Genomic DNA, 57671 nt, shown 5'->3' with positions numbered 1-57671 from the left:
CAAGCTGCTGGTTCTTGCCGGAGTGAAGGCTTATCCAGCCCGAGTAAAATGTGCTACTTTGGCCTGGCATACCTTGGAAGCGGCGTTGAATAAAGACAGTAACGTGGTGAAAACAGAATAGAAAGAATTGTAGCCTGGCTGCAAGCAACCAGGCTATGTACTACGTTACTACATACCAAAAAAGTAGGTACTTTATGTTTGGTTTTAAGAAAAAACAGGATTCAGAATTATTGAAAGAGGCCATTGTTAATGCGCTTAGGGAAGTTTATGACCCTGAAATTCCCGTTAATATTTATGATTTGGGTTTAATTTATGATGTGTCCATTGATGATGAAGCCCACGTTGCCATTCAAATGACGTTAACTACTCCTGGTTGTCCTGTTGCCCAAACTTTTCCAGGAACCGTAGAACAAGCCGTTAATAAAGTTGAAGGGGTGCGTGATTGTACTGTGGAATTAGTTTGGGAGCCGCCTTGGTCTCAGGAGCGAATGACTGAAGCCGCGCGTCTTGAATTGGGAATTTTTTATTAAAATGTGGCAACCTTCAGCGCCTATTGAGCTGTTGCGCCAACGTGCAGCATTAGTAACCAAAATACGCCATTTCTTTTCTGAACGCGGTTATCTGGAAGTTGAAACGCCAATTATGGCCCGCTATGGCACAACCGATGTTTATTTGAGTAATATCAAAGCAACTTTTCGTGACGAAACCTATTGTTTACAAACTTCCCCTGAATATCATATGAAGCGTTTGCTTGCGGCGGGAAGTGGCTCTATTTTTCAAATAGCACGAGTATTTCGTGACGATGAGTTAGGACGTTGGCATAATCCAGAATTTACATTGTTAGAGTGGTATCAACTGGGCATTGATCATCATGCGTTGATGGATGAAATGGACCTTTTTCTGCAAATGGTAATGCAATCTGAATCGATGATTAGAAAAACCTATCAACAGGCTTTTCTTGAGGCGTGTGATATTGATCCATTAGCGGCGACCATAGCGCAACTTCGTCAAGTCTTGGTACGTTTTGATTTGGATAATGTATTGCCTCCTGAGGAAGAAGATAGAGATCAATATCTATTTTTACTGATGAGCCATGTCGTTGAACCTTTTCTAGGAAAAGAACATGCGCCAGTTGCAGTGTATAATTTTCCTGCCTCACAAGCTGCTTTAGCAAAAATTAATGACGGGGTGGCCGAACGGTTTGAAGTGTATTATCAGGGCGTGGAATTAGCAAACGGTTTTCATGAGTTGACCGATGCGGACGCCCAAGCAAAACGTTTTGCTCAAGACCAAAAACTAAGAAGCGACAAAGGCTTTCCCTCGGTGGATGCAGATCACTATCTTTTGCAGGCGTTAGAGTATGGATTGCCTGCATGCAGCGGTGTCGCTTTGGGTGTTGATCGACTATTGGCTTTAGCCTTAAAACAAGCTGAAATTGCTAAAATTATTTCTTTTGATTTTGCTAGAGCGTAGCCCAGAATTTGTATTCGTCATGGAAAAACAATAACCTGGGTTTCGCTGCGCTTTACCCAGGCACATGTGTTTAAACTATGGAGGGTACTGAAGAGTTATGTTTTCCTTTCTGAAACTCGAGGTATTCTTTTTGTTCTTTTGCAGTGAACGTGCGAAATTCAGTTATTTTCGCGGTAATTCTTTCCGTAAGAATTTGTTGATACTCAGAATAATCCGCAGCAGACGCCACAAAATCTTTAGGGGTATTAAAACAATAACGTATGTAGCTTAGTTGTTCCTGCGTTGCTTTTGGAAGGGTAATTTTGGGACAAAAAATACTTTTAAGAACTAATAAAAAAGCAGAGCTAATAATATTTTCTAATTCTTGAGCAATTAAATTAAATTCCTCTCGTCGCTCTATGGGAATGGTATCCAATTCCCCATTAATCATTTCAACATAATCTGCTTTTAATTTACTTGAAAACGGCATACTACAAAAACTCATCCTGATATTAATTGCCCGCATTATATAAAAATTGATCATGAAATAGCAATAGAAATAAATTACCCCGTATAAATGTATGTGAATCCGGAGGGACGATGACTTGTAGTGCCTGGGGTTAGAACATTAAGGCTTTTTTTTAAACCTCTGCACCTTTTTGTAAAGCATCTTCTTCTGCAGGAGACATCTCAGGGATAAAAACTTCTTTTATACCCTGTTGGCCTAGAACACTGGGCAACGAAAATGTTACTTTGTATTGCTCGTGGTATGAGCTAATAGGAATAACAGCGCGTTCATCACGGACAATGATTTCTGCAATCCGCGCACAAACCATGCCTATTCCATACTGACTGGCATTGTTTCCTTCAATAATTGTAATGTTGGCGAATTTTACCTCGCGTTCCATGCGTTGCTTAAATTGTTCTATATTCTGTGTCAATAAAGAGGATAAAGGCTTACCGCCTATTTGCACTGAGGACCATAAAAATACAGATGAAGTACCATGTTCCCCAATGACGTGTGCATTGACATCAATTGGGCTGACATTAAAGTGTTTGGCAATATGAAAACGAAAACGAAGTGTATCAAGATAAGTTCCTGTGCTAATGACTCGATCATGTCCAGCCAATTTACGCGCAACATCTGCCAATGGGTCAGGAGGATCCGTGACAATCATAATGATTGCCTGTGGCGATGCTTTTACTGCTTTAGGAATAATGTCTGCAAATATTTGGGCGTTGGTACTCAATAGTTTAAGGCGGCCTTTAGCTACTTGAAGCTCATTTCATAATAAGCAGGATCTGCTTTTGTATAATGATTATTCTCTGTAGTTAATTTTATAATCAAATTTTGGCAATCTTTCTCTGAGATACATAGCGTTAAGTGCAGGGCACATAACCCCGGTTTTATTTCGCCAGCAGGCAATACTGCACATAACCCCCCTTGTGTTTTAATCACATCAGGGTTTTTGACTGAAAACAAGGGAGAATAATTGGCGCAATCTTTACTTGTTGCGACGGTAGATGAATAAAGTGATGTTTTATTGGTATTGATTTTGATTACTGAAATTAAATCACTTTTTTCAGCGTATAAATTGTCTCGTGCCAGTTGGCAATAGTCTGTTTCGGCGAAAGCAGTGCCCATGCTAAGAGAAAAAAGTACCGCTAAGATGAATTTTGTCATGGGAAAATGAAGTAAGTGAGGATACTTTAATTATATTGGAACATTTGATTTTTTGGTTAGAACGATTATTAATTTTCGCACCCTCACCCGTCGCTTTGCGATGACCTCTCCCATATACGAGTGAGGGGATTGAATTTACCCAATCTCATTCCGCACATATCGATTTGTTTTCGGCAATAATAGAATAGACTTCGTTATCGCCAATAATGAGATGATCAAGTAAACGAACATCAACTAATTCCAAGGCCTCACGGATACGTTCGGTAACGACAATATCCTGATGACTGGCATCGGATATTCCTGAGGGGTGATTATGGGCAAGAATGAGGGCTGCTGCATTAAGTTGTAAGACCCGCTCTATGATGGGTCTAGGGTGAATAGTTGCTGTATTGATTGTGCCGGAAAAGAGCTCTTCATAGGCAATGATGCGATGCTGATTATCGAGAAACAATGCAGCAAAGGTTTCATTTTTATAATCGCGCAAACGCTTTTTTAAATAAGCATAGGTTTGTTTGCTGTTTGTGATTTGGGTGTCTTTTTGTAATTGAATGAAATCACTGCGTCGACACATTTCTTTAACTGCTTGTAACTGTGCATAGCGAACTTCGCCTAAACCAGGTACTTGTTTAAAACGTTGTTTATCGGCATTAAGAACCGCTCGTAAATCCCCTAAATGTTTGAGGAGGTCAAATGCTATGTGGACACAGGACTTTTTACGAGTACCAGAGCTGATAAAAATTGCGAGTAATTCAGTATCTGAGAGGCTTTGTGCACCATAAGTGAGCAGTTTTTCACGCAAGTTCAACTGCCGTGTTGATTGGACAACCGTCATTTTTCTATTCCTTTATTGCGAAGTTTATGCTTTGATCGAAGCTATTCTTATCAAAAAAGACCAGTCATGCAAGATTTTATTGGGAAAAAAGTACTTCTTGGGGTGTGTGGAGGGGTTGCTGCGTATAAATCAGCATACTTGATTCGCGAGTTAACTCGTGCTGGTGCTGAGGTCAACGTAGTGATGACACAATCAGCTCAGGAGTTTGTGAGTCCTTTGCAAATGCAAGCGCTATCAGGCAACAGTACCCGAACTGATTTATTTGATGCTCAGGCAGAGCGTGCTATGGGACACATTGAGCTGGCGCGTTGGGCTGATTATTTAGTGATTGCTCCTGCTTCTGCAAACATGATTGCGAAAATGGCTCAAGGTATTGCAGATGATTTACTGTCTACATTATATCTCGTTGCAGAAGTGCCAGTACTTGTTTGCCCTGCTATGAATCATAGCATGTGGCATCATCCTGCAACCCAAGCCAATTGTACGATTTTGCGAGAAAGAGGGGTAATTTTTGTAGGTCCTGAAGAAGGATCGCAAGCCTGTGGTGAGTATGGTTTGGGGCGTGTGAGTGATGTGCAACAAATCATGAGTGCATTACGTTTATATGATGTACATCAGTTATTAGTGGGCAAAAAAGTGCTCGTCACTGCGGGACCTACTCGTGAACCCATGGACCCAGTGCGCTATATCAGTAATTACAGTTCTGGCAAGATGGGATACGCCATGGCTGAAGCTGCGGCGATGGCCGGGGCGCAAGTTACTTTAATTAGTGGGCCAACTTCGTTACAGGCTTCAATTGGAATTAAACGCACTCAGGTTGAGTCTGCACAAGAAATGCTTGATGCCGTAATGCAGGAAATGCCTACAGGTGGTATATTTATAGGAACAGCTGCTGTTGCAGATTATCGGGTTGAGTCGCCTGCGTCAGAGAAAATGAAGAAAAAAAATCATGAAGAAATGACGCTTAAACTGATAAAAAATCCCGATATTTTAAGTCGTGTTGCTGATTCAACTCGGGCTTCTTGCGTGGTTGGATTTGCTGCTGAAACCACGGATGTTGTGCATTATGCTACTGAAAAGTTACAACGTAAAAAATTAGATATGATTGTCGCGAATTCAGTAGGAAAAGGACTTGGGTTTGATAGTGAAGAGAATCAAGTCATTGTCATTACAAAAAACAAGCAAATCGAATTGCCCTTAACCCATAAAACACGCTTAGCAGGACAACTTATTGCAATCATTGCTGCAACTCTGCAAAATGATGCGCATTGAGATTAATAGGAAAAATTATGACCCAGGCAATTCAGTTAAAAATTCTTGATGCACGAATCGGCGATACAATTCCATTACCTACTTATGCGACCCATGGTGCGGCAGGATTAGACTTGCGAGTTTGTATCAATGAACCTATGCAAATTGCGCCACAAGAAACCGTATTACTCCCTACAGGCTTATCAATTTATATCGCTGATCCTAAATTGGCGGCAGTGATTTTACCCCGTTCTGGTTTAGGGCATAAAAATGGCATCGTTTTGGGTAATTTGGTGGGGTTAATTGACTCTGATTATCAAGGCGAACTGAAGATTTCTTGTTGGAATAGAGGTATTGAGCATTTCACCGTAAATCCAGGAGAGCGCATCGCTCAATTAGTTTTTATTCCCGTTGTGCAGGCTGCTTTTGAAGTGGTTGATTCATTTACCGAAACCTCCAGAGGTGAAGGTGGATTTGGCAGTTCAGGGAGGCATTAAATGAAATATCAGCAAAAACAAGTTTCCCGTTCTGTGTTTCGTGCTTACGATATTCGCGGCATAATCGGACAAGAATTAGATGAACATGCTTTTTATAGTATTGGACTTGCTCTAGCATGTCATTTGCGTGATTTAAAACGACAACAAATTTTTTTGGCACGTGATGGTCGTCTTACTAGTTTGGCGATGGCTTCGGCTTTAAAGCAAGGACTACTTGATAGTGGGATTGATGTATCTGATTTAGGTGAAGTGCCCACTCCAGTGATGTATTTTGCAATTCATACCCAAGGTCTTGACTGTGGTTTGATGGTAACGGGAAGTCACAACCCAGCAAATTACAATGGGATTAAAATGGTATTGTTGGGTAAAACGTTGATGCAAGCAGATATTGATATCTTGTATCAGTTGGTTTCTGAACGGAAGCGAGTTGTTGGTCAAGGCAAAGAAGTCGCTTTTGATGTGTTACCTACATACAAGCAACGCATTCTAAGCGATATAGAAATCAAACGCCCATTGAAAGTTGTGGTTGACTGCGGGAATGGTATTGCAGGTCCTATTATCCCTGAAGTGCTGACTGAATTAGGTTGTGAGGTGATAGCGCTTTATTGTGATGTCGATGGCCACTTTCCTAATCATCATCCTGATCCAACCATAGAGGCTAATTTAGCTGATTTAAAAGTTGCAGTGGCAGAACATCAAGCAGACTTAGGTCTAGCTTTTGATGGAGATGCAGATCGATTGGGTTTAATTACAAATAATGGTGAGATGATTTGGCCTGATCGTTTGATGATGCTCTATGTTCGTGAATTATTGGCTCGTCTTCCCGGTGCGACTATAGTCTTTGATGTGAAATGCTCCAGCCATTTAGAATCTGTGATTAAAGAGGCTGGTGGGTTACCTAAAATGTGTCCCACAGGTCACTCTATCGTGAAGCATGTGATGAAAGAAGAGGGAGCTGCTCTGGCCGGTGAAATGAGCGGACATTTGTTCTTCAAAGATCGCTGGTATGGATTTGATGATGCCCTATATAGTGCATGTCGTTTGCTCGAAATTATTAGCGAAGCGAATCTAACGGTTAGTGAACAATTTGCAGCGATTCCTAATAGCATTAACACTCCTGAATTGAAAATTGCTATTGCAGATGATGAGAAGTTTCAGTTTATGAAGCGCTTTAATGAAGTGGCAGAGTTTCCTCAGGCACGAGTTATTGCCATCGATGGTTTGCGCGTTGAGTTTGCTAAAGGTTGGGGCTTATTACGTGCCTCAAACACAACACCTTGTCTGGTTGCTCGTTTTGAAGCAGAAGATGAAGATTATTTGGAAAAAATCCAACAATTATTTAAGAAACAAATGCATTTATTAGATGATAAATTAGAGTTGCCATTTTAAGGTAGGCTGTAGCCTGGGTGAAGGCGTAGCTGTAACCCAGGTTAAAGGCCTTAAATCATTTCTCTGAAATAAAACATTTTATTGAAAACTCTTATAAAAAGGGACACATTTAAAAAGTTAGGCTATGATGATTTTTTTATTATGATAAATGGAGTTTACGGTTGGAACATCTAAAGTCTTTCAATACCTCCCAAACGTCTCATGCTGTAGATGTGAATAGAAAAGGTATACCTATTGTAACGATCGGCTATGGTTGTCAATTGACGATTGCCTCGTCTCAAACACTGGCGCATTACTTATCACCAGTGGCTTTACCACCACAGGCGATGGAGGCAATTGAAGCGTCCTATCAATTTTTGAAAATTCATGTTGATTCAAGAGTCCCTATTTATGGCGTGAATACAAACTTTGGTGATCAGGTGCGTTATATCGATACAGCACTCAAAGATACTGACACACAGGATTACTATGATTCGATTAATGAGCGACAAGAAAACATTATTCGTTCTCTTTCTTGCGGCTTAGGCAACATTGTTTCACCGCATATTGTACGTGTGACAATGATGTTGCGTGCTCATTGCTTGGCGCAAGGGTATTCAGGTGTGCATCCCGAATTAATCAATGCCCTATTAGACTTTCTCAATGCGGGAATTACCCCGGTTGTCCGTTGTTATGGTTCTATTGGTGCGAGCGGCGATCTGATTCCTCTGTCTATGATTGCAGCAGCACTTATTGGTGAGCGGGTCGCAGTCACCTATCAGGATCAAGTGATGCTGGCTCCTGAAGCAATTCAATTAGCGGGTCTTAAAGCGTATAAACCAGTGATGCGCGATGGGCTTGCTTTGATTAATGGCACGTCATTTATGACCGCGATTGCCAGCCTGGCCATTTATGATTTGCATCATTTATTTAAACGTATGTTGGCAGCGATTGCGATGACATTAGAATCCCTACTGGTGATTAATAGTGCTTATCATCCAATGGTTCATCAACTGAAAAAACAACAGGGTGAAATGGAAATCAATCAATTTTTCATTGATTTCTGGGAAGGAAGCCAATTGTTGACTGATTTAGATGAGTTACGGACAAAGGATTATGCCTATAAACCCGTGCAAGATTATTATTCTATTCGCTCTGTGCCACAAGGATTTGGTCCGTTCCAAGAAAATTTGGCACGCGCTATTCATTGGATAGAAAATGAAATGAATTCCGTTAACGATAATCCTGTTATTGATGCCGCTGCGAATAATATTCATCACAGTGCGAATTTTATGGGTTATTATGTGACTGATGCTTGTGATATGTTAAAAATGGATATCGCTCAAGCGTCGACTTGGATACATGCATTGCTCGCCAATTTAGTGCACCCGCGTAAGAATCAGAATTTACCGGTGAATTTAGTACCTAATCCAGAAAAGCACAATGGATTTCGTTCCATGCAGCTTCTGTCGGCAGCCCTTGCAGTACAAAATCGCAAATTAGCGCAGACACATCAGGCTTTTACGTTACCGACTGAGGGTGATAATCAAGACGTGAACAGTTTGGGCACGCACGCAGCTTTTGATTTACAAGAGTCAGTTGCTAATTTGCAGCGCCTTACCGCTATTTTACTGCTCGCAGCAACCCAAGCGCTTGAATTACGTGGTATTGAAAAGGCAAGTAAAAAGGCTCAATCTATTTATCACACTGTTCGTCAATATTCTCCAAAAATAGAACATTGCAGACCTATGTCGGAAGAAATTGAACTGATTATTGCTTTATTAAAGGATGACAAAATTTAAGGGAGTGAAACGTGCGCCAATTGTCTCATCTATACCTTGCGATTTCTGTACTCAGTCTTTCTTCACCCAATTGGGCAAGCTCCGATTTTAGTTTGCCTTTTGTAAACACCGCAAGCTTGGGGGTGGCATATGCCGATTGGGCAACTGCTGCTAGTGATGCAAGTACGAGTTATACGAATCCCGCGGGTTTGGTGAAGCTAGCCCATCAACAAATTGTGGGTAATGCACTAGGTATTTTCGGTACGGCACGTTTTACAGGCACTGCAGTAACACCGTCATTTCCATTTCCTTTTCCGGTCGTACAATCAGGGGTAGCACGTAGTCAAATTAAGGCGTTCATGCCATCGTTTTATTATTCTAAGCCAATTAACAAGCGCATTACTGTTGGTTTTAATTTTACAACCCCATTTGGGCTGGGTACGAATTATGGTTCTTCATCTTCATCGATTGCTCGCTATGCATCCACGCGTTCACAAGTTGTGGGGATTGATGTTGGTCCAAGCGTAGGCGTGAAAATAACAGACCGTTTTTCTGTAGGTGCAGGATTTGATGCACTACATTTGGCATTTACCCTGAATAATATGTATGGCCCACCCATTTCTTTTCCTTTGGATTCAAGACTCGAAAATCATTTGAGCGGTTGGGGATACGGTTGGCATGGTGGGTTATTATTTGATTTTTCACCAGAAACGCGGATAGGGCTGAGTTATAACTCTAAAATCTCGATTACGACCAATGGGCATAGTACGGTGCATGTACCATGGGAAGGCGTCTTCAGAACCAATCAACAACAAACTAAAGCTGCTTTACCTGCTCGCGCTCAATTGAGCTTACAACATGATTTCACACAGCGATGGACGGGAATGGCCACGGTGTTTTACACCAATTGGCGAACGTTTAATCAAATAACAATGGATCATACCGAAACGCCTATGGGAGTAACCATTCCAGTAACGATTCCTTTCAATTACCACAACTGTTTTGATTACGCAGTTGGTGCTACGTTTAAGGCAACCCCAAAAATGTTATTACGAGGTGGTATTCAATTTATGAGTACTCCTTCTAACGATCAGGATCGTGGCATCGCAGATCCTGTTGGAAGTGCAACGATTCTGGCTGTGGGAGCACATTTTCAACCCACAGAGAATTTAGGTTATGATGTGGGGATTGGTCATTCTTTCTTCAACCAAATGCCGGTGAATCTCGTTACTCCTGTGACATCCCTTTCAGGACATACCAACACACAAACGACAGCAATCGGTGGACAAATTACCTGGAGTTTTGCATAGTGTAACCCGGGTTATGGCTTTGCCTTCACCCAGGCTACATTAGGCATCACATTCTTCTTTACAAAAGCGCTGTAACTTTTCGGTAATTTTTTGAATTACTTTCGATCTTATTTCTTTTTCTCTTATAAACAGATGCCCGCTATCAAATTGTTGGAATTCACACGGTTCTAAGGAGTGTTCAGCCCATCCAAAATGATCTTCTGGAGAGACCCACGCATCCTGTTTTCCTAAAAATACCGTAGTGCTTAGGTTTAAAGGTAATTCATCGCGGTAAGTATAACTTTTTACTATATTCATATCGCCAATAAAAATAGGTAATAAAACTTTGATAATACTTTTGTTCATGCGTTCATCGCTGTAATCAACAATGCCGTTTTCTTGAAATACACTGGATAAAGCAGTTAATTGTGCCTCATCTAACTCACCAATGTGCTCTGAGTTTAAATCAAATAAATTGATGTTCATTTGTTGTAGTTTAGCCAGCAGATTATGCAAACTTTTGGAGGGTACACGAGGATCAGGATATGCTGATGCAAAAAGATGCGCAGGCGTTGGTAGGTGATGTGTACGTAAATAGCGAGTCAGTTCAAAGCCAATTAGTGAACCAAAACTATGACCAAAAAACGCAAAAGGTAAATCAAATTGAGGTTTTAGTTGATAGGCCAACAAAGACACTAAAGTATCCAAGTTATCAAGAGGCTGTTCTTCCATCCGATTTTCTCTACCTGGCAATTGTACTGGGCATACTTCAATAAAATCAGGAAATTCCTGCTGCCATTCGCGATAAATAGAGGCGCCTCCACCACCATACGGAAAGCAAAATAAGCGTATTTGAGCATGCTCTTGTATTTTTCGATTGGCGATCCATATATTATCGAAATGGGTTGCTGGTGTGGGTTCCTCTTTTGCTCCTATCCATTGGCTTGATAACACATACTCTGCAATCTCATTAATTGACGGGCCTTGCATCATCAAAGGTAAAGAATATGTCACGTTCAAATTGGTTTCTATGATGCGGATTACTGCTAATGCCATGAGAGAATCCATCCCCAGTTCATGCAAGGACTGGAAGGGGCTAATATCATTTTGGGGCATCGCAAAAATCATCGCAAATTGCTCAGTCAAATAATGGATCAATTGCTGTTTACATGTTGTATAAGGCAAAGATAAATCAAGTTGAAACTGAGATTGAATTTCCATTATTTTATCGATTTGCAGGGTATCGTTGAGTATGGTCATCTGTAGACCATGGCATTGAGCGAGCAAACGATAATTTTTATCCAATAAATACCAATCGGCAATTATATGCTTTCCTTCGGGATGCAGTTCTTTTAATACGGTGTATATATACTTTTGCTCTTCTGCTGCGCCATAAAATTCAATAGTACCCATATGCGATGCAATATAGGGTTTAGTAAATTGTTCTGGAAGCAGTAAGAAGAGTGTTTGAATACAGGCATCAAAGATCCCTGGATGCATTTGCGTTATAAATTGTGTCCCACGCTCTGAAGCCTTAGGTTCGCGTAATTCACAAAATAATTCATTGTCATTTGTCCAATATTGATGTGCCCAGCGAATGGTATCGCCTGCGGGCATACCCATACCGGTGATGCGTTTGTAGAATGATTCCTGAGTTCCGGATGCCGGAAGTCGTTTGAGCAACTCGTTCTTGCTTGCAAGTTGACTGAGAGGTGAGGTATTCAACGCTAAAGCGCCTGTGGCATGTTCTATCCAATTGTCTTTGCCATCATTGCTGAAAAAACGAAATATTAAGCCATTGTGCTCTTCTTTTTCGATGATTAAGTGGACCAAAACGGTTTTTCCATCCAGAACTAATATAGGCGATAAAAAATTAAGTTGTTGCACATTAAAGGAAACTGTAGATTGTAGTTGCTGTGTGGCATACGCCAACATTTCCAGATAATAACCTGCATGCAATACATAAAATGTATCCTGGATTTCAGGCATTGTTTGTGTATCAAAGACAAACTCAAATTGGCGCGCTGCTAAAGGTGAGGCTAGGGTCTTTCCGCGCATTGGGTAGCTTGGATTAACACGCGCATTGGATGTGTGCCCAAAGCTTGGCCAATAGACTTTGTGTTGCCATGGATAAAACGGCATATCCAAAGGCATGTAAATGCGTTCTTCTTCAAATTTTTTCCAATCGACCTGAGCTTGGTTTATATAGTTTTTTGCTAAGAGAGACAAATCCATGTTCACAAATTCGGATATGCTCAAGGGGTTGTTGGATTTTTTTAGGTCATGATTGATAAATACATGTTCCTGTTGCCTGTGAGGGTCTACACGCAAAGCCTCTAGTTTTTGATACAGATCTGCAACTGAATCAGTAATTATTGCTAAACGATGCACATAATGCGAACGTCTGACATGGAGGTTATAGCAGAGCTGTGCCAGGTTTGTTTCTGGTTTATTGTTTAAAAAAGCACACCAACGCTCAATCAAAGCCGATAATGCAGCAGGCTCTTTTGCCGAAATAGTGAATAACTCGTTATCCCGGGCAACAGGTGCCGAATCGGGTTGCTCATGTAAAGAGAGTTCCCGCAACACAAGATGTGCATTGGCACCACCAAAACCAAAGCCACTGACTCCCGCAATACAGCTATCACCATATCGAGGTAATTGCTCCGTTTGTTGTGGAATACGCAAGGCGTAACGCTCAAATGGAATATGTGGGTTGGCCTGCGAGAAGTTAAGGTGGGGTGGAATGAAACCATGTTTTAAAGCTAACGCCACTTTAATGATGCTCACAATACCTGCTGCGGGTTCCAGATGCCCTACATTGGTTTTGACTGAACTTATCCAGCAGGGTTTTTCAGGCGCGCGATTTTTGCCGACAATTTCGCCCAAGGCTTGAATTTCAATGGGATCTCCGAGAAAGGTACCTGTTCCATGACATTCGATATAGGCAACATCTGCCGGATCGGTTTGCGCTGCCTTATATGCCGAGCGTAATAAGTGTTCTTGTTGTAAGCCATTCGGTGCAGTTAAGCCATTTGTTTTGCCATCTTGGTTTATTGCCCCCCCCATAATCACGGCATAGATTTTGTCTTGATCCTTTAATGCTTGCGAAAGTGGCTTCAACACAATGGATCCAGCTCCTTCTCCTTGCACATAGCCATCGGCATTGGCATCAAAAGTGTGGCACTGTCCAGTAGGCGAAAGCATCGTTGCTTTGGCCAAAACAGAATGAATAGACGGTAATAAATTGATATTTACAGCGCTAACCAGTGCGGTATCACATAATTTTGCCTGCAAGTTAAGACAAGCTAATTGAATGGCAATCAGCGATGAGGAGCACGCAGTATCTAACACCAGACTGGGTCCACGTAAATCGAATAAATACGATAAGCGATTTGCTGCCATACTGATGGCACTTCCGGTAGGAATAAACAAAGCATCCATATCCGAATCCAGTTTTTGCAGATGGCTAAACTGACTTGCATAGAGGCTGGAAAAAACCCCCATATTGGATCCAGCTAAAGCCTCAATCGTTAAGCCGGCATCTTCAAGCGACTCATAAGCAACTTCCAATAAGATGCGTTGTTGTGGATCCATGCGCATTGCTTCGCGGGGACTAATGCCAAAAAAATACGCATCAAATGCCTCAATATGCTGCAAATAGCCTCCCCAATACGATAAATTGGCGTCACGTTGCTCTGGTTCGCGAGTACCTTTAAGGAGTTCCCAACGTGTATTAGGTATTGAGGAAATGACATTTTTACCTTGGCAGAGTAATTCCCAAAACTCTTGCGGAGTATTTGCTGTGGGTAAACGACAGCTCATCCCGATAATCGCCATCGGTTCAAATAAGTGCTTATTTTGTTCCTGCAAAAGCTTTTTTAGCTTTTGAATCATTAACAATGATTTTTTTAAAGTAGTTGTGTCATTCATAGGCAAGCTCTAGCTCTTTTAATTCCAATTCAAGTAGTTCATTAAGTTGTGCGGCGTTTAATTGATCCAGATCATGCGTTTCTTCTACGCTAAAAAAGGGGGTAGGACTTGATTCGCTGGGCATCTGTACACGTTGCATGATGTATTCAGTCAATTGTTTGAGAGTGGGGTAGCGGTATAAATCCATAGGTGCGACCACATCAGGGAAGTGTTTACCTAATTCTTCGGTATAATCGATTCCGGATATGGAGTCCAAACCGTATTGCTGGAAGGGGGTATCTCGTTCTATTTCTGCCTCGTCTAATCCTAATACGCTTGCAAAAAGATTCAGAACTAATGCCGTAATTTCCTCGGGGCTTAATGAGGAAACGACTGCTGTTTGTGTGTTTGCAGCATATTCAGCAACAAAATAGCTAAAGAAATCAAGCTGCTTGGCCGTGGGATTCACTTGTAAAAATTTCTTCCATTGAATCTTACATACTGTCATTTCAGCATGATCGAGGCGGAGTAAAGTATGAAACAAGGCAACTCCTTCTTTAATACTCAAGGAAGCCATACCTACGGCATCTAAAAATGCATCATGATTATGTCGGTGGCTCATCCCTTTTTCCGACCAGGCCACCCAGTTAATACTTGCTGCAGGTAATTGCATACTGCGGCGATATAAAGCAAGACCATTCATAAATTCATTTGCTACGGCATAAGCACTGAGTCCAGCCATGCCAAAATGAGGTACTGCGGCAATAGAAGAAAACAAAACGAAACAAGACAGGGGGGCGTGTAAAAAGAGTTCGTGCAATACCAGTGAGCCTTGTATTTTTACGCGCAACACTTTCTGCCATAATGCCTCATCCATCTCGGCAATCGTGACGTTATCCGTAGTGATTCCCGCCAAATGAAAAACGCCATCAATAGGTTGTTGCCATGCGTTTTCAGCATCCTTGATTGCCTGATGCATTTGGTTTTTGTCAGCGACATCGACTGCTGCATAACGGACTTGTGCTCCTTTCGCTTCTAATTGTTTGAGCCAAGTATTTTTCTCATGAGTTTGTGAGGACAGTTCTGTAGTTCCAGTAAGCAAAATAAAACGCGTGCCTTGGGCGACAATAAATTCTGCTATTTCATAACCTAAAGCACCTAAACCGCCAGTAATTAATGCCGCAACAGGAGTCCTCCTGGAGGGTATCTCCTGATTGTGCGGCATTTCATAAGGCATGAAGCGAATGGTATAACGTTCCGCAGCACGATAGGCAACGTGATTTTGTTGGGCTTGGTACTGAGCTAATTCTTGAGCTAGGATCTTCGCATTTTGCTCCATACCTGCATTTATCTCCAGATCAAGGAGTAGGGCTTGATATTTTGCTTGTTCGGCGGCAAAAATACGGGTCATAGACCAAAGATGGTGTTGCCAGATATTCACGGAATCACTGGGATTTACATACTGAGCAGATTGTGAGGCAAGACAAACGATTAATTGCTGTGACCACGAATGTTGGATCAGGGCTTGGAACAGATACAATAATTCCTGTGCAGGATCTGCTTGGTTTCCTGTATTTGAGTTCTGGGTAGAGCCGAAATAGATAACTCCTCTTAAAAGTTCTTTATGTCGTGTATGAATAGTAGCAAATAATTGCTCATAATCTGTTTTTTGAGAACCATTGATGGTGTATTCATCTGCACGAATTGATGCAAATTGCTTGCCTGTAACACAATAAATACTGTCACCAAATTCTTGTTTTAATGAGGGTACTGACTCTTGCTCACAAAAAATAAGCCATGTTCCTTCATTTTTTAACAATCCAGACTGCGTTAGCTGCGGATTTTTCTCCCATTGGGTGAGGTAAAGCCAATCTTGGGCGTCAACTACGTCAGGGGTGTACACTACAGATGGCGGCGTTGGCTGCACCGTGGGTTCGATGTCCTTAGTTGGTATCCAACAGCGTCGTTTTGTAAAAGAATAGGTAGGTAACGAAATAATATTAGGAAGGGTTTGTTTGTATAATTGTTCCCAGTCTATTTTTCCTCCATTAATCCAATGTTGGGCTAATTCTTCATAGCGTGCATTGTCGATTAATTCTGCTGCATGCGCGGGTTGCGGTGTGTTTTGTGTTTGATGATTTATCCAGAGTTGAGAATGATGACTCTGAGGATAATTCGCCAAGACTGCAAGCAATTCGTCCGGGTTGCTAACAATCACTGCCAGTCGCGCGCTCATATGCTCTCGGCCTGTTTGCAAAGTAAAGCATGCATCTCTGAGCCATTCTTTGTTTGCTGTATGAGGATGTTGCAGCACATAGCGATGCATTTGTTGTACTTGTGCCGCTAATCGCTCTTCATTTAATGCAGATAATAAGAAGATATATGGGCCATTGCTCATGTTCTGCTGTGTTATTGGTGGCAGGTATTCCTCGATAATCATATGTACGTTTGCGCCACCCGCACCAAAAGAGCTGACGCCAGCACGACGAGGTACATTATACCCAGGCTGCCAATCAGTGAGTTCTTGTTGTACATAAAAAGGTGAGTTTTTGAAATCAATAAAGGGGTTCAATTGGGCGCTATGTAATGTCGGGACTAATTTTTGGTGGCGCATCTGTAAGAGCACCTTGGCCAATTGCGATACTCCTGCTGCAGACTCCAGATGTCCAATATTGGATTTGACAGAACCAATTGCACAAAATTGTTTGTCTTCCGTATAGTGTTCAAAGGCATCTTGCAAACCACGAATTTCTATGGGGTCGCCTAGAGATGTTCCTGTGCCATGCGCTTCAATATACGATACTGTTCGCGCATCCATATTCGCATTCTTTAAGGCTTGGAGAATCACCGCGGCTTGCGCATTGGGATTGGGGACCGTATAGCCACTGGTTTTACCCCCATGATTCATACTGCTTCCTTTAATTACCCCATAAATCATATCATTATCGGCTATTGCCTCAGCCAAAGGCTTCAATAATACAGAACCAACGCCTTCAGCAGGCACATAACCAGTTCCCCCTTCAGCAAAACTGGCGCAACGCCCTTGTTCGGACATAAAATTAAAACTGCCCAGGAAGTGATATTTACTAGGATGTAAGGACAAATTAACCCCGCCAGCAATTGCCATTTTGCAATCACCTCGTAACAGGCTCTCACAGGCTAAATGGATTGCTGCCAAAGAGGATGAGCAGGCTGTATCGACAACAAAGCTTGGACCATGTACATCAAGAAAGTAAGAAATGCGGTTTGCTACTGAGAACGATTGGATATCCAGTGGCACACGATTGCCTTTTTGCCACTCTTCCGCAATAAATAATGGATAAAAGTTATACGTGACACCAGCAAATACGCCAACAGAGTTTTGTGCTTTGTGTTTTAATTTATCTCGTGTGTAACCCGCATCTTCCAGCGTAGACCATACGGATTGCATGAATAAACGCTCTTGTGGATCCATAAGTCCTGCATCGCGTGGGGAGATGTTAAAAAACAGCGGATCAAATTTATCGACATCAGGAATAAAGCCTCCATGGGGGAAATAGTGTTCCTCGCCGCCGAGCACTACAGGATAGTCTTTATAATTCCAGCGCTCGGCCGGTACTTCGCCCACACAGTCAAGCCCCGAGCTTAAGTTATGCCAAAATTCATCCATGGAATTGGCCATTGGGAAGGTGCCGTTTAAGCCAATTATGGCAATGTCGCGCGATGTATGGCTCATCTGTTCATAGGCGGTGGTTATGGGTTTAACCGCTTCTATCTCAAGTGGCGCAACTGACGGCTTAGCATCGATGGTAGGCATCAGCACAGACAATTTCTCTTGATGATGTTTGATAAAATATTTGGCTAAATCATTTAATCGATTGCGCTCATAGAGTAGGGTTTTAGGTAGGGTGCCGAAATCTTTCTCCAGGCGATTGGTAATTTCCAAACCAATCAATGAGTCAACGCCATAGACTTCATAGGTTTCATCCAGTTGAATACGTTCGGGGGTCGTCCGTAGTTTTTCCGCAAAGACTTGCTGTAAATAGCTTAATACTTGGCTGGAGCGGTCCATTGTTACTGGGATACTCGGATTAGTCGCTGGTATGATAACTTTGGGTGGTATGGCATTTGCTTCCAGATCATACCAATAACGTTGTTTGCTAAAGGGATATGCCGGTAACGACGCGATGCGTTGTAGGTTTTCTCCAGCATATACGTCATGCCAATCAATTAAGTAATGTTTTGTATAGAGATCAGCCAGGATAAATAACTTGTGGCGATATTGCTCTGGGTGTTCTGGCTGCTGTAATGCGTTAATCGCTGCCTGGTATACTTCATCAAATACGGGGCCTTGGATAGTCAAGGTTTGGCCTTCGTTTAACATGCAATACTCAGGGACTTCATGTTGACTTAACAAGGTTAATGCATGCAATAAGGCGTCAATAGAGTCTACTACTAGAGCGCAACGGTAAATAAAATGCGCACGACCGGCATTAAGCGTAAAGCTGAGTGCAGCTAAGGAGACTGTTTCTTTATTTGAGTTAAGCCATTGCTGCAAATCTGCTATTTTTTGTTGCAAACTTTCTTGGTGTTTAGCCGACAGTACAATTAAATAATAGGGTTTCGTGTGTTGGTTCGTCACGGTCGTCTGATGGGGGAGACCTTCCTCTAGAACAATATGCGCATTAGTGCCACCAAATCCAAAAGAGCTCACGCCCGCACGCAATGGAATATCCTCTCCGCGTTCGTTTTTATTGCGTTGCCAGGGTTGTGTTTCTTTGGCAATGTAAAAAGGTGTGTTGGTTAAATTGATGTACGGGTTTAATTCATTGAAATGCAAAATACCGGGTATGGTTTCATAGCTCATGGCCATAATCAACTTGATGACTCCCGCAATTCCTGATGCAGGTTCTAAATGACCGATATTGGTTTTGACCGAACCTAAAGCAATGGAGTTTTGTGTGATTTCTGATGTAAGTAGCGTTGAAAATGCACGTTTCAATCCTTCGATTTCAACGGGATCGCCTAAAGCGGTTCCTGTACCATGCGTTTCAATGTAGGTCACTGTTTCAGGATTAAAATCAGCTTGTGTGTAAGCTCGAATTAATAGCTCGCTTTGTGCGACTGCATTCGGTGCGGTTAGCGATTGTGCCTTGCCGCCATGATTTACTGCGGAGGCTTTAATGACTCCATAAATATGATCACCATCTGCTTGCGCTTGTTTTAATGATTTTAATAAAAGGCCAGCCACGCCTTCTCCTTTAACGTAGCCATTTGCAGTCTTGTCAAAAGTTTTGCAACGACCATCAGCGGATAAGGCACCCAATTGGCTCGTGACGATTAGCGTATCAGGGCTTAATAGAAGGCTTACGCCACCGGCGATTGCCAACTCACACTCCCCATGGCGAATAGCCTGTACTGCACGATGGATCGCCACCAAGGAGCTTGAGCAAGCGGTATCTATGGCTTCACTCGGGCCTTGGAAATTGAAAAAGTAGGAAACGCGATTGGCAATCATGCTATGCGAGTTCCCTGTCGCAATAAATCCGTGATGTTCTTTTTGTTGTTTGGCAATTAAGGTCTGATATTCGCTAAACTCAACTCCTGCAAAAACCCCAATGTTGCGTGAGGGTAGCGAAAAAGGATCGTAGCCGGCATCTTCAATGACTTTCCATGCAATTTCCAAAAAGAGCCGTTGTTGCGGATCCATAAGATTCGCTTCGCGGGCTGAAATATTAAAGAAGCCTGCGTCGAATTGATCGAAGGCATTAATAAAAGCACCCCATTTGGAATTACTTTGATGTGTTTCATTGCCAAAATGATCACGCCAATTCCAACGTTCTATAGGGATTTCAGTTACTAAATCATGCCCATCAAGCATATGTTGCCAGAATGTGGCAAGATCATCGGCTTGGGGGAAAAGCCCCTGCATCCCGATAATCGCAATTGTATCTACTGTATCGGTTGCAACAGGTCTGGATTGCACTGGACGAGTATGGTCGTGCAGTTGGGCTATTTCATGGTGTGCTTGCGCTACTGCCTCAGGAAACTGATTGATAAGATATTGACTGATTGATAAGACGCTACTGTGGGTAAAGAAAAGGGCCGGGGTAAATTCTATTGCATATTGCTCCGTAATCTTTTTGGCTAATTCAATAAAATGGACCGAATCCATCCCATATTCGCCAAGATTTTTTTCTAGCGCAATTCGGTGTTGTGTCATTTGTAAAATGTGAATGACTTGTCGAACCAGAAAAGAATGTACCTTGTCAGTAAGTCCGTTTGACGTTAATACCCCATTGCCTTGTTGCGCTTCCAGGCTTTTATGTTGTGCTATATCAGAGTACCAATAACGTTCTTTGGCAAAAGGATAAGTCGGTAAGGATATTTTTTTCCTGGATTCATCGGCATGTATTTGCTGCCAATCCAAAGTCTGACCTTCTACATAAAATTTTGCTAATGTCAGCAAAGCTTCTTTATAGTGAGTGGGTTGGGACAATTGTTGCATCATTATTGGTAAAAGCGTCGTATTGAGCAAGCTGTTTTCAGGTTTATTGTCTGCATTGTGCTGCATGAACAAGTGAGCAGGGTGTTGCTGCGCTTTAAATTGTTGTATTAAATCGCCCACTTCAGCAAGCGAGCTTGCAACCATGGCACAACGGCATTCAAAATGACTTCTGCACGCATTTAAGGTGTAACTAACCTGTTCGAGCTGCGCCGAGGGATTATTTTCCAGCCAAATCAGTAAATCGTCCAAGCGTTGATTTAAGGCGAGTTCGGTTTTGGCAGATACGGTGAACAAATAATGTGACTTGTTCTGTGTCGAAGAGGACAATACTTCCGGTGCCGCAGATAAAATCAAATGGGCATTAGAGCCTCCGGCGCCAAAAGAGCTGATTCCTGCAATTCGTGGCACATTAGCTAGGGGTTGTTTCCATTCACTGACGGTTTGCTGCACACGAAATGGCGTGCGCGACCAGTCTATGTTGGTATTTAAGGTTTCAGAGAAAAGCGAAGGCACTAAGGTTTGATGTTGTAATTGCAATACCACTTTGGTAACGGCAGCAATTCCTGCGGCAGACTCACAATGGCCAATATTGGATTTTACGGAGCCAAGAGCACAGTGCTGTTGCATGGATTGCGCAAATACTTTATTTAGGCTGGCCATTTCAATTGGATCACCCAGTGACGTTCCAGTGCCGTGTGCTTCAAGGTAACTGACTTGCGCAGGATCAACCTGAGCTTTTTGGTAGGTTTCTGCAAGTAATTCAGCTTGTGCATTCGGGTTTGGTACAGTGTAACCGTTTGTTTTGCCGCCATGATTGAGATGGCTGCCCTTAATTACTGCATAAATGAGGTCGCCATCTTCCAGCGCTTTATCTAAGGGTTTGAGCAATACGGCACCGACGGCTTCGCCAGGTACATAGCCATCGCCGCCATCACCAAAACTGCGGCAATGCCCATCACTTGCTAAAAACTTTCCGTGGCTGAGCAAGAGGTATTTATTGGGGTGCAGTGACAGATTGACGCCACCCGCAAGCGCCATGTCACATTCGCCCTCATGGATGCTTTGACAGGCTAAATGAATTGCTGTGAGTGAAGAGGAACACATGGTATCCAGCGCGATACTTGGACCACGAAAATCAAAAAAATAGGAAACCCTATTGGCAATTGATGCAAACACCGAGTTCGTGGGGACAAACTTATTGGGTTGTGCTGCTTCATGAGCAAACAGCTGGTACTGGCCATACATAACGCCTACATAAACCCCAATTTTGCTGCCGGCTAATGTTTCACGGGCATATCCGGCATCTTCTATGGTGTGCCAAGCAGTTTCTAAAAATAATCGTTCTTGTGGATCCATTAATGTCGCTTCACGCGGCGAAATATTAAAAAACAGAGGATCAAAGTGATCTACGTCTTTTAAAAAACCGCCCCATTTACTGTACATTGTGCCTTGACGCTCTTGATTGGTATCAAAATAATCTATCAAGGTCCAGCGTTCCTTGGGGATTTCTGTAATACAGTCTTTGCCTGCACACAGATTGTGCCAAAACTCTGTTATATTCCTCGCTTCAGGATAGCGTCCACTGAGGCCAATAATGGCGATATCAGATGATTTCGAGGTGTTTTTGGTGAAACCAAGACGTCTGGGGGCTGCTATTATGTTTCTGGGCGCGGTAAGGAATTTTGTCATTCCCGCGTAGGCGGCAATCCCTTCTTGAGTTAGCACTGGTGTATGACTCAGGATGGAGTCTTGCTTATGTAGGGACGACAATTCCGCATGCGGTAGGTGCAGACTCAATTCATTGCTGTAATGCGCTATGAAATATTCGGTTAAATCCGCCAAGTTGTGGCATTCAAAAAATATGGTTTTGGGTAATGCGGTGAACTCTTTGGCCAAGCGTTGATTGAGTTGAATGATCATCAACGAGTCAATGCCATAATTTTCGAAAGGCAGGTTCCGCTCAATTCGCTCTGGCGAGCACTTCAATGTCTCAGCGAGTATCTTTTTCAAAAAGTCTTCGGCGAATTCACCTACATTGGGATTGGATACATGGGCGGTCACTGGTTGTTGCCGCAGCGAATTTTTTTGTAATGCATGCCTGAGCTTTTGCTGATAGCCTGGGAGAACAATGCACTGCGCAACTTTATGCTGTAATGCTTGCAAGAATGCATTCAATCCTTGCTCAGTAGATAAACTTAAGATGCCTAAGGTTTGCTCTAGCTCTTGCTGATATTCAGGAGCGATATGCAATCCCCCTTCCTCCCAAAGCGGCCAGTTCATTGATAGTGTCTGTCCGTGGCAATTCCCGCGTGCTCTTTGTTGCTCCCGTTCGTAGGCAAATTCATCCAGAAAACAATTCGCGTAGGCATAGTCACTTTGCCCAAGGTTGCCAAACACTGCGGCAACCGAGGAAAAGAGAATGAAAAAATCTAAAGGTTCTTGACACGTTGCTGTATGTAAATTACTGGCACCATAAATTTTTGGTGCTATAACATCCTCTATTTCGGGGATTGTTTTATTGACAATCAAGCCGTCGTGAGTCACTCCTGCAGCATGAATAATGCCATTGAGTACACCAAAATGCTCTTTAGTTTTTTGAATTAGTGTTTGCACTTGGGGCAAGGACGATACATCGGCAGAGATATAAACGACTGAGGCGCCGTGTTGCTCCAGTGTGGCGATTTTTTTTTGCTGCAGCGCAGACAGTGTTGTACGACCTGTTAATACTATTTGGGCTTGATAATGTTTTGCCAAATAGGTTGCAAACAAATATCCCAGTCCACCCATGCCGCCAGTAATTAAATAAACACCGGATTTTTTGAGGATTGGAGTTGTTACATTGAGTGGCGGTAGCGGCGTATAGTGTTTGATATAGCGCTGCTTCCCTTCATAGCGTACATAAATTTCATTTTGCGTTAATTCATGTGCAAGCAGGCTTAAATCATCTAATTCTATAAAGCGACAGGAAATTTTCGATTGCTCTTGGTGCACGCATTTTGCAAAACCATCCAATGCGCGCGAAAAAATGGAGCGTTTTTTACTGGTAATAATTAATTGTATTGGCTGTTTGGGGCTTAATTTACTGATTTGGGCTACTACGGTGTGCACCAGATAATAAGTCTGTTCGAGATTTTTTTGAATTTCTGTTGTTGTCCGCCGCCCATCATCTAACTCTTCCAGCGCAATAATAATACACTCGCTGAGTGTGTTGATAGGTACATCGGTAAGCGAGGATGTGTGTAGAAGTTGAGATGAAACGGTGCGCTCTGGGAACTGTTTTTTTATTGCCTGTATTGACCGTTCATTGCTTCCTAGAATCAGAATGGAGTCTGGATGTGTTCTGCTTGTTGTACGTGCTGTTTGCATCATCCATTGAGGAGTGTAATAAACAACATGTGCTTCAGGGCGTACCGGCTCATGCACTGCACATAAGGTAAATCCTGTAATGACTAATAAGAGCGTTCCTTCCGTATCAGTAACTTGCAGATTAAATACGGGCATATGTAGGGTGTCTTCGCTGGCAGTCAGCTGCGCATGGACATAACAGGTACTTGTTAACGCTTTATAAATATCGGCTTGCTCGATAGAAAAAGGTAGATACAGCGCTTCACGATTTTTCAGTAAAACCTGGGTTGTCTGTAAAATGCCATCGAATAAACACGGATGTAATACAAACTCATGAGCAGAGGTAGGTAGATCTGCAGGCAGGGCAACCTCTGCTAAAAGATTATGCTCATCGAAGTGTATGCTTTGAATGAGTTGAAAACTGGGCCCATAACTTATGCCTACATGATTAAAATGGTTGTAAATGACATTGGGCTCTTGGGTATAGGGCAATGTTGTTTTTAATTCGTGTAGGTTTAATCGGGGGAGTGGGGCATAGGCAGAATTATCCATATAATGCAGCATGCCATGCACATAAGAAACCGCCTCTTCTTGGTCTGTTATTGAAAAGGAGACACAATCGCTTTCAGGAAATAAAAGGATATGTAGCGGGGTGGACAGATCTTGATTTTTTATTGGTCTGTTCCAGGTGATCTGGCTTAGAGTGGTCACTTGTTGGTGACTTGATGCCATATTGGCAGCAACGCGGGCCATTTCCAAACACACCGCCCCGGGTAAGACGCGCTCCTTGTTGATTTGATGATCCCGTAAATAGAATTCATTTCCAGAAAAGCGTTTACTAAAAGCAGACGTAGAGAATGTAGAAATATTCTCATCAATCAATGTATGCGCACTTTGCTGCTCATGGTTTTTGATTTCCAGCCAATGGGACTCTTTGGCGAAAGGATAGGTCGGAAGCGATATTTTTTCCTGATAATCCCCATACACTGTGCGCCAATCAATGGATTTTCCGTGCAGATAATTAGTGCGTAGTTGATTTAAATTAGCCGGGTAACGATTAGGGGATAATTCGTCGTTTAGCAAATGAGACTCAATATCTTTGCTGGATAAAATGGACTGCAATTGTTCCTGTAACTCAGCAATTGTTGCCACAATCACGCAAAAACGTTTACTAAAATGTTGTCTTCCTGCATTTAAAGTGTAACTGAGCGCTGCCAGGCTTGGTAAATCCTTTTGTTTATCCAACCACGAAAGCAGATCTGCAAGACGTTGTTGCAATGCAGATAGTGTCATTGCCGATACGCTAATTAGATAAGCGGGGTGAGCAGGAGAGGGAACGGGTGGGTGTTCAGGGCGTTCCTCGAGGATAATGTGCGCGTTTGCACCACCGAAACCAAAAGAACTTATCCCCGCTCTTCTCTGCTTACCTGGAGCTTTGAGCCATTGCCTGGGTTTATCAACAACATAAAATGGGCTGTTCTCAATCTCAATATAAGGATTTAATTCATTTAAATGTAAATTAGCCGGTATCATTTCGTGATGCATGACTAATAAAGTTTTTATAATGCCCGCGATTCCAGCTGCAGATTCCAAATGGCCAATATGTGTTTTCACTGCCCCCAAGCCACAATAGTGTGTTGGTAAGGATTCAATGTTCTGCACTACGGCTAACTGTTGAAATGCTTTTTTTAAGCCGTTGATTTCAATGGGATCCCCTAATGGTGTCCCCGTTCCGTGGGTTTCGATGTATTGAATGCTGTCGATGGGAATTTGAGCGCGTTGGCACGCTGCAATAATGACTTCTGCTTGGGCATTGGGGTTGGGAGCTGTTAGCGTATTAACATGTCCTCCATGATTCACCGCAGTGCCTTTGATTACCCCATAGATGTGGTCACCATCTTGTAATGCCTGGGATAATTTTTTTAATAAAATAGCGCCTGCGCCTTCGCCACGCACATAACCATTGGCATGTGTATCAAAAGTCTTGCAGCGTCCGTCTTCACTTAACATGCCTGCTTGTCGAGCGGCAATAAATGAAGTAGGAGTAATTAACGTATTCACTCCACCTGCAAGCGCCAACTCACAATCGTTATGTAAAATTGCCTGCACAGCTTGGTGAATGGCAACCAGGGAGCTGGAGCAAGCGGTATCTATTGCTTCACTTGGCCCCCGCAAGTTTAAAATGTACGAAATACGATTGGCAATCATGCTGTGCATTGTGCCTGTAGTCAGGTAGGCATCCATGACCTCATTTTTTTGCAATAATTCGGCATAATCATGATTAAATACTCCCACAAACAAACCGGTTTTCATTGTGGCAAGAGTTGCTGCGGTGTATCCCGCGTCTTCAATGGTTTTCCACGCGGTTTGCAGAAATAATCGTTGTTGTGGATCAATAAGTTCTGCTTCGTGAGGCGAGATATTAAAAAACGCAGCATCAAATTGATCCACATGATCAATAAACCCACCCCATCTCACGGTTAAATCACGCCAGTTCCAGCGCGATAAAGGTACTTCACTGATGCAATCTTTTCCCTGAGATAAATTATCCCAAAAGGTATCCACATCGGGAGCCTGCGGGAAAATACCGCTCATCCCTATGATTGCAATGTCATTGGACTCATGTGTATGTTGTGTTTTTTCATGATGTACCACGGCAACGTTTTGTGTCGCTAATAAATCGTTATAAAACGCTGCTAAGGTAGCGTATTCATACAAAGTCGCAGGGGATAAGGCGAGCTCATAAGTTTCATTCAGTACACTGGTGAGATGAATGATATTGATTGAGTCAAAAGAATAACGACTTAACGGGGCATGTAGATCAATTTCTTGCTCATCTATGTTCAATACTTGCGCGACTAGATTGGCGAATTGCTTCGTCGAGCCAGTGTGCGAATTCTCATGTGCTGTTGTTATGGGCGAGTCATTGGTTAACCGGGTGAGCTTTTGCTCGTTAAATAGCAATTGTGCTTTTTTTCGTTGTAATTTGCCACTCCCAGTTTTAGGAATTGCCCCCCTAGGGCTTAAAACGACGTCGTAAATATCCACACCATGATGTTTGGTGATCGCATGACTAATTGCATTTTTGATCTCAGGATAGAGTGATGGATGCGTTTCTTCCGATAACTCCTGGACAATGATAATTTTTTCTTTGCCTGCAATTTCAGTTGAAAAGGCTACTTGGGGTAGTTTGATTGGAAATGCAGACAGTGTATTGGCGACAGTGATTTCTAGATCAAGCGGGTAATATTTTTTGCCATAAATGACAATGACTTCTTTTAATCTGCCAGTTAAATAAATTTCGTTATCCGAGATAAATCCAAGATCTCCGGTTTTAAAATAGTGCAGCGTACTGCCAGGTACTGTTGCCTGAAATACCTCTTGGGTTTCATCAGGGCGTCGCCAATAACCTTGGGCGAGTGATGCCCCTGATAACCAGATTTCACCAGTTTCTCCGGGAGCAACTGGCTGTTTGCTTTCAGGATCTACAACAAGGGCGTGTAGCCCTGCTAATAATTTGCCACTACTGACTATTTGTCGCGGTGTATCTTGCAGAGGCAATGAGTATGGTTCACGGCCATAAGACGTTACTGCAATTGCTCCCGATAATTCGGACATCCCGTATGCAGAACAAAATTGCTTAAGCTCAAAGCCGCATATTTTAAATTTGCTAATAAATTGGGTAAGTGTTTGATATTGAACAATATCCCCACCATTAATTGCTACCTTCCAATGCTTTAAATTAAGCGCAGCAAGCGCCTCATCTGGAATGTTACGTACGCAAACATCATAACCAAAATTAGGGCACCCACTATGGGTGACACGATACTTTGTAATTGCTGATAACCAGGTAATGGGTCTATTAATGAAGGCTGCGGGCGACATAATAATGGCCAGGGTGCCATGATATAAAGGTACCAGGATACCGCATACCAATCCGTATACATGGGTATGAGGAGCCCAAGTTAAGGTGACACTTTTCTTGGTGTAATGCCAAACTTTAATGGTTTCTTGCAAACTGTGTTGCAAATTACCATGCGTGATGATGGCTGCTTTGGGCGTAGAGGTGGATCCTGATGTGTATTGTAAATAGGCAATAGTATCCGCGATAATCTCAATGGGTTGATACTCTCCAGTAGCGTGGGTTTTTAGCGTATCTGTAGCCAATATAGGTACTTTGTGTGTTAGCGTCGCTTCAATACTAGAGCGATACTGCTCCAAGCTTAAGACTGCAGCAATGTCCGCATCATCGGCTATGGTGTTCAGAAATGCTTCGTGTTTTGCAAACTCATCGATTTTAGGGCATGGTACTGGCACAGCAATTACCCCGGCATACCAGCATCCGAGCAAACTGGTTATAAACTCAATTCCCGTAGGATAAATAAGGAGTGCACGCTGGCCTAGCATGTGCTGGGATTGTAAATTGGCGGCAATCATTTTGGCTTGCTGATCCAGTTCACCAAAAGTGAGGCTTGCTGTCGGATGTTGTCCGTCTTCTAAATAAAGTGCTGCTTTGGCTTGAGGATGCTTTTGGGCGCGGTTCTGTACTACATTAACAATATTTTGCATATGCAACTTCCATTTGCTAAATCGATCATTTGAACTTGCATCATGCTATCAATACTCTTGGGTAATGTCATCTGTATAATAGGGATGGTTTGTAGACTGGTTGCTTGTAACCAGGATTTATCCCATGATCCTGGCTGTAAGCAACCAGGCTGAATGGATGCACTATGGTCACCAATTGGTTAGCGCTTCGTAGGTATTTTTGGCGTGTGCTTTTAAAAACGCGGAAAATGATTTGACATCCAGTGGTTTACTAAAGTAAAAACCTTGCATGATGTAGCACCCATTTTCTTTTAGAAATTTAATTTGCTCTAGTGTTTCCACACCTTCTGCCAAACAATCAATATTCATTCGATGCGCCAGGGCAATGGTGTTGCTCACGATATTTCTACTGTCGATGCTGACTTCAATATCTTGAATAAATGTTTTATCAATTTTTATTTTATTGACTTTAAAGAGCTTAAGATTACCAAATTCTGAGTAACCCGTACCAAAGTCATCAATGGCCAGCGCGATACCCATCTCGGTAAACTTATTAATAATGGGAATGGCTTCATTTTGAAATGCGTTAGATTCCGTGAGTTCCAGCTCAAGATATTTAGGCGAGAGTTTCAGACTATTTAAAACTTGTCCGATCCGCTCGACGAGATCATGTTGTACCAATTGTTTTGCAGACAAGTTAACGGAAATATTTAATTTAAATCCGCTATGATGCCATTTTTTCAATTGCCGACATGCAGTGCTTAATACCCATTCGCCAATAGGGAGGATCATGCCATTTGTTTCTGCCAAAGGGATAAACTCCATTGGCGAAAGCATTCCCAACACGGGATTATTCCAGCGTACTAAGGCTTCGGCACCACAAACAGTTCCGGTTCTTAAATCGATGAAGGGTTGGTAATTCAGAATTAATTCATTATTTTCAATTGCCCGATAGAGTTGGTTTTCAATGTTCAGTTGTCTGGACGCATCTGCGGTAATTACTGTATTGAACACACGAACACTGTTGCCTCCGCGCTCGGTTGCAAGGGTACGCGCTGCTTCTGCATGGGTAATCAGCGTATCGACATCTCGACCATCAGTTGGAAATACACTGATACCAATACTTGCGGTTAAATTCAATTCTTGTTGTGCCACATAGACAGGATTCTCTAAGACAAAAAATAAATCCTGAGTACACTCTTCTATTTCCAGCATGTCGATGATTGGATCAATTAAAATAACAAATACATCTTTACGTAATAGGGAAAAGAAATATTTTGTATTTTTTTCTGCAAGTCGCGCAAAACGTTGGGCAACACGATGGATAATAGTGGCGGATGCTTGATGACCGATACTGTCATTAATTTTCATCATATTGTTTAGCGAAAAGCAGGCAATGGCAAATTTGTGATGATCCTTAACCGCTTTTTCCGCTACATTGTTAATGTGCTCATAAAGAAAACGTTCATTAGGCAAATCGGTCAAGAGATCATGCGTTGCTTGATAGGTCACCAATTTCAATGATTGCTCCAATTCCATAGTACGCTCTTTGACTCGTCGTTCTAAGGATGCATTCATGTGTTCCAATTTACGACTCAGTAAAGCATTTTCATAACCTAAACGAAATAATTTTAAAATGATTCTATTTCCTACAAAGCAGGCAAAGAGCATAAATATTCCAAGTACTACAAATGAGCCAATAATTGACATGCTGATTTGACTGGTCGCAGAATGAGCTGATGAATCAATGCTCAAATAGAGATGATATAACAGCGTGGGAGTGAGCAAACAAACAATGCTGATGATTCCCATGGTTAAATCAATTGCAGTTGAGAAACAAAAACAAATCAAAACAGCAGATAAAAAGACAATGGTGGTCATCTGTTGTGGTATTCCATCATTCATAAACAAGATGCCAATGCTGCTCCATATCAGACAGATTAAGATGACAATATAGAGAAAACCTTTTCGACATTTAAGGATTTCTTCGCGGTTTATATGTTTGTATTCAAAGCGGAGTGCCCATAAGACGTTGAGTAAGTTTGCAATCACTAAAAGAGTATACCAAGAAATAATTAATGTAGGCTGGGTTGTCCTATATATAGCAAGAACATAAAGAAATGCACCAAAAATGTTAGCAAAGGCACCTAGCTTAACCATGCTGTGAAATGATTTTGCGGTTTCAAACTCAATTTTTCGATTGATTTCGTGTTGTTCGTCGGTGGTTAGTTGCGGTGCCTCGACAAATTTATGTGCCTTGATGGGGTTCGACATATAAGCTCCTTGCTTTCTAAGAAGTGGCAGAGTCACTTTCCCATTTCCTATATATAAGTATATTACTATTTTGTTTAATTGCTTCAAATTAATCAAATTGTTAAAATATAAAGCATGACCTCCAAAACACGTTGTTCTTGAATGCGTCCAGGAATTTTTTCCTGTTTTACAAGTTGAAACTGATGTTGTTCTACTAATTCTTTGATGTAGTCCGGATGATGGCTGAAACGGGCACTTGTTTCAAGCGACCACGGGTTTTCCATGCTGATTTCAGTGGTAAATATAAAATAGCCTTTGGACTTCAGGTGTTGATGAATGCTATGAAATAGGGTGTTAAGGTCACCAAAATAGGGCAAGACATCGGCTGCAACAATCAGATCATAGGTTGCTTTGTTTTGCTGTAGAAATTGATTTAATTCAGCTTCCACCAAATTGTCATAAATTTCCTTTGCTTTAGCTTGGGCAAGCATTTTTGCAGCAATATCAACACCGGTTAAATGTTTACTGAGTTCACGTAAAACAACTCCAGTTAAACCGGTTCCGCAGCCTAGATCTAAAGTATGGCTGTTGGTTGGTAATTCCAATTGGTGGACGACACGTGCTATGTGTTGTGGGATGGAGTAGTTGAGTGTGCCTTTCATATGTTGATCATAATAAAGGGCATAGTTATTAAATAAATTATGTGCATACTCCGGAGTCGTTGCCGCCTGTTTGTCTTTATTAAGGGCGTGGAGCATATGGGCACTTATGGTATCTTGAGGATTAATCATCAGTGCACGTTCTAAGTACTCTTTGGCTTTAGCTTTTTGCTCCAGCTTAAGATAAATGGCGGCCAGATTATTGAGTGAGGACGTATGTGTGTTCTCTAACTCAAGGATGTGATCAAAAAGAAGAATGGCTTCATTTAAATGACCTAAAGCCATTTGTGCTACGCCAGAATTGTATAAATATTCAATATTATCAGGATCTTTTTGCAGTAATACATCATAATGCATGAGCGCATTCTCAAAAAGATCATGATGCATGAATGTTGCCGCTAAGTTATTACGTGCTTCAATGTTCTCATTGTCCAAGGCCAAAGCTTTACTGAAATAATCGATTGCCAATTGGTTTTGTTGTCTTTTTAAGGCGATGACCCCCAGGTTGGAAAGCGCTTCTATTTGCTTACTGTCTTGCTCTAAAACATTTTGAAATGCCTCTTCGGCTTCCGCAAGGGCATTTTTTCCTAGATGTAACACACCGAGATAAAATAGTGCTTCGGTATGAAAAGGATTTAAGGATACTACATTGTTAAATTGAGTTTTAGCCGCATCTAATTGATTATTTTGCAGCAATAATAAGCCTAAATTAAAATGTGCCGCGCTAAAATCAGGCTCCGCATGAACTGCGCGAGTATAATGTAAAAGGGCTTGAGCATAATTTTTTTGTAACGCATAAACTGTGGCCAAGTTATTATGCGCCTGAGCATAGTCTGGCTTCAGTTCTATGGCTTGTTGGTAATATTCGATCGCCTTATCAAGGTGATGCAGTTTTTTGTACGCATTTGCTATGTTATTAAGTAGGCTCGCATTTTCAGGGCTTAAGGAGAGTGCCTGTAATAGATAGAGAATGGCATTATCCATGTCTCCCAATTGCGCATAAGTGAGTCCTAAAAAGTGCAAAGTATTCAGATGCTTGGGTTCTTGTAGCAATATTTGCTCATAAAGACTAATGGCTTGTGGTAAGTGACCTTCATATTGGAATTTATATGCTTGAGCAAAGAGTGCATCAGTGTCCATCATCAATTCTTAATTAGAGCACGCAGTTGCTTTAATGCTTGTGCGCGGTGGCTGATATTATTTTTAATTTTAGCAGGTAATTGTGCTGCCGTGCATTGAAAGTCTGGAATATAAAAAATTGGATCATAGCCAAATCCGCCTTCGCCAACAGCTTGGGTGTGAATCACTCCCTTGCATATTCCTGTGGCGATGATTGGCGTAGGATCGTTTGCATGTTGCACTAATGCTATGGCGCAATAAAACCAGGCTTCTCGTTGTTTTTCGGGAATATGAGCCATGTTTTCCAATAATAAATGGATGTTTTTTTCATCGGTTGCATCATTACCCGCATAACGCGCGGAATAAATACCCGGTTCACCATTTAAAGCCGGTACTACTAAGCCCGAGTCATCGGCTAAAGCGGGTTTTCCTGTATGTAAACTGGCATGACGGGCTTTGATGAGCGCATTTTCGATAAAGCTTAAGCCATCTTCTATGGCATCTGTAACCCCTAAATCGGATTGTGGGATACATTCTATCGGTGCTAATAAATCGCGTAATTCTTTAATTTTACCTAAGTTGCTGGTAGCGAGAATAATTTCTTTCATCATTTAGTCCACAAAAAAGGAGAATATCGTAGATACTGTCTTTAAATGCAATCTTTTAACGAAAATTTAGGCTGTTTTTTGTGATCATTGTAGCCTGGGTGCAGCGTCGTGAATCCCGGGTTACGGCTTTGTCTGCACCCAGGCTACAACGGACGTTTATGATAGCTGTACCTTGGTTGTAGTGCAGTCATTCTTTTTCATTTTTTAAACATTATTTTGATTAAAAAATAAACGGTTTAAATAGCTATATTACAGACTTTAGGCTAAAATATAGCTTTTGTCGGAGCACTTGATGATGCCGATTACACATCTTTTATTGGCTCTTTTAGTTGTTGTGATTTGGGGGGTAAATTTTCTTTTTGTTTCCATTGGACTCGAAGAGATTTCGCCTCTGCTACTCTGCTCACTACGTTTTTTATTTGCAAGTGTGCCGGCTATATTTTTTGTCAAAATTCCCCAAACCTCATTCAAAGAAATTGTCCTGTACGGTTTTGTCATGTTTGCTTTGCAATTTGCGTTCTTATTTATTGGTATGAATGTTGGTATGCCTGCTGGAATGGCCTCTTTACTCATGCAAACGCAGGTATTTTTTAGTATGTTTTTTGCGGTGATTTTTTTAGGCGAGCAGCCCAATTTAGGCCAGGTTATGGGGGCGCTGGTCGCTTTTACGGGGATTGGTATCGTGGCAATGCATTTTGATAGTGACATCTCTTTGCTGGGTTTTATTTTTATTCTTGCAGCAGCTGCGACATGGGGATTGGGAAATCTGATTACCAAGAAAATTAAAGGCAATAATGGCAACATGATGACAATTATTGTGTGGGGGAGTTTTGTTGCGTGTATCCCTATGTTTCTTTTTGCTTTGATGTTTGAGGGGACTGCGAGCTTTGTTTATACCTACGAACATATCAGTTGGCGAGGTATCTTGGCATTGTTGTATATCGTTTTTGCTTCGACTTGGATAGGTTATGGTGTGTGGAATTGGCTCATTGCACGTTATCCTGTGGGAATGGTTACCCCCTTTACCTTATTAGTCCCCATTGTTGCAATGGTTAGTTCGGCTTTAGTATTAGGCGAACCATTCCAGCATTGGAAGCTTGCTGCAGGATTATTAGTGATTGGTGGTTTGTGCATCAATATCTTGGGCGCTCGTTTTTTCCCGGTGAAGGCCCAGTCAGAAGCTGTTTAAGGTAGGATTTCATTTTATCTCACTTGCGGATAAGCCACGCTACGTTGCCCCCAGGCTACAATAGTATGGAGAAAATGATATATGATATGTTTTTCTTGCAACGTAGTGGCTTTAGATTGATGCACTCAAAAACCATAATATTATGCGCCGATGATTTTGGCTTGGATTCTGGAGTTTCTGAAGGGATTTTAAAATTAGTACGCATGGAGCGCTTGTCCGCAGTAAGCTGCATGGTCAATATGCCGGGTTTTATTCATCATGCCCAAGAACTTCTCTCTTTAAAAGAAAGTAAACACATTAAAATTGGTTTGCATTTTAATCTAACTGAAGGTTATCTGGCATCTGTCCCAGAAAAGTTGGGTTTTACTCTGCATGAATTGTTGATTAAGTCACATATGCGCTCGGTAAAACTATCGTTTATAGCAAAAGAATTTTTAGCTCAATTAGATGGATTTATAAATATCATGCAACAACCACCTGATTTTATTGATGGTCACCAGCATGTACATCAATTTCCCGTGATTCGCAATGTTATTTTAGATCTTTATGAACAAAGATTGAAACCTTATGGAACGTTGATTCGCTCCACTTGGCCATCTATAAATTTGCCACAAAGCCGATTTAAAGCAAAAGTATTGAGTGTTACGGGAGGTAAGGCATTACTGAAGCAGCTTATCAAATTAGGCATTCCTCATAATCGTTATTTCTCAGGCATTTATGATTTTGCCCCTGATGCAAATTATAGGGAGTTGTTCAGGACGTGGATGAGTTTAATTCAAGAAGACACATTAATTATGTGTCATCCCGCGGAAAAAGTGAACCCTGCGGATCCTATCGCCCATGCTCGTTTGAATGAGTTTAATTATTTTTTAAGTGATGAATTTTTAAAAGATTGTGATGAGTTTCAGGTTCATATGGCCCAGCAAGAAAATTCGTAAGCGCCCCTCAAGCAATTTAGGGTAAATTTACGCGCCTATTTTTTTTATGTATTATCCTTTTTAGGACTTATGAGCTGTTTGAATAAAAAGGAATAAAACCTTGAGTGACTTTTTTTGGGTCTCCTTCGGAGCGATCTTTGGGGCGAATTTACGTTATTTAGTAAGTCGTTTTTCCGTCAAATATTTATCAGCAGATATTCCTTTTGGAACATTTATTGTGAATCTTACAGGAAGCTTCATCCTGGGGTTTTTTATGGCCTGGACTTTAGAGCGAGTAGATGTTGATCCACGATGGCGATTATTTGTAGCAGTCGGATTTTGTGGTGGTTATACAACGTTTTCAAGTTTCAGTTACGAAACCTTTGTGCTGTTAGAGCAAAGTGATTACGCACTTGCTGCACTAAATATTATTTGTAATAATGTTTTTTCAATAGCAGCAGTTATTGCGGGCGTCGTGCTCGCTCGGGCAATCTGATATGAATCATGTAAAAGTTTCTGTCTATATTAACGAAGCAGATAAATGGCAACATCGTCCTCTGCATCTCGAACTCTTAAGCATGCTTGATACCAATGAAATTGCAGGTGGTACCGTGTTGCGCGCCATTGCTGGATTTACACGTGGAGGTCCTGTTGTAACTACATCATTGGTTGATATAGGGAGCAAACTTCCTTTAGTAGTCCAATTCGTTGATACAGTTGAAAAAGTGGATGCTGTATTACCCAAAGTGCAAGAAATGGCTGGAATACGCCTCATCATCCGTGAACCTGTAGAAGTGGTTAATGGTAGTTACCCTGGGGGTTAATGAGCTAAGCTTTTTTGCAGCTCATGTATGATGTGCATTAAAAATCAATCATCTTTTCTCAATTTAAAAACCCAATTTGGTGAATATTTATTCTTTTTTGCGTGATTCATTGTAAAAAATCTATTTGTATACTATTATTATCTATAAATAGAGGGTTAAAAACATGAATCATTTACATTTGGCTCCGTTTAATACAGCTCAAGACATAAGTGAAGACGTTCTAAAACGTAATACCCAGAATGTCATTGCACTTTTTAAGCATTGGCAATTAAGAAATGAAGAAGAGTGCGAACTGTTAGGTGGTATAAGTCCTGCGCAACTTGCCAAATTTAAGCGAGGGACGGCTCATATATCGGGTAGAGATACCATTGAACGTGTCGGTAATCTTTTGGGAATTCATAAAAATCTGAGAATTCTTTATCCATATAATCGCGAAATCGTTTATCAATGGATAAAAGGAAGAAATTTAAAGCTCCATAATCTGCGTCCTTTGGATGTTATGCTTGAGCAAGGCTATATAGGAATTGCGCAAATAAGACGGCTCACTGATTTTATGCGAGGTCAATAAACGTGTCTTTATTTGATACTGCGAGGGAATACGCACAGGATATTTTTAGAAACATCAGAGGCATAAAAGTATCCCAGGATTTATTTGATGATCTCAGCGATGATCCCATCAATTGGGAAGCCGCCAATACTATAGAAAGCCATACCCATCCGGTGTTAACCCAGCAATCGTTAATTCAGCGTGGATTTGATTACAGTAAAAATGATTTTATTGATTACCCATTTGAAAACATAACCAGCTCACGTTACAGCGATGGCTCCATTGCGTGCTGGTATGGTTCAGAAACATTAAACACAACGATTTATGAAACCCGATATCATTTTGTTCAGGAAATAAAAGATTCCTGGGACATTTTTCAAACTCAAGATACGGTCATTATTGATAGGCGAGTTGCAAAAGTATACTGCCAGGGATTGGGGCTGGACCTAACAGAAAAAAAAGAAGAGTTTCCTTGGTTAATTGATCCGACTAATTACACGCAATGCCAAGAAATAGGTAGAAGGGTAGCTCAGGAGGGGCATCCTTTGTTGATTGTTCCATCAGCAAGGCAGTTGCAAGGAGTTAATCTCGTTGTTTTTAATGCGAACTTACTGTCTAACCCTAGAGAATATTGTCGCTTACAATATGTCTTTGACGTAAAAAAGAAGAAAATTCAATGCATTCGTGGTGAAAATGAAATTGCGCTTGCACATGGTGACGTGGATATTTAAAGCAATACACTTCACCTTATTCAATGACTCAAAAATACCTAAACGTAGGCTGGGGGCTAATCACTAATGAATCTACCGACAGGCCCAAAATCTGGAGATGATAAAGCTATAAACAGAAACAAATCCCAAAACGAGAAATAAAGCAAACAGGTAATTCAAACTGGTGTAGCGTAAAAGTAAGAAGTAAAGTATTTCATTAATGATTCCAGCCGAGGCTGCTACGCCAAAGAAATGAGGCAAGCTCAAAATTTTTTCATCATGTAACTGAGAAAAAGTAAGGTGTTTATGCCCCAAGAAACTGACATTAAAAGCAATTAAAAAGGCAAAAACATTGGCAGTGAGTGCTTGTAGCTGCATAAAATTCACTAAATTGAATACCGTAAAGAGATGTATCAAAGCAGCAGTGCCACCTATACCGGCAAAATAAATTAGCCTATGCCCTAATTTAAGTTGAGCTGTCATCAAAACTGGATTCCTCATCAATAACGTAATGGGGTCTATGTTTGACTTCATCAAAAACGCGACCAATGTATTCACCTACTACACCCAGAGCAAAGAGTTGTAAGCCACCAAAAAAAGTAATCGTTGTGACTATAGTTGCCCAACCAGGGGTTTCTATACCGAATATCAAGGTACTGGTTACAATCCAAATTCCATACAATATGGCTAAAGTTGCAACACCAATTCCGCCAATCGCAATCATCCGTAATGGAAAGGCAGTAAATGAAGTAATTCCCGTGATTGCTAAATCTAAAAGCGAGTAAAAATTCCATTGTGAAGTGCCTGTCTTACGCGGTTGGACTTCAAAAGGAATGGCAACTTGTTTAAAACCGACCCAACTGTATAAACCCTTCATAAAGCGATTGCGTTCGGGTAGCTTTTGCAGCGCTTTAACAATCTTGCGATCCAACAGTCTGAAATCGCCGGCGTTTGCAGGGATATTAATCCGATTTATTCGCGACGTCAGTTGATAAAATGCTTTAGCGCAGGTCCTTTTTAGCCAAGACTCATTAGTACGGTTTTGCCGAACAGCATAGACCATATCATAGCCTTCCTCCCATTTGGCAAGAAATTGACTGAGGAGTTCCAGAGGATGTTGGAAGTCAGCATCCATGATAATCACCGCATCACCTTGAGCATGGTCAAGGCCTGCACTTATCGCATTCTCCTTGCCAAAGTTCCTGCTAAAACGAATGCAGCGCAGAGAGAATTGTGCCCTTAATTGTTGAATGATTGTCGGCGTATTATCCTGGCTACCGTCATCCACAAGCAGTATTTCATAAGCGTAACCAAGTTTTTTTAGCGTATCAGTTAATGCCGCAATAAATTCGGCTATGCCTGCTTCTTCATTGTAAACCGGAACAACATAGGAGACGCGTTTTGTATGATTTATTGGTTTGGACATGTTTGGATTTAGTGGTATGCAGCTACTTTAATATGCGCTTATATTAACCCGAATTGAGAATTCTCGTAAGTGAATTTAAATTTTTTTTCTTATTTGGAAATAAGCTGCTAGTATGGGTATCCTGTTTGGGCTTTAGCATTATGGACTTATGAAGCACATTGATTTCGATGCATTATGGAGTAGTTCGAAACAACCAATTTTTCTGGATGAAAAAGTTGCTAAATATTTATTTAAGCAAAATGAGAGTGTAAATTTTCTACCCACACTATTTGATAGCCCATTTCCAGTAAAACTGTCAAAATCAAAAGTAAGTATTTTTAAGAAGGAACCTAAATTTACTTTTAGTCACAGCTTGGTTCTTTCAGGTAAAAATCAATGGCATATCGTTGATAACACCCGCAAAGGTCGAGGTGGTTTTGCTACCGTTAATGAATCAAAATATAAAATCGTGGTAACACATGACGCCAAAAAGAAGCATTATCAAGCAGAACTCATTCCTGTAAACGATGTGGTCAAGGTACAGATTCCATCTAAAGAAACCCCCTATTCCGTGCTATTGCAGAGAACAGGAAAAGAAGCGCTTAGGCAAAAAAAGCATGGGGTGAACGTTGTTGCTGTTGTTGGGGCCGGAGATAGAGTCATTACAATCCTTGAGGATTGTGGGATCAGTCTGGATAAGCTGTTGCCTTTTCAGCCCAGTCACAAATATTCGTTTCAGTTTCGCTTGGCAGTCGCTGCGCACATAGCCAGTGAAATGCTGTTATTACAACAAAAAGGTGTGGTACATCGCGATCTTAAGCCTGCAAACATATGTTATAAAAAGCTGGAAAATGGTCAATTTCTTATCATTTTCATTGATTTTGGCTTGGCCGAAGATGTTCATTCAAAGAATAATCTAATTTTTTCGGGAACACCTGCCTATATGTCTCCGGAAGTGATTCTTGGCAAAGGCACTACTTATCAGTCTGATATGTATGCTTTGGCTGCAATATTGGGTGAAATTTTCGGGGCCACAAATGTTTTAAAATATAAAGAATTAGCGGCAACTTTACCCGATTTAGCCGCAGCGTCTTATTGTTTTGATGGCTTATTTACAGGTTATAATGTATCTGAAATCGACCCTTATCTTTTAGACGATATAAAAACTTTACTCAAACATCTACAAAGTCAACAACCCAAAGAGCGCCCAACAATTGATGAACTGAATAAATTTCTAATTACCCTACCTATGAGAATGGATGTCTATAAAAATTTTAATGATAATTGGACGGAAATGGTCCGCCTCTTTAGAGAGTTTGAAGCCTATCACCAACAAATGAATTTGTTACAATCAAAACATGATTTAGTTCCATTTAGAGCGAACCTATTGGATGAAAAGAGTCCACTGAGCCATGCATTTAATCAGACCATGCTCCATAAACGAGCAAAAATTTATAAAAAAATTGCCACATTCGCGTTACCCCAATCTCATTACGCCTTGGCAAAAAGATTAATCAAGGAAAATCGAAGGGCAGATTTTGAGGATCAAGATAATCCTTATCCCAACGTGGAAAAAGTAATTCGCAAGTTGCAAAAGGAAAATTTGAAATTTAAAGAAGCAATGACTAGTTTTCAGGATTGTGTTAAAGGCCTTATGGACAACAAACAGTTAGCTAAGAAATTTACAAATACAAACAGCACCGGGATGAGGAAGATTGCCAGTATTTTATGTTCTAATTTATCACCTTTACAACAAATTGAACAATTACACAAAATTGGTCAAGTTAAGATTGCTCCCGGATTATTTTACTTTTTTAGCCATTCCAAAGTTGTGGGTAAAGGCCGACATCAAAATATAGAGGAACTTTATAAAAAACTGGCGCAAATTGATCCGCAAAAAGATCAAAAAGAGTATTTTGCAAAAAAACAATTGGATGAAATCGCACAATTTATTCAGGGTACGAATTCTTTTACGCATTAATTTAAATATAGTTCGTAGCCTGGGTACAGGGCAATATATTATCGGGCCAAGGCCCGACCTTATTCTAAAACCGAGAGATAATCACCAAGATCCATACCACAAGTGCATTAACAATGGTGATGAACACTGCCGCAGAACCTAGATCTTTTGCTTTTTTAGTTAATGGGTTCCAGGCGCGGTCAATGCGGTTTAGCGTGGTTTCTACAGCGGAATTTAATAATTCAGCGACCATTACGATGAGTAATGTGCTAATTAATAAAGCGCGTTCAACGGATGTTTTCCCGATAAAAAACGCAGCAGGTAAGGCAACAATGCTGACTAACAATTCAAGACGGAATGCAAACTCGTCTTGAAAGGCGGCTTTTAACCCTGCAAAAGAATAAAGACTGGCTTCTTTTATTTTTAAAATGGCTTTAACTATGAACTGAAACATGCAATTAATCCTACCACGTCATTTAAAACCTTTTTAGTTTGTCTGAGATTGCTGTACTTTTCAAATAGATATTCCATAATAAATTGCGTCCAAGAGTATTATGTACTTCGAGGCCATTGCAAAAAATGTGACTAGGGGTTTGGCATTGGAAAGTTATTACACAAGTTTGGTCGATTTACTGGAAAAAAAAACAGAGGACAATCCAGATTTCCCGCTCTATACGTTCATAGACAGAAAAATAAAGGAAAACAACAGTCTGACTTATAGTGAATTGGCGGAACAAGCAAAAAAAATAGCAAGTATTCTGTATGAAGTAACACATCCTGGCGCTCGTGTATTAATTCTTTATCCTGCTGGCCTTGAATTTATTGCGGCCTTTTTTGGTTGTTTGTATGCAGGAACCATTGCGGTGCCTACTTATTCTCCCACAACCAAAGATTGGGCTGAAAAACTCCAACAGATTATTAAAAACTCAGGGGCCCATGTTGTTTTAACTACAAAAGAGTTAATGCAGCAAAGCAAAAAATTAAATGAGCAACTCTCGCATGATGACGCACTACACTTCATCACTACGGAAGATTGGCTTAATGCAACGAATACATGGCATTATCCTAAGCTGACTGAGAATCACCTCGCCTTGTTACAATATACGTCAGGCTCCACTGGAACACCTAAAGGAGTCATGATCAGTCATGGCAATTTGCTGCATAATTTATTCGTAATCGGAAAAGCAACTGATATCACTCCAGAGGATATTAGTGTGTCTTGGTTGCCTCATTTTCATGATATGGGACTTATTGGCGGGATATTACAACCTGTCTTCAGCACAATTCCCGCAAAACTCCTGTCACCATTGGCTTTTTTGCACCGCCCGTCAATTTGGCTAGAAACCATATCACACTATCACGCTACGGCAACGGTAGCCCCCAATTTTGCTTATGACTTATGTACGAGTCAAACCACTGAAGAAGAACTCAGTCGATTGGATTTAAGCAGTTTGCAATTCGTAATGAGTGGTGCTGAGCCTATTCGTAAAGCAACTATCGAGCGCTTTACTCAACGCTTTGCTCGTTGTGGATTTTCGCCTGAGATTTTTTATCCGTGTTATGGGCTTGCTGAATCAACATTGATGGTTACTGGAGGGTGTCGTAAGCATGGAGTCAGCAGCCAATGTGTAGATAAAAACATGCTCAATCAGGGCAAAGTACTTTTTTGTGATGAAACACATCCTGATGCCCGCAGTGTGATTAATTGTGGTCAGCCCATTGATAGTTGTCATCTTGCGATTGTTAATCCCGACACGCTACAGGAGTGTCCGGAGAAAGTGGTTGGTGAGATATGGGTTGCGGGCAAGAGTGTTGCCCAAGGTTATTGGCAATTACCTAAAGAAAGCAAGCATTCTTTTAATGCGCGCATTGGGAATAAAGAACATTCTTTTTTACGCACGGGAGATTTGGGTTATCTTGATCGGGGGGCACTTTATGTAACAGGGCGCCTAAAAGATTTAATTATTATTCGTGGATGTAATTATTACCCACATGATTTGGAAGATGCCATTCATACATGCCATCCTCATTTACGTGCGCATTGTTGTGTCATTTTCTCGATAGAAGAAAATGATTGTGACTTATTGGTGGTTGTCCACGAAATTAAAAAGAACGTTCAGGTACTGAATTTCGAAGAAATTATCAGAACCTTACGCAACAAGTTATTGCAAACACATGGAATTGATGCCGATGTTATAGCGCTTGTCGGCCGTAATTCGGTTCCCAAAACCACTAGTGGCAAAACACAACGCCTGTTATGTAAGAAAAAATATTTAGAGGGTGGTTTAGATATTATCTGTATCGATAAGAACTCTGGGGATGAAATAGGGGAGCAGGAGGCTGATAATGCAGATATTATCCAGTTGTTCAAACCGATCTTCAATTGCGATATTACCGCAGTAGCTAAAGAAAAAAAATTAAGTGAATTAGGCTTAAGCTCAGTGAAGCTAGGACAGTTACATGATGTTCTTGTAACCCACGTGGATAAAGACATATCCATTGAGTTTTTATTAGGGGATCCCAGCTTGAGCGACATGATGGATTTATTCGCTACAGGCACCACAAAGCAGGAGGAACTACATTCTGCAATCGATTTGCTTGCTGAGTTTAATCAATATAAGAATATAAGACCTCATATCACGTGTGAGCCTAAACCGATACCACAACACGTGTTACTCACTGGAGCCACAGGCTTTTTGGGCGCTTATTTACTGCATGAACTACTAACCCATACCAATTGGCGCATTACCTGCCTTGTGCAGGCCAGTTCACTCACTGCAGGTATGAGCCGCGTGATTAAAAACATGGAGCATTATGGTTTATGGGATGTGGTTTTTCATGAGCGCGTTAAGGTCGTATTAGGTAATTTGGAAAAAAACAATTTAGGTCTTTTCCGACAAGATTGGGAATATTTGGCCGACACTATTGATCTTATTTTCCATGGTGCAGCAGTACTTAACTTTATCTATCCTTATCAAAAACTGATGGTCTGCAATGTGCTCGGCACACAACAACTCATTAAATTGGCCGGATATAAGCGTCTGAAAGCGCTGCATTATATTTCAACAGTGGGCTATTTTATGTCCGCTGATTTGGCAGATGAGGCAGTGATTCATGAACATAATGAGCTGGTACCTGAGGACGGAATTTATGGTGGCTATAATCAAACAAAGTGGTTGGCAGAACGACTGGTACTGCATGCACGCAGTTACAATATTCCAACGGTCGTGTACAGGCCCAGCTTGATTACAGGAGAAAGTCAAACGGGGCACTGGAACCATGATGATGTAGTATGTCGTATCCTCAAGGGCTGTATCGATTTGGGAGCTAGGCCCACACTGGATGTGGGGTTCAATTTTGTCCCTGTCGATTACGTTGCTAAGGCGATTGCTCATCTTGCCAAGGAAAAACCCTATCAGGTGGACACTTATCATTTAATCAATCCCCAAGAGGTTAGTGTAGCGCAATTATTTGGCTATGTGCAGGCGAAAGGTTTTAAGATAAAAGAGGTTGCCTACCCTGATTGGGAAAAAATGATTCAACAAAATAGTCGCCATCTGGATCATTCATTTTCTCCATTACGCCCCTTTTTTACGGAAAAAGTAGGACAAAAAGATCGGTCATTATTTGAGTTATATCTTCATAATAATAAAGCGAAAATTGATTGTACTTATACTCAAACTCAGTTAGCTGCACATGGAATTTATTGTGAAAAAATAGATGATGTTTTATTCAATAGATACCTTAATTATTTGTTGCAGTGCGGGTACTTAACGCAAATAACAGAAGCAGAACATAGTGATGGATAAAGTAAGTGTAGGCTGTTAAGCTCAGCTTACGCTTGGGATAGCATCCTGGTGCATGGATTCTTTATGCTATAGTTCTACAGGGGGTTATAGATAAGGACAGCGTATGACTCGCATTGAGCAAATTACATCACTGCCGCATGATGGGATTGATGTTTGTGAATGGGTGCAAGAGCATGGTTTCGGTTTATATGAGACTATGGGCGCGCGTCCAAGCCAAGAAGATGCTGCCTTTGCCTCTTGGTATACGCCAGATCATTTTAATTTGCTTGCCCCTCCAGAAATTGGTCGTCGTTTGTGGACCAGTTATCACTTGGTTAATCGTTCAGGTCATCACTTTATACATGGAGGTACTACAGCATCAACTACGGTATATGATGGGCAAGGCACGTTAATTACCGCAACTTTAGCCGATTCAGTTTCTTTTGCGGTGGTTTATGATACGCAGGAGCAGTTGGTCGGGGTGTTGCGTTTAAATAGTATGATTCATCATCCTCGATTTGAGTTAGATCGTATACAAAGTGCTGGTGGTGTTGTCTTTTTTGATCGCATCAACGGTCAGTTGGCAGTATCGCGTGCAATCGGCGATTTTGACTTTAATGCCCAAGTCGTTTGTGCTGATGCGAGTATCGACATCAATCCTTTCGATAAAATTTATGCATATCTCGATATTGCTGCAGAACATGTAGCGAAAGTGCAAATTATTGTTACGTGTGATGGTTTTACCGAACCTTTAGCTTCGCAGACCCAGAAAGAACATGAACAATGGCTTCTTCATTGTTTCAATAAAATATCATTTGTCAGCACACAACAGGAACATCTATTAGCAAAAGCGCTCGCTAATGAGGCGCTGGCATCGGGTTCACAAGATAATATTTCAATTGCCGTACAAACACTTTCTCCATCTGCTCCCTTTTTGATAGGGATTTATGATGGCCATGGTGGGAAAGATGCGTCACGGTATACTGCAGAGCATATTGGCTCCATTTTTGATTCTCAGTGTTCCTTAACTCAAGAAGCCTACGCACAGCAATCCTTGAGCGCGGATAAAAATTTCACCACATATTATCGAGATAATAAGGATCAGCAGTGGTATGAGTCTTTAGTTGCTGCTGAAAAAAAGAAAAGAGAATCTTGATACGATTACTTTCATTGACGCTCACGTTCGCGTCATGAGTTTCATGTTATAATTATATTTTTATGATTCTATGGAAGAATATTGTGCAAGAGTTTTTATCGATAAGCGTGTTGATTCTGTTAGCGGCAATTTCTCCTGGTCCTGATTTTGCCCTGGTTACTAAAAATTCCTTACTTTATTCAAGACGAGTAGGAATCTATACGGCCCTTGGGGTTTCAGTAAGTCTTTTAATTCATGCAAGTTATTGTATTTTAGGGTTGGCGATTGTTATTTCGCAATCATTGCTTGCGTTTAGTATTATCAAATATTTGGGGGCGGCGTACTTGATTTATATTGGTATCAAAAGCTTATTGGCCAAACGGGAAATGATGAAACTGGATGCTCATCATGCAACGCATTCGATTACTGGCTTGCAGGCTTTTAACCAAGGTTTGTTGTGTAATCTTTTAAATCCCAAAGCGATTATGTTTTTACTGGCTTTCTTCACTTTAGTTGTAAAACCAGGCCATTCTATTTTTACTGAGTTAGGTTATGGGGTAGAAATCGCGTTAATTCACATGATTTGGTTTTCCGGCCTTTCATATATGCTGACGCATCAGTATGTCAAAACCAACTTGAATCGTTTGCAGTATTATATTGTTAAAATTATGGGCGGATTACTCGTTGCTTTTGGCGTAAGAATAGCAAGCTTGAGTCATGCGGCTATGCTGCCTGTAGCATTAGCCGAGTAGTTTGATCACTGTTTCATGGTATGGGCTTCTATGCCCATACTTATCACTTCAGATACACATCCATCTTCGTGCACCTCACGGCTTTTTTTCAGTTACATAATAATTTGTTAAGAAACTATTTGTATAATAAATGCGCTCTCAGGGAGGATTAAATACAGAGCTCTGAGGTTGCGATTTTTTGATCAGTCCCCAAAAAGTGATGATAAAAAATCTTTCTTTAGCCTGGAGCCCTTGTGAAAGGCGTGCTGCCAGATACAAGGCGGTTGCGGTCTAAACATCTCAAACAGTGGACATTTCGATGACTTGGAGGTCGCGAAATCGTTTACGACATATCGTTATTTATTGCAATTCAATTTAATTAGAGGTTATCCATGGGCTTACATCATCAAGCGACAATCAAAGAAAAGAGAACGCACGGAGAAAGCGAAGTCTATAGTTTAGAAGTGCAAGGTGTTAGTCCAAAAGATTGTGGAAATGGCCAATACGTGGTTGTTCATGGGGGTAACAAACCCATTTATTTAGCGATTGCATCTGCTAAAAGTGATTCGTACATTAAGATCAGTCAATTGATGAAAAAAGGAGCTAAAAATTGTCTTTCTGAAAGCCTAATCGATTCGCATCTTGATATTGATGCTCCCTGTGGTAATGAATTTAAACCCACAGGGCAAAAAGTATTATTGATTTGTGCAGGCTCTGCAGAATCGGTTATGAGAAACATGTATAAAAATTTAATATGCGAAGGAAAAGAGGTCGCGGTTATTTATTCTGCAAAACAGCTTGCAGATCTCCCATTTCCAAAGTTAGTTTTGAAGCTGAATCAGGATGAGCAACACTATATTACATTTACAGAAGAACGAGACCATCGGTTTAAATCAGGCCGTGTTTCAGAACATTTAAAAACAAAAGCAATTGAGCCTGAAACCTCCATCTTTGTTTGTGGTCCAGTAGGATTTGAAAATGATGTCGTGAATCTATTACTTGCTAAATCCCATCCGGCACAAAATATTCATATCAGTCATTGGGGTAAAATCATTCCTGTAGACTCATCTGGTCTTGAACAACGAGGTTTTAAACGCCCACAGCAAGAACAAATTGTAGTAGAAGAACAAACAGCCTTGGCAACAGCATTACATCTATAGAATGCTTCCCACCCAATTACTATGTCCTGTGGCTTGTCCACGGAACGTAGTAATTAAAGAACTATACCGAAGTGAATGCGCTTACTAAAAAAGATTGGCCTGTTCATTGCCTTGCAGGGGAGCAGGTTTTTGCTCTGAATGACCCGAACGCAAAATAGCGATGAGGGTGAAGCAAGAACATGCCAAGATGTATAGTGCCGGCGCTTCAGGTGCTCCCAAGATATGGATGAGTTGCGTAAAGGCAAGTGGGGCAATACCCCCAAATAATGCGATGCCAAGGCTGTAACTGAATCCAACCCCTGAGTAACGTAAATGTGCGGGGAATGATTCACTAATAAGGACTACGTAGCTGCCATTGATCATGGCTCCAAACAAAGCAAAACATAATGTGAAAACCCAAACAAAGGATTCACCCAAATGATTGAGTCCATAAAAAAGTGGATAACAGGATAAAATCAAAAGTAAGGCCCCAGCTATCAGTAATTTTTTACGATTGTAGTGATCAGATAAGCTACCAAAGACGACAGTGAGTATCGCAAAACTTAAAAAGCTTACTAAATTAATCAAATAGGTATGTGTGATTGTGAGTTTGACTATAGAGGTAAGATACGCGGGTAAATACAAAAACAGTGAGATAATACTAGAAGAGACCGCGGTGAATAAAAATGCACGCAATAATTTTTCCCAAGATAAAGTCCACAGTCCCCAAAATGGTTGATGATGTAGTTTTTTTTCTTTTGCCATAGTAAGAAAAACAGGGGTTTCAATCGATTGTCTGCGAATAATATAGCTAATAACTCCTAAACCAAATCCAATCACAAACGGAATGCGCCAGCCCCACGACATCATTTGCTCTTGGTTTAATATGGAGGTAAGAATAAATCCTACTAAGGCGCCCAGACTATTGCCAAGGGTGATGCACATGAATACCAGGCCGATAGCAAATCCATGTTTTTTTTGAGGAATGTGCTCTATCGTAAATACTGCAGCTCCCGGAATTTCACCGCCCACAGAGAAGCCTTGAAGCAGACGTAAAACAATGAGGATGATGGGGGCGGCAATGCCAATGGATTGATAATTAGGCAAACACCCCATAAGCAGGGTTGCTGTTGCCATCATAAAAACAGCTAACGAAAAAGCAGATTTTCGACCAAATTTATCACCTAAGTGCCCAAATACCACCCCACCTATAGGCCGAGCCAAATAACCCAGTGCAAAGACGGCAAAAGTATTGATTAATCCAATAAGCGCATTGTTGTTTGTGAAAAAATTCTGACTAATGTAGGAGGCAAAGAGCGCATAAATCGTAAAATCATAAAACTCTAAAGCACCGCCAAGCGCAGTAAGGGTCACAATTTTATATTGAGCTTTATTCATGATTATTCTTTATCTGAGCTGAGCCCCATAATAACATGTTTTGTATGAGACACATTTTTTACAAGAAAGAAGGGTGTTGTCATCCCAGGATGTGTTAGGGAATTCGTTGACAAAGCTCAATAGCTGTAGGCTGGGCTGTTAAGCCCAGCATCTACTGAGTTAATTCGTATTCTCCAAAGTTCCATTATGAAACCTCACGGGAACCCCAATGAACAAGTGCTTATCCATTGGTCTTAAGAAAGAATTATTATTGGCATTGTTACATGCTGGACTTAACAGCCCAGCCTACAAGTGCCTTTTTTGTCAACGATTACCTAACACCTCATATGTCCCGGAATTTATTGATGCTGTATTTTTAAGTCTTCGTGGTTAGCAACGGTTTTATCACGATGCTCTGTAATTGACTGAAATATGCTTAATCGTCGTGATTTAGCCAGAGACGGTTGGGGGACAATCGGCGGTTGCTTTTCAACAAATGTTTTTGCATCTTGGACGAGTTGTTTAAAACCTTCGTTACAGTCTTCATTATCTAATTCTGGCGCGTAAATTTTAAAGAAAAATTGAGCTGTTTTTTCGGTGCCATATTTATTGAAAATGAGCCTTAAATGAGCGAAGTTAATATCAACCTTGTGATTTAGACTGGCGATGGCATCCATTTCAATATCACGAAGAAGTCTAAGCAATGGTGTTTTGGCTCGCTCTTTCGCATCCTCAATTAAAAAGCGCGTCATTTGGCCTTGTTCTAATGCTGGAATAAAATCCTCATTCCAAATAGCATTATCGGTACTGGATTTACTGTAGAGTAGCATGAGTCCAAAAATATGTTTGCAGAATTCGCTTAAAGCGACTGAGCCAGGTGCGTTCTCCTCAAACTTTAAAAATGATTTCTCAATAAGACCTAGAACAAATTCTATTTCCGTTTGAGGTCCTGTTACCATGCCTGCATGGAAAAAAAGGTTATTTAAAAAAATTTTTCCATCCTCTCTGTTCTCTGTAGGAAGGACCTGTAATAATTTACTCATTATTTCCACATACCACATAATTGATCACCATCATTTTAATTAATACATGGCGAACTATATGAAAACCGGATTAAGTGATTATTAGTTGAACATAGTAAAATTGCGATGGATAGTCCTTTAACTCCCAATAGACAACCAAATCGAATTGACACTTTTTGCAATATCTAGGGTTGAAAATTAAACCGCTGCAATTTTTTTGAACTAATATTGATACTAGGCGAGTACTGATTAGCGGTGCTTATCATGGATGTTATGGATAATTTAGACAGAAAAACGCGAATGCCATTGGTTTTTATCGGCCATGGTTGCCCTATGCATGCCGTGCAAACCAATAAATTTACATTGAGTTTACATGCATTAGGTAACAAAATACCGCAACCCAAGGCAATCGTCTGCATTTCAGCACACTGGCTAACTACAGGTACGTGGGTCACTCATATGTCTCATCCCAAAACGATTCACGATTTTTATGGATTTCCCAAAAAGCTTGTTGATATTTCATACCCAGCTCCTGGTTCTCCTGAAACGGCGGAATTGATTCAAAGGATTGTCAGCAAAACCCCAATTTATTTTGATGATACGCAATGGGGATTGGATCACGGAACTTGGTCTGTGCTGCGGCATATGTATCCGCGTGCGAATATTCCTATTATTCAACTGAGTATCGACTTAAAACAACCCGAAGAGTTTCATTATCAAATTGGCCAGCAATTACAATTGCTACGAGAACAAGACATTCTTATTATCAGTAGTGGCAATTTAGTACATAACCTTTCTAAAATTAGTTGGGAATGTAAATCAAAACCCTATGATTGGGCAGTTGAGTTTGACGAATGGATCAAAGAAAAGCTCATATCCAGGGATTTTGTCGCGTTGCGTACTCATTATCGTGATACAATTGCAGGACAACTGAGTGTGCCAACAACGGATCATTATTATCCTTTGTTCTATATCTTAGGCGCAACACACAATGACGATGAACTGGTGTTTATTTATGAAGGAATTGAGAACAGTTCTATATCAATGCGTACGTTTTTTTTTGGGGATAAATTTAAATAAAAAAACACTTAACTTTCTGATCTAATTAACAAATAATAAATAAGTTCTGTTCACGATTTGCTATCCTATGCCATCCTTCGCGACGTTCGGGATGACGAATAAACAGAATTTAAACTGAGTTAAAAGGAATTATAAAATGCAATCTCAAATGGACACACCTCATATTCAATTAGCAATCATGTCACGCTGGTATGTGGTTTCACGAGCGTTACATGCTGTAGCCAAATTAGGTATTGCAAATCATCTTGCCTCTGGACCTAAACGAATTGATGAGTTGGCCAAACTCACCGAAAGCAAGCCCGAATTATTGGATAGAGTATTAAAATTTCTAACGAGTTATAATCTATTTAATTTCGATAATAGTTTTTATTCGTTGACTGAATTATCCAATCCGCTTCGGGATGATGATCCTCATTCCATGCGTGATGTGTTATGTATGGTTGATGATATTTGGTGGCAAGCCTTTTCGCAATTAGATACCAGTCTTAAGACTGGAACGCCTGCGTTTGAAATACAACATGGCGATGATTTTTTTAGTTTTCTTAGCGAACACCCAGAGAAACAACAAAATTTTGATAGAGGGATGGCAAAGCTATCTTCTTATGATGAAAAGGCAATTAGTAGTGCATTCAATTTCTCTACTTTTTCCAGCATAGTCGATATGGGTGGTGGACGCGGTGGACTTTTAAAAGCCATCACTGCCCAACATCCTGAGTTAACCGCAATTCTTTTTGACACCCCGGCAGTGATTGGCCAATTGGATCCCCATGCTTTTTCCAACAAAGTTAGCCTACAAGAGGGGGATTTTTTTGCGACAATACCGCAAGTAGATGCCTATATATTTAAAGGCGTTTTGCATGATTTTAATGATGAAATGATGCATAAAATATTAAAGAATTGCGCACAACAAATGCCTCAACATGCTACTTTGTTTATTGTGGAACAAGTCATGCCCGATGACAATAAACCTCATCCCAATAAAACGATGGATCTGGTGATGATGGTTTTATTAGGTGGCAGACAACGGACCTTATCTGAATGGCAAAAATCAATTGAGCCCACAGGATTTACCTTTAAAAACAGTTATCCAACAAATAGTTTATTTACTTTGATGGAGTTTAAACCTAAGACGTCAATGTAGTCTGGGTGCAGTGCAACGGAGTCCGGGTTTGCGAACATGAATGAATCTTGCGATCCCGGGTTACGGCTTTGCCTTCACCTTCACCCAGGTTACAAAGCATCCGGTTCATTATTCAGGATGTAGCACCGAACAAAAAATATGTTGTGGATCATACTGTTCTTTTAATTGCATCCACGCATCATACCGTTCCTCGAAATGATTTTGCCAAAATGTTTTATCCGGGGTATCACCTAAGTATCCAGACAAATAACGTTTGCCACCTTGGGGGAGCAAGAGTGCATCCAAGCGTTTAATAGTTTCCAAACAACTTGGAATTAATGCTGTTGGCAAACCTGGATTCAGGATCATCAGTGCAAAAATCTCTTTGTCTTTGGGAAGTTGGAAAAATCCACTAGGGCCAAGCGGAGCAACGCGTGCAATATGGACTACGGTAGCATAGTGTAATGGTAAAGTTGCTAATAACTCTTCCAGATTTTCCAATTGTGCAGCGGATATAAAACACTCATACCATGGGTGTTGCAGCTCCCATTGGCCCGTCATTTTCATTGCATTAAAGCGTGAATCATGACGATGTAAATAAGACTGAATGGATTCATCCTGGATATGTAGGAGTTGCCAAGGCTTTAATCCCCAGTGAGTAAAATCAGGAAGCTCGCTATCATATTCTACAGAGACATGCAGTGCATAAAACCACTGCGCAAAAGGTAAACGGCCTTTTTCTGATAGTTTTGCCCCTTGTATTGCGGGTGTGCAAAAGGACTCCACATAATCAGCGTTTGTTTGACACAAAAGCAAGTCATCAAGCCATTGTTGCTTATCTAAATAAAGTAAAAAGAAGGTTCTAACATTTTTTAAACAAGGTCTTAATGCAATGCACGCTTTAGTGATAAGGCCAAAACGTCCTTGGCCCCCCAAACACGCTTGCGTGAGCGGCGATTTGTTTTCTGTTTGTAGTATTTCTCCATTGGCTTGCATCACGTCTAAGGCTTTTACATGTGCAACAACGCTGCCATATTTGAATGATGCAGCACCTATTCCCCCAGCAGAAAGCACCCCACCAACGGATAAATTACAATTATGAGGGAGCACATAAGGAACCATGGACTGTTTTAACGAGTGCTCTAATAAAGAAGACCAGGTGGTATTGGCTTCGACCCAGATCGAATCGGCATCAGCTTCTGAGGCCTTGTTAAAGTGTTTCATACTTAAGATTAGTCCACCAGGAACTGCAAGCGCTTGTCCGCTTTGGCTCAAGCCATTGCCACGAACAGTAATCGGCAATTGATGCTCATGGGCATAGCGTATCAATGCTTGGGCTTCTACAATGGTTTTAGGTTCGAAGACTGCAACAGGATTAGAGTGTATTAGTTTGCCAAAATCTTCTTGAAATAAAAAAAGCGAGTGCTCATCGCTGAGCACCGCTTGTCCAAACGCTTTTTTACACTGCTTTATGTGAAATGAGTTCCACTGGTTCTTTATTTGCGGCATCTTGATGATTCCTTTGTTTTGCCAATTCGAGTCTTCGATTACAAGCAATAATCAATCCATCAAACATCTTGTTAAACGCATCATAGCAGCGGTCTATCATTTTTAATGCTTCGCGTCGAGTTTGGATTGGTACTGTTCTTGCAAACAAAGAGCGTTCCATTTCTTCTTCAAACAAGGCATGAGCCATTTCTACTTCCAAGTGTGATGAAGAGAAATATTTGAGGTTTTTATCTTCGCCTGTTTGTTTTACTTGTTTGGAAACTTTTTCAAAGAAAACGTGTCCTGATGATTCAATTGTTAAAAGGAGAACAATATTGAGAATTTCATCATTTGATTTATACACCTCAGCTAAAATAGCATAGGCGGCATCACGAGTTAATTGAGTTTCTTTGCTATAAAGCCAACTTACATCATTTGTATCGTTTGTTGGATCAATATTCACTGCTTCCATATATTTTTTATCATGCAGGAACCATTTTTCATGGCCAGCATCTTCGAGTCTGTGATGACGAGCAACTTTTCTTAAATAAGGGTCGTTTACTCGTTCTTCGTTTATTCTTAATATATCTTGAAAGGTCATAGCCCAAAAGGTCAGTTCAGGAACAAAGTAGCTCAATTCTTGTAAGCTGTTTAATTGTTCAAGTATTTCAAAAAAAGGATGATTCATGAATTCTTGTTGTTTGGAATCAATATAATCTTGTATGATTTTCATAGCCATCTCCATGAGAATAATTTGTTGGACAGTTTTAACAATGCATGCCGCATACCAACTTTTTTTCTCTTTTTTGTGCAAATAACCTGAAAAATGAGTATTTAGACTTTCTTTTTCAGCAATAAAGTGCACGTCCGCCAATAAAAATGAATAAAAAATCACCTGTTTGTCAAATTTTTGACAAAGCAATCCCTTGAATTTTTTAACTTACTTTAAAATTCAGCTTAATTATGCCAATTTTTTGTCATATTGTTTAAGTTCTTTCTCTACTTTATTCCAATCAATCTCGTCAATTCGCTCCACTTTGTCGCATATTTTGTTTAAAAATTTTGCCTGTAACTCCCCATGCGCTTGTGCTTCAGCATATGGGGTATTGGTAAACATTACCAAAACGTGTTTTGAAACATAATCCTCTGGATATCGATGCATTAATTCATGTTCCAGTTGTTTCTTTAAGTTAAATTGTTTGTCTCTGATGTCGGTTTGAATTTCATGGAAGTTATCCATAGACATTTGTGCTACCGCATCAGTATTGACTTTCCTTGATTGATAAAATGCCGGCAATACTTGCATCCAGTCATCATGATATTGATTCAGCAGCTCATTCAAAATACGACAGTCTTCAAACGCACTATTCATTCCCTGACCAAAAAATGGGACTACGCCATGCGCCGCATCCCCTATTAATAGGCATTGATCTTGGTAATACCAAGGATCACATTTTATAGTACTCATATTTCCGGTAGGATGTTGCGTAAATTCTGTAAGTAAGTTGGGCATTTGCGCATAAGCATCTGGGAAGGACTCTTTGAAAAAAGTATTGATTTGCAATTCATTTTCCAGTTCAGCAAAACTGTTTTTTCCTTCAGAGGGCAAGAATAAGGAACCTGTAATTGACTGGTTCAAATTGGGATTGCCTAATAATAAAAAGGCATCTCTAGGCCAAAGATGTAAATGCTCGTGAATGAGGCGATTTTGCGACGGCGCGCCAATGGAAAGCTCTTTATACCCATAAGGTAGAAACGTACGTGATGCATGCACCAAATGCTTTGCCTGTAATTGTTCCCGAACGCATGAACCCGCACCATCAGCACCAATTAAAAGCTCATAGCTGTGTTTTAAGAAGCTGCTATTTTGTAGTTCAAAAGTGGCAATTTTTTTATCCACATCCAAATCAATAAGTTTCGTGTTGAAATTGAGTTTTACCTTAGGAAATTGTTCTAATTCGTTAAGCAATAACATGTTGAGTTCATTGCGTTGAATTGCATTAATGTATTCATTATGATGTCGTCCGAACGATTGAAATTTAACAGCTCCTTCAAGCTCATGTATCGCACGTGCACGCATAGGCACCATGAGTTTTTTCACCTGCGGCATGATACCCACACCTTCCATGCCAGTAATACCACGGCATGACAATGCTAGGTTAATTGAGCGCCCATCATCTGCAAGCAAGAGCCTTAGATCGGGTCGTGCATCAAATACTTCTAGTTTGTAATCTCTTTTTGCCAAATAGAGTGCGAGTAAGGTCCCAGCCAAACCCGAACCAATAATGGTTACTTCTTTCATTCCAATCTCCTTAGAACGATCGCAGCCATAGGTGAGGTTAGGGATAAAATCCAGATTGTATAAAACAACCGGATATACCCGCATGATATGGCTATTTAGGAAAATATCCCTTCTCCCTATAAGGGTGAAGAGGGCGGATGAGGGATTCGTTCACCTCTGCCTCTCTCCCACTTGTGTGGGCGTTGAGCTTTCCAATAGCGCAACCGGTACCTAAATCACCTTAGACACAATTGCTACGACTGTTTTTTTTATTTAAATCAATTAATTCAACATAAAAACTCTTAATATATCACAACATAATTTTTACCAGCAAAAATCATACCGGTTTGAGAAAGAGCCGGAAATTTAATTTAAACGGATGACAGAGGTACTGTGCACTGAAGTTAGGATAGTTTGAATCAAGCAAACATAAGCTAGACTGTTAAGTCGGCGCTTGCAGAATTAATTCTTGTTTTTAATAGTGATTTTAAAAACTCTTGTAATTCAAAAAGGTGAGGATACCTCAAAGAAAGAGACTTTAAATGTGAGCTATAATAAAATTACTTAATTCTTCAGGTTTTTGTGGCATTGCAAAATAATAGCCTTGGGCGTAATCACAACCATGTTGCACAATAAATTCACGTTGTAAATCTGTTTCTACTCCTTCAGCGAGTACTTCCAAATTTAAACTGTGGCCCAAGTTGATGATTGCACGTGTAATGGCGGCATCATTTTCTCGATTGACTAGCTCACTAATAAATGAGCGGTCAATCTTTAATTTATCAACTGGAAATTGCTTGAGATACGATAGACTGGAATAGCCAGTACCAAAATCATCAATGACTAATTTGGCGCCCATGTCTTTTAACTCATACATGGTTTCAACCGCATGTTTTACATTATCAACAAGCAAACTTTCAGTAAGCTCCAATTCGAGGAACTTGGCGGGCAAGCCTGTTTCAAGAAGGATTTTTTCAATAACTTCAGATAAATGAACTTGACGGAATTGTCTGCCAGAAATATTGACTGCGACAGTTAACTGATCATAGCCTTGAGCATGCCAGCGCACGAGTTGGCTGCATGCTTCTCGTAAAACCCACATACCAATATCAAGAATTAAGCCATTTTCTTCGGCCATGCTTATAAAATCATTGGGTGGGACATTGCCTAAAATATGGCTGTGCCAACGTAATAAAGCTTCAAATCCAATAATTTTATTCGTCGTTAAATTAATAAAGGGTTGGTACACCAGATGAAATTCATTTTTCCTGAGGGAATCACGTAGCGCATTATCAAGTTGCATGCGATTAATGATGCGCATGTTCATTTCTTTATCATAGGTGCGGAACGTATTACGACCACTGTCTTTGGCATGATACATCGACAAATCAGCACTCTTCATTAAGGACTCATAATCATCACCATCCTTAGGGAAATAGCTGATGCCTATGCTGCCAGTCACTTTTAAATTGTGCTGATCAATCTGAATGGGTTTGGAGATTGAGGTGAGAATTTCTTCTGCCTTTTGTTGGGCTTGCATTTCAGTTGCAACATCTTGTAGTAAAATCACAAATTCATCGCCGCCTAAGCGACAAACGGTATCAAAATCATCCGTAGCAATAAGCAAGCGGTTGGACACCGCCTGTAATAATCGGTCGCCAATGCTATGTCCCAAAGTGTCATTGGTCATTTTGAAGTGATCCAGATCAAGGAATAAAAAGCCTAACAGAGAACCTTTTTTCTTTGCTTGTAAAATGGCTTGATCCACACGGTCAATTAATAAAACTCGGTTAGGTAATTCAGTGAGTGAATCATGAGTTGCTTGTTGAATTAATTGTTGTTCCATCTCACGACGTTGACTGACATCGTTAAG

General features: G+C 40.8%; 39 protein-coding genes and 1 pseudogene (1 of these 40 running past the window's edge). 21 read left to right on the top strand and 19 right to left on the bottom strand.

The genetic code is table 11. The features are described from left to right. From sufU to epmA, 3 genes are all read left to right on the top strand, one after another. A protein-coding gene (gene sufU, locus BGO44_RS17620) for a Fe-S cluster assembly sulfur transfer protein SufU (RefSeq protein ID WP_273199215.1) crosses the window boundary here: on the top strand, positions 1-121 show its 3' portion. The gene continues 329 nt to the left of window position 1, outside the view; only the last 121 of its 450 coding nucleotides appear in the window; the start codon falls outside the window, past its left edge; the stop codon is at positions 119-121. 73 nt (positions 122-194) lie between these two features. Further along, the gene (locus tag BGO44_RS17615) at positions 195-530 is read left to right on the top strand and encodes an SUF system Fe-S cluster assembly protein (protein WP_058510526.1); all 336 of its coding nucleotides are present in this window, start codon (positions 195-197) and stop codon (positions 528-530) included. A 1-nt stretch (position 531) separates the two neighbouring features. Beyond that, entirely contained in the window at positions 532-1473 is a 942-nt protein-coding gene (gene epmA, locus BGO44_RS17610; protein ID WP_058511689.1) for an elongation factor P--(R)-beta-lysine ligase, read from the top strand. A 70-nt stretch (positions 1474-1543) separates the two neighbouring features. On the opposite strand, the gene BGO44_RS17605 is transcribed toward epmA, so the two are convergent. The 5 genes and pseudogenes from BGO44_RS17605 to radC all read right to left on the bottom strand — a co-directional run bounded on the left by BGO44_RS17605 (position 1544) and on the right by radC (position 3968). Beyond that, entirely contained in the window at positions 1544-1942 is a 399-nt protein-coding gene (locus BGO44_RS17605) for a hypothetical protein (RefSeq protein ID WP_058510525.1), read from the bottom strand. Positions 1943-2093: 151 nt separating this feature from the next. Next, on the bottom strand, positions 2094-2582 hold the full coding sequence (locus BGO44_RS17600) for a Rossmann-fold NAD(P)-binding domain-containing protein (RefSeq protein WP_272947125.1): 489 nt from the start codon (positions 2580-2582) through the stop codon (positions 2094-2096). Further along, positions 2580-2705, bottom strand: a pseudogene (locus BGO44_RS17595) (lactate/malate family dehydrogenase); the annotation flags it as partial. The pseudogene BGO44_RS17595 and the gene BGO44_RS17600, both read right to left, overlap by 3 nt. Before the next feature lie 17 nt (positions 2706-2722). After that, a complete protein-coding gene (locus BGO44_RS17590) occupies positions 2723-3136 on the bottom strand; it encodes a hypothetical protein (RefSeq protein WP_058510523.1) in 414 nt (137 codons plus the stop codon). Between the two features lie 145 nt (positions 3137-3281). Next, positions 3282-3968 carry a RadC family protein gene (gene radC / locus BGO44_RS17585; protein ID WP_058510522.1) on the bottom strand — a complete coding sequence of 229 codons (687 nt, stop codon included), beginning with the start codon at positions 3966-3968 and terminating at the stop codon, positions 3282-3284. Positions 3969-4034: 66 nt separating this feature from the next. Between radC and coaBC the strand changes: the two genes are divergently transcribed. The 5 genes from coaBC (at position 4035) to BGO44_RS17560 (ending at position 10175) form a co-directional block, all read left to right on the top strand. Further along, positions 4035-5240, top strand: a complete 1206-nt coding sequence (gene coaBC, locus BGO44_RS17580) for a bifunctional phosphopantothenoylcysteine decarboxylase/phosphopantothenate--cysteine ligase CoaBC (RefSeq protein ID WP_273199211.1) — start codon at positions 4035-4037, stop codon at positions 5238-5240. Positions 5241-5257: 17 nt separating this feature from the next. Continuing rightward, positions 5258-5716: a dUTP diphosphatase gene (gene dut / locus BGO44_RS17575; protein WP_058510520.1), complete on the top strand. Its 459-nt coding sequence runs from the start codon at positions 5258-5260 to the stop codon at positions 5714-5716. Next, on the top strand, positions 5717-7105 hold the full coding sequence (locus tag BGO44_RS17570; protein ID WP_058510519.1) for a phosphomannomutase/phosphoglucomutase: 1389 nt from the start codon (positions 5717-5719) through the stop codon (positions 7103-7105). A gap of 161 nt (positions 7106-7266) precedes the next feature. Further along, on the top strand, positions 7267-8886 hold the full coding sequence (locus BGO44_RS17565; protein ID WP_058510518.1) for an HAL/PAL/TAL family ammonia-lyase: 1620 nt from the start codon (positions 7267-7269) through the stop codon (positions 8884-8886). Positions 8887-8897: 11 nt separating this feature from the next. Then, positions 8898-10175, top strand: a complete 1278-nt coding sequence (locus BGO44_RS17560; RefSeq protein WP_058510517.1) for an OmpP1/FadL family transporter — start codon at positions 8898-8900, stop codon at positions 10173-10175. 39 nt (positions 10176-10214) lie between these two features. Here BGO44_RS17560 and BGO44_RS17555 read toward each other — a convergent pair whose 3' ends face one another. The 5 genes from BGO44_RS17555 to rdgB all read right to left on the bottom strand — a co-directional run bounded on the left by BGO44_RS17555 (position 10215) and on the right by rdgB (position 33085). Continuing rightward, positions 10215-14087 (bottom strand): beta-ketoacyl synthase N-terminal-like domain-containing protein, encoded by a 3873-nt coding sequence (locus tag BGO44_RS17555; protein ID WP_273201237.1) that lies wholly within the window; start codon positions 14085-14087, stop codon positions 10215-10217. After that, positions 14080-28467: an SDR family NAD(P)-dependent oxidoreductase gene (locus BGO44_RS17550; protein WP_273201235.1), complete on the bottom strand. Its 14388-nt coding sequence runs from the start codon at positions 28465-28467 to the stop codon at positions 14080-14082. Before BGO44_RS17550 ends, BGO44_RS17555 begins: the two co-directional genes overlap by 8 nt. A gap of 168 nt (positions 28468-28635) precedes the next feature. Continuing rightward, entirely contained in the window at positions 28636-30720 is a 2085-nt protein-coding gene (locus BGO44_RS17545; RefSeq protein WP_058510514.1) for a putative bifunctional diguanylate cyclase/phosphodiesterase, read from the bottom strand. A 92-nt stretch (positions 30721-30812) separates the two neighbouring features. After that, a complete protein-coding gene (locus tag BGO44_RS17540; RefSeq protein WP_273201243.1) occupies positions 30813-32498 on the bottom strand; it encodes a tetratricopeptide repeat protein in 1686 nt (561 codons plus the stop codon). A gap of 2 nt (positions 32499-32500) precedes the next feature. Then, positions 32501-33085, bottom strand: a complete 585-nt coding sequence (rdgB, locus tag BGO44_RS17535; protein WP_273201241.1) for an RdgB/HAM1 family non-canonical purine NTP pyrophosphatase — start codon at positions 33083-33085, stop codon at positions 32501-32503. 295 nt (positions 33086-33380) lie between these two features. On the opposite strand from rdgB, the gene BGO44_RS17530 reads away from it, so the two are divergent. The 6 genes from BGO44_RS17530 to BGO44_RS17505 all read left to right on the top strand — a co-directional run bounded on the left by BGO44_RS17530 (position 33381) and on the right by BGO44_RS17505 (position 37293). Further along, positions 33381-34274 (top strand): EamA family transporter, encoded by an 894-nt coding sequence (locus tag BGO44_RS17530; protein ID WP_058511688.1) that lies wholly within the window; start codon positions 33381-33383, stop codon positions 34272-34274. A 116-nt stretch (positions 34275-34390) separates the two neighbouring features. Beyond that, entirely contained in the window at positions 34391-35212 is an 822-nt protein-coding gene (locus BGO44_RS17525; RefSeq protein ID WP_273201239.1) for a ChbG/HpnK family deacetylase, read from the top strand. A 100-nt stretch (positions 35213-35312) separates the two neighbouring features. Then, the gene (gene crcB, locus BGO44_RS17520; protein ID WP_058510511.1) at positions 35313-35687 is read left to right on the top strand and encodes a fluoride efflux transporter CrcB; all 375 of its coding nucleotides are present in this window, start codon (positions 35313-35315) and stop codon (positions 35685-35687) included. 1 nt (position 35688) lies between these two features. Continuing rightward, entirely contained in the window at positions 35689-36015 is a 327-nt protein-coding gene (locus tag BGO44_RS17515) for a DUF190 domain-containing protein (RefSeq protein WP_058510510.1), read from the top strand. A gap of 163 nt (positions 36016-36178) precedes the next feature. Continuing rightward, entirely contained in the window at positions 36179-36583 is a 405-nt protein-coding gene (locus BGO44_RS17510) for a hypothetical protein (protein ID WP_058510509.1), read from the top strand. Positions 36584-36585: 2 nt separating this feature from the next. Then, positions 36586-37293, top strand: a complete 708-nt coding sequence (locus tag BGO44_RS17505; protein WP_058510508.1) for an RES family NAD+ phosphorylase — start codon at positions 36586-36588, stop codon at positions 37291-37293. A 72-nt stretch (positions 37294-37365) separates the two neighbouring features. Here BGO44_RS17505 and BGO44_RS17500 read toward each other — a convergent pair whose 3' ends face one another. Both BGO44_RS17500 and BGO44_RS17495 read right to left on the bottom strand, forming a co-directional pair. Beyond that, positions 37366-37755 (bottom strand): GtrA family protein, encoded by a 390-nt coding sequence (locus BGO44_RS17500; protein WP_058510507.1) that lies wholly within the window; start codon positions 37753-37755, stop codon positions 37366-37368. Then, positions 37739-38698 (bottom strand): glycosyltransferase family 2 protein, encoded by a 960-nt coding sequence (locus BGO44_RS17495; protein ID WP_058510506.1) that lies wholly within the window; start codon positions 38696-38698, stop codon positions 37739-37741. The genes BGO44_RS17500 and BGO44_RS17495 overlap by 17 nt, the downstream gene beginning before the upstream one ends. Before the next feature lie 148 nt (positions 38699-38846). Here BGO44_RS17495 and BGO44_RS17490 point away from each other — a divergent pair, with 148 nt between their 5' ends. Beyond that, positions 38847-40658: a protein kinase domain-containing protein gene (locus BGO44_RS17490; RefSeq protein WP_273201230.1), complete on the top strand. Its 1812-nt coding sequence runs from the start codon at positions 38847-38849 to the stop codon at positions 40656-40658. Positions 40659-40722: 64 nt separating this feature from the next. On the opposite strand, the gene BGO44_RS17485 is transcribed toward BGO44_RS17490, so the two are convergent. After that, entirely contained in the window at positions 40723-41091 is a 369-nt protein-coding gene (locus tag BGO44_RS17485; protein WP_058510504.1) for a diacylglycerol kinase, read from the bottom strand. A gap of 100 nt (positions 41092-41191) precedes the next feature. On the opposite strand from BGO44_RS17485, the gene BGO44_RS17480 reads away from it, so the two are divergent. From BGO44_RS17480 to BGO44_RS17465, 4 genes are all read left to right on the top strand, one after another. Beyond that, complete coding sequence (locus tag BGO44_RS17480) at positions 41192-44446, top strand: thioester reductase domain-containing protein (protein WP_273201226.1); 3255 nt, start codon at positions 41192-41194, stop codon at positions 44444-44446. A gap of 103 nt (positions 44447-44549) precedes the next feature. Then, positions 44550-45581: a PP2C family serine/threonine-protein phosphatase gene (locus BGO44_RS17475; RefSeq protein ID WP_273201223.1), complete on the top strand. Its 1032-nt coding sequence runs from the start codon at positions 44550-44552 to the stop codon at positions 45579-45581. Between the two features lie 83 nt (positions 45582-45664). Beyond that, the gene (locus BGO44_RS17470) at positions 45665-46312 is read left to right on the top strand and encodes a LysE family transporter (RefSeq protein ID WP_058510501.1); all 648 of its coding nucleotides are present in this window, start codon (positions 45665-45667) and stop codon (positions 46310-46312) included. A 371-nt stretch (positions 46313-46683) separates the two neighbouring features. Beyond that, the gene (locus BGO44_RS17465) at positions 46684-47451 is read left to right on the top strand and encodes a ferredoxin reductase domain-containing protein (protein WP_273201221.1); all 768 of its coding nucleotides are present in this window, start codon (positions 46684-46686) and stop codon (positions 47449-47451) included. A gap of 84 nt (positions 47452-47535) precedes the next feature. Here BGO44_RS17465 and BGO44_RS17460 read toward each other — a convergent pair whose 3' ends face one another. Together BGO44_RS17460 and BGO44_RS17455 are read right to left on the bottom strand one after the other, a co-directional pair. After that, the gene (locus BGO44_RS17460) at positions 47536-48828 is read right to left on the bottom strand and encodes an MFS transporter (RefSeq protein WP_273201219.1); all 1293 of its coding nucleotides are present in this window, start codon (positions 48826-48828) and stop codon (positions 47536-47538) included. 338 nt (positions 48829-49166) lie between these two features. Continuing rightward, positions 49167-49850, bottom strand: coding sequence for a hypothetical protein (locus tag BGO44_RS17455; RefSeq protein WP_273201216.1), 684 nt, complete (start codon positions 49848-49850; stop codon positions 49167-49169). A 243-nt stretch (positions 49851-50093) separates the two neighbouring features. Between BGO44_RS17455 and ygiD the strand changes: the two genes are divergently transcribed. Then, positions 50094-50909 (top strand): 4,5-DOPA-extradiol-dioxygenase, encoded by an 816-nt coding sequence (ygiD, locus tag BGO44_RS17450; RefSeq protein WP_273201214.1) that lies wholly within the window; start codon positions 50094-50096, stop codon positions 50907-50909. A 136-nt stretch (positions 50910-51045) separates the two neighbouring features. Next, positions 51046-52050 (top strand): methyltransferase, encoded by a 1005-nt coding sequence (locus BGO44_RS17445; RefSeq protein WP_273201212.1) that lies wholly within the window; start codon positions 51046-51048, stop codon positions 52048-52050. A 108-nt stretch (positions 52051-52158) separates the two neighbouring features. Here BGO44_RS17445 and BGO44_RS17440 read toward each other — a convergent pair whose 3' ends face one another. From BGO44_RS17440 to BGO44_RS17425, 4 genes are all read right to left on the bottom strand, one after another. Then, a complete protein-coding gene (locus tag BGO44_RS17440; RefSeq protein WP_273201209.1) occupies positions 52159-53538 on the bottom strand; it encodes an FAD-binding oxidoreductase in 1380 nt (459 codons plus the stop codon). After that, on the bottom strand, positions 53489-54250 hold the full coding sequence (locus tag BGO44_RS17435; RefSeq protein WP_273201207.1) for a hypothetical protein: 762 nt from the start codon (positions 54248-54250) through the stop codon (positions 53489-53491). The genes BGO44_RS17440 and BGO44_RS17435 overlap by 50 nt, the downstream gene beginning before the upstream one ends. A gap of 228 nt (positions 54251-54478) precedes the next feature. Beyond that, positions 54479-55819: an FAD-dependent oxidoreductase gene (locus BGO44_RS17430; RefSeq protein ID WP_273201205.1), complete on the bottom strand. Its 1341-nt coding sequence runs from the start codon at positions 55817-55819 to the stop codon at positions 54479-54481. 517 nt (positions 55820-56336) lie between these two features. After that, positions 56337-57671, bottom strand: a 1335-nt coding sequence (locus BGO44_RS17425; protein WP_286823456.1) for a putative bifunctional diguanylate cyclase/phosphodiesterase, incomplete at its 5' end; no start/stop codon positions are given.

The organism is Legionella sp. 39-23, assembly GCF_001897665.1.
Taxonomy (GTDB): domain Bacteria; phylum Pseudomonadota; class Gammaproteobacteria; order Legionellales; family Legionellaceae; genus Legionella; species Legionella steelei.
Note: the sequence above shows the minus strand (reverse complement) of the source record. Positions and strands in the feature narration are given on the sequence as shown.

What these genes read in the sequence shown, in the direction of transcription:
- BGO44_RS17615 (WP_058510526.1), top strand. Translation starts at nt 195, where the DNA reads ATGTTTGGTTTTAAGAAAAAACAGGATTCAGAATTATTGAAAGAGGCC.
- epmA (WP_058511689.1), top strand. Translation starts at nt 532, where the DNA reads ATGTGGCAACCTTCAGCGCCTATTGAGCTGTTGCGCCAACGTGCAGCA.
- BGO44_RS17605 (WP_058510525.1), bottom strand. Translation starts at nt 1,942, where the DNA reads ATGCCGTTTTCAAGTAAATTAAAAGCAGATTATGTTGAAATGATTAAT.
- BGO44_RS17590 (WP_058510523.1), bottom strand. Translation starts at nt 3,136, where the DNA reads ATGACAAAATTCATCTTAGCGGTACTTTTTTCTCTTAGCATGGGCACT.
- radC (WP_058510522.1), bottom strand. Translation starts at nt 3,968, where the DNA reads ATGACGGTTGTCCAATCAACACGGCAGTTGAACTTGCGTGAAAAACTG.
- coaBC (WP_273199211.1), top strand. Translation starts at nt 4,035, where the DNA reads ATGCAAGATTTTATTGGGAAAAAAGTACTTCTTGGGGTGTGTGGAGGG.
- dut (WP_058510520.1), top strand. Translation starts at nt 5,258, where the DNA reads ATGACCCAGGCAATTCAGTTAAAAATTCTTGATGCACGAATCGGCGAT.
- BGO44_RS17570 (WP_058510519.1), top strand. Translation starts at nt 5,717, where the DNA reads ATGAAATATCAGCAAAAACAAGTTTCCCGTTCTGTGTTTCGTGCTTAC.
- BGO44_RS17555 (WP_273201237.1), bottom strand. Translation starts at nt 14,087, where the DNA reads ATGAATGACACAACTACTTTAAAAAAATCATTGTTAATGATTCAAAAG.
- BGO44_RS17550 (WP_273201235.1), bottom strand. Translation starts at nt 28,467, where the DNA reads ATGCAAAATATTGTTAATGTAGTACAGAACCGCGCCCAAAAGCATCCT.
- BGO44_RS17545 (WP_058510514.1), bottom strand. Translation starts at nt 30,720, where the DNA reads ATGTCGAACCCCATCAAGGCACATAAATTTGTCGAGGCACCGCAACTA.
- BGO44_RS17540 (WP_273201243.1), bottom strand. Translation starts at nt 32,498, where the DNA reads ATGGACACTGATGCACTCTTTGCTCAAGCATATAAATTCCAATATGAA.
- rdgB (WP_273201241.1), bottom strand. Translation starts at nt 33,085, where the DNA reads ATGAAAGAAATTATTCTCGCTACCAGCAACTTAGGTAAAATTAAAGAA.
- BGO44_RS17530 (WP_058511688.1), top strand. Translation starts at nt 33,381, where the DNA reads ATGCCGATTACACATCTTTTATTGGCTCTTTTAGTTGTTGTGATTTGG.
- BGO44_RS17515 (WP_058510510.1), top strand. Translation starts at nt 35,689, where the DNA reads ATGAATCATGTAAAAGTTTCTGTCTATATTAACGAAGCAGATAAATGG.
- BGO44_RS17510 (WP_058510509.1), top strand. Translation starts at nt 36,179, where the DNA reads ATGAATCATTTACATTTGGCTCCGTTTAATACAGCTCAAGACATAAGT.
- BGO44_RS17500 (WP_058510507.1), bottom strand. Translation starts at nt 37,755, where the DNA reads ATGACAGCTCAACTTAAATTAGGGCATAGGCTAATTTATTTTGCCGGT.
- BGO44_RS17495 (WP_058510506.1), bottom strand. Translation starts at nt 38,698, where the DNA reads ATGTCCAAACCAATAAATCATACAAAACGCGTCTCCTATGTTGTTCCG.
- BGO44_RS17490 (WP_273201230.1), top strand. Translation starts at nt 38,847, where the DNA reads ATGAAGCACATTGATTTCGATGCATTATGGAGTAGTTCGAAACAACCA.
- BGO44_RS17485 (WP_058510504.1), bottom strand. Translation starts at nt 41,091, where the DNA reads ATGTTTCAGTTCATAGTTAAAGCCATTTTAAAAATAAAAGAAGCCAGT.
- BGO44_RS17480 (WP_273201226.1), top strand. Translation starts at nt 41,192, where the DNA reads ATGTACTTCGAGGCCATTGCAAAAAATGTGACTAGGGGTTTGGCATTG.
- BGO44_RS17475 (WP_273201223.1), top strand. Translation starts at nt 44,550, where the DNA reads ATGACTCGCATTGAGCAAATTACATCACTGCCGCATGATGGGATTGAT.
- BGO44_RS17465 (WP_273201221.1), top strand. Translation starts at nt 46,684, where the DNA reads ATGGGCTTACATCATCAAGCGACAATCAAAGAAAAGAGAACGCACGGA.
- BGO44_RS17460 (WP_273201219.1), bottom strand. Translation starts at nt 48,828, where the DNA reads ATGAATAAAGCTCAATATAAAATTGTGACCCTTACTGCGCTTGGCGGT.
- BGO44_RS17455 (WP_273201216.1), bottom strand. Translation starts at nt 49,850, where the DNA reads ATGAGTAAATTATTACAGGTCCTTCCTACAGAGAACAGAGAGGATGGA.
- ygiD (WP_273201214.1), top strand. Translation starts at nt 50,094, where the DNA reads ATGGATGTTATGGATAATTTAGACAGAAAAACGCGAATGCCATTGGTT.
- BGO44_RS17445 (WP_273201212.1), top strand. Translation starts at nt 51,046, where the DNA reads ATGCAATCTCAAATGGACACACCTCATATTCAATTAGCAATCATGTCA.
- BGO44_RS17440 (WP_273201209.1), bottom strand. Translation starts at nt 53,538, where the DNA reads ATGCCGCAAATAAAGAACCAGTGGAACTCATTTCACATAAAGCAGTGT.
- BGO44_RS17435 (WP_273201207.1), bottom strand. Translation starts at nt 54,250, where the DNA reads ATGAAAATCATACAAGATTATATTGATTCCAAACAACAAGAATTCATG.
- BGO44_RS17430 (WP_273201205.1), bottom strand. Translation starts at nt 55,819, where the DNA reads ATGAAAGAAGTAACCATTATTGGTTCGGGTTTGGCTGGGACCTTACTC.